This is a genomic window from Sphingomonas sp. SKA58 (assembly GCF_000153545.1).
Taxonomy (GTDB): domain Bacteria; phylum Pseudomonadota; class Alphaproteobacteria; order Sphingomonadales; family Sphingomonadaceae; genus Sphingobium; species Sphingobium soli.
This window is the reverse complement of the sequence record NZ_CH959308.1, coordinates 547,286-603,019: the sequence shown is the minus strand read 5'-3', so window position 1 is coordinate 603,019 and position 55,734 is coordinate 547,286. Positions and strand designations below refer to the sequence as shown.

Genomic DNA, 55,734 nt, shown 5'->3' with positions numbered 1-55,734 from the left:
CGATGTGGCTCGCACGGGGGCCGCTCTCCTCGTCACGCTCACAATAGGGAAGGGTGGGATCGCCCGGCACCATCGCGAAGGCGGGCACGCGGGCAACGCCATGCTGGCGGAACAGGATCGGGTCGATGACGAGCTGGACATTGCGCATGGCGCAGGCCGGTCCCTCGCATCCCGGATCAAGCCGTAATACCCGAGCGCTCAGTCTCGCCATCGGGCCGATGCGGGAGAGGCCGCCGGGCACGCCGCGAAAGGCGATGACACCGCCCGCCTTTTCAAGCTGCGCGGCATAATTGCGCAGGGTGGAAATCGGCATGGAGGAGGAGGCGAAGATTAGCGGCACCCAGGCCTTGTTGGCGGGGGTGGGACGAGGCTCTGGCGTTGCCGGATCATCGGGGATAGCGAGACCGAGCGCCTGGTAGAGCCGGGCCTGCATGGAGTCATGCTCTGCTGCCAGGCGCTCGGTCGCGGCTGCATTGTCCGCTTTTGCCCGGGCTTCGATCCCGGGGAAACGGCCCCGCCGCCCGAGCGCGTCGAAGGCCCGCCTGCGTATCGCTTCGCCCGGAACGGGCATGGACGTTGGACCCGCCTGTGCGTTTGTTGGCGTCGGCGGCTCGGTCGCGCTTGCCGGGCTGGCAACGCCAAGCGAGGCGAAGGCGAGCAGCAGCACGGGGCTGAGCCGTTGCCGCCGGTCAGGGCGTGATGGTGCGCAGATAGTCATCGACCTTGTCCTTCATGTCGATCTGGATGTCGGATTGGGCGCGGGCCTCGATGTCGCCATAGTATTCGGAGAGATCCATCCGGCTGAAATCGAGCGCCTGGAACTCTTCTGCTGAAAAGCCGCGGCAATAGGGATGTTTGGGCGTGCCCCAGCCAAGGTCATTGAAGGCCGCGAGCTGGGGCCGGCCCTGTTCCTGGATGATCCGGCCAAGCTTCGTGTTGAAGCAGCAATGGCCGATCGCCTTCTGGATGCAGACGCCCAGGATGCTCGATGCGCAATAGCTGCCGACCTCATGGCACATGTCCGAGCCCCGCAGCATGCCGGTCTCCATATCCTGTTGGTCACAGCCCTGGAGCAGCAGTTCGATCATATAGTTGACGGCGAGGCTGATCGCGATCGAGGCGGGATCGATGCCGACGATGATCGCGTTGGCGCCCGCGCTCGCCGCCTCGCTCGCGGTCGCACCGGCTTTAAAGGCGGTATAGGCCGCTTTCATGCCGGTGAAGACGCCCTTGGCGATCGCGATCTTGGTCGTGATGGAGGAGAGCGAGCCGCCCATCCCGTCCTTCACGATCTTCCCCTTGTCCCTGCAACAATTTTGGAACGTGTTGCTGGCGCCGGGCGGGCGACAGCGCAGCGCGCGTCCACCGAAAATCTCGATGGCGCCAAGGCAATTGCCCTCGGCGTCGACCGGCCCGTCGGCGGGCGCGCCCGGATCATCGACCAGCTCTTCGGTTTCGATCGGGGTAACGCTCGTATCGATGCAGCTATGGGGAGAGCAGGCGGGCACAGCGCCGCCGGCAGGGGTGAGGCAGGCATGGGCCGCGCCCAAAGGGCAGCCATAGGCGCCGCTGCTATCCCCCACGCAATCGACCTTGCCGATCGGACAGAGCGAGCCGCCATCGGCGGTCGCCAGGCACTGCGCCATTTCGCCCGCGTCGGCGGCATCGCCATTGCCGTTGAGGTCTGCGGCGCAAAGCTGGGCGGCATGAGCCGGGGACGCCAAAGCTATAAGGGAGAGGGGCGCTATAGCGCAGGCGATGGCAAGGCGGCGGATCATCGGCTGGCCGCCGTGCAGGCCAGATCGGAACCGGCGAGCCGCACGGTCTGCATCATGACGACCGCCTCGGGAAAATCATCGAGGCAGCCGCAGTTCGAGACAATTACCTCGCCCGGGCCCAGCGAACAGACATTGTCGCTGGTGCAGGCGTGATAGAAGCTGTCCCAGCCTACCGGCACATTCTGCTTCTGCGCAACGGTCCCGGCCGGGGCGACGCCGCTATTGGCGCTGGGCGCGCGGGTCTTGCAGACCGATTCGCAGGCCGCGACCGAGGGGCGATCGGGCAGGGCGAAGGCACGGGTGGTCTGGCTGAGCGAGCCATCAGCGCCACGCGTCTGATCGGCGAGTAGCGTCTCGGTCGAATGATCGATGATATAGGCGGCGCGTGAAAGATCGGGCTGCGTGGTTCCCGATGCGTCGATCAGGCAGGTGTAGCGCCGGGTTCGCAGGAAAAAGTCGCGGCTATATTGGTAGGTGCATCGTCCCGTGCCGAACAGCCTGGTCTGAGGCAGGGGCTTGAGCCCGGTATTGACGCCGTTGCGGACCGTCTCGACGCCATCGACATCCTCCTGGGTGAGGCGGCAGGCGGTGTCGCCCGCATAGCCTGCGCACAGATCCACCAGCCGCTCGGAGACCTCGCAGTTGGTATCGACCTGGATCTCGACGGTCACATAGCCCCAATTGCCGCCGCCCCCGCCGCGCACGCGCGCGCCGACTATGGTGGCGCCGGCCTGCAACTGCGCGGTGAAGTCGATCGGATTGCGGTTGTACCAGGGATCATCGCTGATGCGGCAGTCGCCCGAGGGCAGGGCGTCGCCGGTCCAGGGCCGCTTTCCGGCATATCCCACGACCTGTCCGTTGATCCGGCCTTGGACCCAGTCGTCCGCGCCCATCTCGACGATCCGCGCCGAGCGGATACGTGCGGGAACGAGCGGCGTGAAGGTCATCGCATAGACGGGCGGGCTGCTGCCGCAACTGCCCGCGCCCCGGATCTCGAAGCGGAGGCACCCGGTGCCGCAACTGCTGGTCGACGTGATCGCGCCGCTGGCCGCGACGATATCTTGAAAATCCCATGCCTGGACGGTGATCTCGCGCTCGATCGTGCAGCTGCGTGTCTCCTCCGCCCTGCCATTGCCGGCCGGCGAGTCGGCGAGCGCGGTGAACACCGAACTGGCCTGCGAGGCCGAAGACGCGTCGCCGCTGATCGCGGTCGGATTAGCGCGATAGGTGGTAGCCAAGACCTGCGGCGAATTTGTACAGGCGGTGGTCTGCGCGCCTGTATAGCGGATGACCGGTCCCTCGATGCTCGCCTGCGCGACGCCGATCCGGGGATCTGCGCTCGTTAGCGCGCCGACGACCCCGCCGCCCAGATCCTTCAGCACCGAGGGCAGGTTGCCCGCGACGAGGTTCGCGCCGCAGCTGGCATTGACGCAATAGCAGCCGGAAAGCGCGGGTAGATCGACTTGCGTGAGCTTGAGGTCGCCAGACGAGGCGACGTCCCATTGGAAGGACCGGCAATTGTTCCAGCTCCCCGGATCGCAGGACATAACGCCATTGGCGCAGATGCCCGAGACCGGAACCGGCAGGGTCAGGTTGGAATCGAAATGGCCATCCAGATCCTTGTCCTGCGCGATCGCAAGATGGGTGATGTCGCCGGAGGCGCCGGGCTGCACCAGCAGTTCGAGCATGGTGGCGCTCTGCTGGCAGGCGAGATTGGGCGTGAAGCTGCGGCTGTTGTCGACCGTGCTTACCGGCTGGTTGGCAAGGCCCGGCGTCAGAAAATTGCTGGTAATCGCCTCGCTGTCCGATGATTTGGCGCGCGATGCCGCTGCGGCGGCCCGCGCCCGTGCATCCATGTCCTGCGCGCCGGTCGTTTGCGCCTGTGTGGTCGCGGCGAACAGCAAGGAGAGGCCGGCGACGCTGGTGGAGAGCCGCCGCTTCATGCCTCAGTCTCCTTAGCGTCCGCAGATGCGATTCTGCGGAGGCGGAAGAACGGGCATTGTTCGGCGATGTCGGGGGAGGCCGACAGACAGCGAAACGCGGCCCGTACATTCATTATGGTCAGCACGGCCGAAGCGAACGGGGCTTCAGGCAGAGGGGGGTAGCCTCGCTCGCCGGGGGTATATCCGGCCGTGCCGACCTTCTTCTCCCGCGGTTCCAAAGCCGCAGGAGAAAAACCCAGGAAAGGAGCGGCGCCGGATGGCGCCGGCGCCGCTCCGCCCGCGCAGCGTCCGGCGGGGCCAACATGGCCTTGGCGGGCAGACCGGGCAGGGAGCCGTGTCGCTGCGGGGCTTGGGGGAGGCAACTTGCTCATGGGGCCGAGACCCCTGCGCAGCAGATCACCTTTTCAAAGGACATGAACTGGGCATTGTCTTTGCCGGGCGCATGTTTGCCCGAGGACCAGAGCGCGCCGGGACGGCCGATATTGACGCACTTGCCGCCCTTGACCGGCTCCATGATCTGGAGCTTGTAGCGGCTCTTGGTCCAGATTGGCTGGGCCTTGAAGGAGCAGCCGTCGGCAGAACTGATGGTGAGCGCACCCAGGCGCCCCATCATGAACGTGCCTCTGGCAGCAAGGCCCGCCCAGGCCTCGACGCTGTCGCCAAAATGGATGTCGCCCGCGACCGGATAGGTGGCGCCCCAGCTTCCCATGCACCAGAAGAGCGGGTCTATGACCTTGCCAGCGGCCGCCGCGGCGCTATCGGCCATGCAGGCAAGACCGGCGGCGGGATTGCCGAAGAGAATGGCCTCGGGCTGGATGATCGCGCCCAATGTCCCGGACTGCCAGGTCGGCAGCACTTCGGTGATCATGGCGACGTCGAACCCGTCATCTTGCGTACAGGGGAGGTCGGTGAACATGTCGAGCATCTTCCAGACCGGCGAGATGTAATAGTGCATCTGCGCGAACAGCTTCTGGCTGTTGGTGCCGTCGGCGATCGACGACTGGCTGCCCTGGAGCCGACCGCCAGTCGGCAGCAGATCGGCGCCAACGGCCATCATGCAGCCGGGCTCGGTAACCACGTCGATCATCCGGTTGGGCGACCAGAAGCTCACCTTCACCCCGAACCAGAAAGTCGCGCCCTTGCGGCAGGCGCAAAGCGGCTTGGAGGCGGACTGGGCATCGAGCTCCTTGTCGAGCTTGTCGAAAGTGCCGACGCGCACGCCGCCGATGGTGATCGGGAAGATGCAGTTCCACCGTACCTTGGTGATCGGATTGAAGATCGTCCCCGCCTCGCATTTGGAGGCATGGGCCGGCGTCGATCCAATGGAAGCCAAGGACAGCATAGCCAACGACAGGATCAGCCTCGCCCGGCGTCGAGAAAGTCCTTTGATCCAACTTGAAATGTGCGCCTTAAAGGCGTACATGTTGCGATAGGCAGGAATGACGAGGTTTTGGCGATGCAAGCGTTTGAGGACGTAGCAGCTGCGGTCAACGAACGCAGCACGGTCCGCATGAATTTTCGGACCAAGCCTCATATCAAGCAGGCGATCCAGCAGGCCGCCGCCTGGTGCGGAGTGGATGACTCCGCTTTCGTAATGAACGCGGCCTATAAAGCGGCGCTGGAAACCATTCAGACCCATGAGCGGACGATCGTGAGCCGAAGGGATTATGATGCGATCCTCAACGCGCTTGAAAATCCTGTCCCACCCTTGGAGGCTTTGCGGGATGCCTTTGCGCGTCACGACCAGATGATCGAAAGCCGGTAAGAGCGCACTTTCGTGATTGAAAAGGGAATGGTGATCGAGCCGCTCGATCCTGCGCGGCATGATCGCGCTATTTTTGCGTCCGGCATCGAACAGGTCGATAATTATCTGCGCAAGACGGCGGGCAAACTGGCGCGGGCGGATAATGTCCGGGCCTTCATGCTCTTGTCGCCGAACGGGGAACTGATCGGCTTCTACACCCTCAATGCACACAGCGTCGATTATGGGCATCTGCCCGCATCCTTCACGCGTAGCAGGCCGGGCCATGGTCAGATACCGGCAGCTTTTATATCGATGATCGCTATCGACGCCCGACATCAGGGGAAGGGCCTTGGAAGCCTTTTGCTCGCAGATGCGCTCAAAAGAATTGGCCGCGCCTCCAGGGACGTCGGCATCGCGGTCGTGCTGCTCGATATTCTTGACTGTGGTGACCCGGCGAAGGTCGAGAAGCGCAGGCAACTCTACATGCGGTACGGGTTCCAACCCTTGCCCGACATACCGCTGCGGCTTCACCTTCCTGTCGCGCGAATTCACGCCCTGTTGGACATTCCGTAGCCTATCGCTGAGCGCTTCGTTCAAGGGGGTCATCTTGCCGCTCCTTTGGGCGCGAGGCGGCTGTTGAGAGCATATTCGGTAAGCACGAGCTTTTTGCCCTGCTGGGCGACGATCACCGGCGCGACGGTCAGCCCGAGCCGTTCCTTGACCCGTTCCTCCAAAATGAAGAGCGGCCGTCCGCTACGTTCGGAAAGGTCGAGCGCATCGCCGGCAGTCAGCAAGATGAAATCGGTAAAGCGCGCCTGCTTCAAAGCCCAGCCCAGATCGCGCGGGTGGACGATGACGAGGCGCTGCGGCAGCGACACATAGTCGAGCGGGTTGAAGGTGAAGCCCTTGGGGTAAAGCAGCCGTCCATCGGGCAGGCGGATATCCTCCTCCACCGTATAGAAGGGGACGAGGCTGCGGACGCGGTCCACCCTGGTCTGCCCCAATGGTGCCGCCTGGAGCGCCGACCAGGTCGAGCGCGGGCCGAGCCGCAAGGCAAGGCTGGGCGCCCTGGCGGCGCGGGCCTCGATCTCTGCCATGGCGTCGGGCTCGGCGATCGGCCAAGTTCGGCCGATCGTGGAGGTCGCGGCCAACCCCGGCTCATGGCAGGCAAGGGCGAGCATCAGCGCGCCGATCAGCGCATGGCGGGCGCGGTGAGGATAGCGCGGCTCAGTGGTCATAGGGTCGCTTCCACCAGGGTTCGCCTTCCCCGCTCTCGCCGCGGATGGCGCAAATGAGCGCGCTGGCGCCAAGGACGCCGCACGCGAGCAGATAGGCCTTGAGGCTGGCCGGAAGGCCGTCCGCCGCGTCGAACACCAGCATGGTCTGGACGAGAAGCATGAGCTGCGTTCCGACCAGCAGGCGGATCGGTCCGGGCGCGGGTGCGGGGTCAAGGATGCCTCTCATCTTGCCCGCCACCAGGCACGCAGGCGCATGATCCCCTTGTCGATCGCGCCGGTGAGGCCGATGAGGAGGATGCCGCTGGCAAAGCAGCCGGCGGCGACCATGACGGCGGCGCGGAAGACGAGGAAGGGCGGCTGGTGGAGCGCGAGACCAGCCGCGCCGACGAGCAGCCCCAGCATCATCGTCTCGATCGTGATCAGGCGGAAGCGCCAGTAGAGTGCCTGCGCTTCGGCCTTGGCGGCGGCGCGCCGCTCGATGAATGCTTCGAGCGCGGGGTCGGGTTCAAACTCGAACCGGGGCTGATTCTGGTCGATGGAGGGCTTGCTCATCACAGCGCCTCCCCGTTGGCTGCGGACCCGAGGGCTTCGGTTGCGTCGAAGCCCGCCAGATCGCAGATCGCCTCGAGCGGCGATCTTCCGCTACGCAGCCGCGCCTCAAACGCCGCCACCTCCTGCGGCGCGCTGGTGTTGATCCAGTAGGAGAAGGGATCGACCACGAGGCGGGCGATGCCCAGACCCAGCGGCGAGTCGATGAAGACTTCCGAATAATGGGGCTTGTTGTTGCGGACCGACTTCAGGAGATCGAGGACGAAGCCCGAATAATCAAGGATCTTGTTCTCGACCGCCCGATCATAGGTCGATCCCTGGAGCAGGAAGCGCGTGGCGGCATTTTCGAGGATCACCTGTCCGATTCCTCCGAACAGCAGCAGGTCGTTCATCGACTGGAGGACGACGCCGAAGCTGCCCTGATATTTGCGCGCGCGCCGGTAGCCCTGGCCGAACACCTCGGCGAGGCGGGACAAGTCCTGCCCGTCGGTGCGGGTCATGAACTGGGCGGCCTCATCGCACAGGACAAAGCGGGGCCGGTCGCGCGCGGAAAGATAGAGTTCCTGGGTGACCGCGTTCACCACCACCATCACGATCACATTGAAAAGATCGGGCATGGCTTTGAGGCGCTCAAGCTCGAGTACGACAAACTCGTCAGCGGAAATGTCGAAGGTCGAGGGGCCGTTGAAATAATGGCCATAAGCGCCCGAACTGGCGAAATCACGCAGGTTGAAGGCGAGTTCGCGGGCGGCGGGGATCAAATGATCGACCTTGTCGAGATCACTCGTCGCATAAGCGGGATAGGCGCCGAGCCAGTCGCGCACTGCATCGATCCCGGCCTCGGCCCTTCCGCTGTCGATCGTCCACTGGACCGCGGACTTGAGCAGGTTCCATTCCGAGGTGCTGACACCCTTGCGGGTCGCGGCATGGGCCATTTCCGCGACGATTGCGACCGCCATGGAGATGGCCGACTGGCGATCGTCGCCATCGAGCGCGAAGCCCATGTCGAAGGGGTTAAGGACGAGATGCTCCTCGCCAATGTCGATGTAGCGGCCCGAGCAAAGCGTGCAGAGCTTGGCGTAGCTCCCGCCGATATCGATGATGCGGATGAGCGCGCCTTGCGCATAATATTGCTGGCAGAGATTGTTGAGGAGGAAACTCTTTCCCGCGCCGCTCTCGGCCGAGACAATGAAATTATAATTGTTGATGCGGGGATCGAAGAGGTCGAGCGTGATGAGCTGGCCCTTCCGCCCAGCATAGAGCAGGGCAGGACGGCCGCCGCCGCGAAAATCGGTCTGGACCGGCGCCAGCAGCGCCGCCGCCTTGGCGGGCATTGGCAGGTCGCGTTCCAGCATCCGCACCGTCCTGCGGTCGGGATAGAAGCCGAAGGGCAGGGCCATCGGCAGCAGCACGGGATTGAGATAGCTTTCCTCCTGCATCATCCAGGGGAGCGGCTCGCTTTCCCATAGGCGCTTGGCCCGCGCCGCCATTTCGCGCGCCTGCGCGCTGTCGCGGCCGAAGACCCAGATGACCGGGATCACCGAGACGAAGCGGCTGTTCCCCGCCTCGTCGAGGACCCAGCCTATCTCCTCGATCTGCTTGCCCACTTCGACCGCGAAACTGCCCGCAGCCTTTTGCGCGGAGAGGATCTGCGCGCGCTTGTGGATTTCGAAGCTTGAATGATCGAACAGGATGTTGAGGGTATAGAGGAAGGGGCCGCCAATCTGGTCGCTGTCCTCCGATGCACCGCGCATGCCGCCGAGCAGCCGGTTGCAGCGCTCGGCGGTGACGCGCCGGGCTGGCGATTTCGGCGTCAGGCAGCGGGCGACCTGATCGCCGAGGAACAGTTCGGGACCATCGAAGACGAGATCCGGGCCGGCATCGATCAACTGCTTGCGCACGGGGCGCGCGGGCATGTCCTCGCTGCCTTGGGCGAAAACCCCCGGTGCAGCAGAGAACACGCCGTTGAAAATGCGGCGATAGAAGGTGACCAGGGCTTCGGGGGCGAGGCGGGCGATGCCGAGCTTGGAAAGCTGCTCTTCGATCTGGCGCCGCAGGTCGGCCCCAAGCGGCTTTCTCGTCTTGATCGAGAGGAGCAGCCGGAAATTGCGCAGCGGAATGCCATGGAGCGCATCGAGCCCCTGCGTCCCTTCGCGCAGATAGTCGCGGGTCCGGCGCGCCGAGGCCTGGATCAGCGGATCGGGCCGGGATTTCAAATCGAGGAAAGCGTCGAGCGCATCGTCGATCAGCGGGTCGGCAAAGCAGTGGAGCTGGACGACGGTGCCCGGTGCGAAGTGGATATTGAGGAGGCCGAGCAGCGCCTGATGGACATGGGCGAAAAGATAGGCGCTGGGCACGAGTTCCCAGGCCTGGCCCCAGCCATCGTCGATGCAGAGGAAGGCGTCCTCCTCCTCGACCCAGGCGACCATTGGCAGAAAGTCGGAATAGGCATCGCGCGAGACGCTCTGGCGCAGTCGCTCGAAGGTCATGCCGCCGCCATGGCGGGTGCCGGGCGCCCTCATTGGCCAGATTCCTGTGGCTGTTCCCGCGGCGGCGCGGGAAGGTCGCTCGTCTCCATCGGCGCGGGCTTGGATTTGACCTGCTCGAGAACGGGCACGCGGGTCGCCGGATTGACGGGGCTCACCAGATAGTCGTCGACTACCCATTGGGGCTTGTCGAGGATCGAATAGATATAGCGCGGCATATAGAGACGGTCGGGCCGCTCCCGGTTGGCATAGGGGAGAATCAGCGTGCGGATCGTGCGGCCGGAACGCAGCATGGGCGTCACCGGCGCCTCGACCAGCCCCTGAAGCTCGCGATAGACGCTGTCGCGATAGCCAAGGTAAGGCGTGGCAGCCTTGCTCTTGGCGCGTCCTGCCGGTGCGGGCGCTGCGGTGGCGCTGCCCTTCATCATCTTGCGGTCGTTCGTGACCTTGGGATCGGACCGGGAGGCGGCGCCGGCGACCGCATCCTCATAGGCGCGCTCGGGGTGGATGCACTGGCCATGGTCGCTATTCTTGCAGCTGAATTTTTCCGGGTAGGGCGACATGACCGACCCGATCGCGGTGCAGGCGGGAAGGGAGGCGAGCATCAGCAGCGGGGCGCCTGCGCGGCGCAAGGATGAGGCTGACGGGAACGAGAGGAGCGGCATGGGCGTGTCTCCTTGTGTGAGGCGCGGACGCATCAGAATTTGCTTCCCGCTGTCGGCTTGATTTCGAGGGCGACGCCCTCCTGGATCACCACGACCACATCCTTGGCGGCGCCTACCTCGACGATGGGACCGGCCTGGCGGGCGAGATCGAGATAGAAGTCGGTGAGCTTGTCGGAGGATTTGGAGAGACCGCCGGCAATGCCGGACTTGGCCGCATCGCCCGCATCGAGGGACCGGACGGTGCCGAGCGGGGAGACCGAGGTGTCGCCAAAGGTGTTCTCGACGCTCTGGCTCATGCCTGAAATCGTGCCGGTAATGAAACTGCGGGCGAGCGCGGCGCCGGCGCGGGTGACGACCCGGCCCGACAGCCCCTTCTTCCCGTCAGTGTCGACGAAGAAGCCCTTGATCGGCTGATCGACCACCGAGCGCTCGTCAAAGTCGACGCACGAAAGGGAGACGAGCTGGACCTCGACCCGCTCCTTGGCGAGGCTGCCGGTCGCGTTACCGATGACGAAGCAGCCAGAAAGGTTCGCCTTGACGTCATTGGGCAGAACGGCGGGCGCCTGGACGCGAGCGATCAGAGGCTCCGGGTTCGAGGTCGCGTCTCGGCTCGCCAGGGCGTCGATCCCGGTCAGCAGCCGCGCCTTCATGAAACCAGGCGGCAAATAGATCGTCCGGGTCTTTATAGGATGGCCCGCCCCTTTTCCCCGGCAGCGGGTATGATGCCGGTGCTTGAGAAGGGAAAGGAACGGACCGATGTCTATTGTGATCCTTGGCGTTGATCTGGGCAAGAACGCTTGCAGCATCGTCGGTGTGGATGCGACCGGGGCGGTTGTCCTGCGCCGGTCGATGCGCCGACAAACATTGATCGATTACGTCTCGAAGCTACCAGCATGCATTGTAGCGATGGAGGCGTGTTGCGGCGCTCATCATATGGGCCGTCTCTTCGCCGGTCATGGGCACGAGATCCGGCTGATGTCACCGGAATACGTTCGCCCTTACGTGAAAGCGCAGAAAAATGACGACCGGGATGCCGAAGGCATCGCTGAGGCAGCATCACGCCCGACGATGCGCTTCGTAGAACTCAAAAGCCAGGATCAGTTAGATATCCAGACCCTTCACCGCGTCCGGTCCCGTTTGGTGGCTGAGCGCAGGAGCCTGATCAACCAGTTGCGCGCCATCATGCTGGAGCGCGGCACGATTTTTCCGGTTGGTCGCCGCAAGCTGGAACTCGGTGTTGATGCTTTGCTCCTTCAGGGGGAGGCAGGGTTGTCCCCTCGAATTCGCCGGCTCATCGGCGATCTTCGTACAGAATGGCGACACCTCGACGAGAAAATCGAGAGCCTGAACGCCGAGTTTGTTGAACTTGCCCGCAATGATGCCGCCGCCCGGCGTCTGACATCCATCCCCGGAATCGGGGTGCTCAACGCCACCGCGCTGATCGCAGCGGTCGGCAATGCCGGTAGCTTCGCCAAGGCCCGAGATCTGGGGGCATGGCTTGGTCTTGTCCCACGCCAGCATACCACCGGAGGCAAACCACGACTGCTGGGCATCTCGAAACGCGGCAACACCTACTTGCGAACCCTGCTGATCCATGGTGCCAGGGCCAGCCTGCCCTCGATCTCTCGAAGTGACACACCGCTCGGGCGATGGCTCAAAGCGATGCTGGAACGAGGTGTTCACCGCAATGCTGCCGTGGTCGCCCTGGCCAATAAGCTGGCGCGGATCGCCTGGGCCGCTTTGCGCAAGGGCGCAACCTTCGAACGCAGCTACCCCGTCGCCGTTTGAACCGATCGGCCTGATGCTCATCTGGGCATAGGCCAACGTTGTTTGCAGGAAGGATTGGAAAGATGGCCTGACAGTCGACCAGCATCTGGAAAGCCCGGTCAAAAAAATGGCACTTGCTGCCGACGTCTTTATTGCGGCTCCAGATGCGCGGATCTCCATCTTGGCCACGGGCTTGCTCGTGAGACCGTATACGTTGACGCAGACTGATCAGATCACCTCAAAATCATGCTTGCAAACGGGGCGGGCCATACGTTTTTTTAACGCCGTTCGGCCCCTTGTCCCCCGCGTCGGCGGTGAGTGCGGTGGTTGCGGTCCCGATCGAGCCGACCTGGCGTTCGACCGGCGGAGCGGGCGGCGCGGGGGGGGCTGAAGGGATGGGCGGGGGCGGCAGGCTGCCATCGGCGCTCTCCAGTTCATGCGCGCTGGGACTGGGTGGGAAAGCCGGGATGTCGCCGGGCATGGCGCTTGGGAGGTCGCCTTCTGCCGCGTCCGTGGTGGAGCGCGAGCCCGGGGCGATCTTGCCCTCCTCGATCGCGGTGACCCGGTCGCCCAGCAGCGCCTGGCCGTCGAGGATTTTCTTGAGATCGCCCCGCACTTTGGTCTCGAGGCTGTCGCCGCGCAGGCCCGCGCCCATATCGAGGCGCGACGCCGCCGGTGCTGTCGGCGCTTCGTCCTTTGACCCGCTCGAGGCGGTGTAGAGGCCGTAGCCGAACATCGCGATCACCACGCCGACACCGGCCTGACGGGCGCGCAACTGCTGGCGGGCGCTTAACGCCGCCCAGCGGGCTTTCAGGTCGAGGAGCGCGGGGCCGCGGCTCCCATTCTGCGCGCCGCCGTCCTTTGCGTTGTCACCAAGGCCTTCCTTCTTGGGCGGGCGGGAATAGCCCTGCATTCCGGCATGTCTCCGCTGGGGGGCGGCAGGCGAAGCGGGATCACCGCTACCCGCACCTGTGTTACCGGGGGTTTTGTCGTCGGCGCCACTCACAGCGCTTCTCCCCGGCGCAGCAGGATCAAGCGAGCGCTCTCGCCGGCGCGCAGCGACAGACGATCAAGGGTGACGCTGAAGATGCGCGCGCCCATCGCGGTGCCGAGGAACAGCCGCTCGTCAATGTCGCTATCGGCGCTCGCCTCGATCCAATATTCCGACGCTGAAAGGCCCGTGCCCTCGATCGCGACGCGGCGGCGTTCGGTGATGCGCAGCGCAGGCGCGGCGCTGAGCGTAAGCGGCCTTGGCGAAACGGCGATATCGGTGAAGCTCGGCGGCACGCGATCCTGAAGCATCGAGAGGGTGATGGAGACGGCGCGCTCCTCCTCGACCAGCGGCCCCAGCAATTCGCCATTGGCGCGGGCGCGCTGGCTGGCGCCGGGCGCAAGCGTCACGGTCTGGGCGGGCATGTCCGAGGGCTCGGCATAGAGCGGATAGATCGCGCCGTTGCAGGTCACGAAGAATTCCGAAGGGGCCGTCACATAGCTGCGGGTCACCTGACCCGCATCGTCGCTTTCCTTGACGAGGAATTTGACCCAGGCGTCGGCCCCGGCCTTCTCGACCGCGATCGCTTTTTCGGCGGAGAATTTGACGTCCTCGATCTCGCCGCCCTGGCAGACGAGATGATTGATGTCCCGGTTGGAGAGGCGGATGCTGCTGGTCTGGTCGGGCAGAGCCATGATGGCCTGCGCGAATGTCGGGACCGGAAGACAGGCGGTGATGAGTGCCGCGGGCGCGCAGAGGCGCTTACCGAAGTTCGGCATCGAAACTCTCCTCGGTGAGGGACAGGAGCCAAAAGCGCCCGGCATCGATCGTGTAGCGGATGCGCAGATTGCCCCGGAACTTGCGGATGACGCCGCCGATCACGCGCACCTTCTCGACCGGCACCAGGATCTGGCGATCGGTCCAGGTGACGGGCTGGTCGGGCCGGATATAGGTTGCGATCGAGAGCGTCGGATTATTGGCGAGCTCGTCGAGGATCGCATTCAGGCTGTCGCGGATGCCATTATAGGCGGTCGGGTGGACGATGCTGAGCAGTTCCTGGAACTGCCGGTCGGCCGAGAGCGTGGAATAGGTGCCCGAAAGCGCCACGATATTGCGCGTCATGGTGCGGAGGTACGCGGGCGAGGGCTTGCCGCCGGTCACATAGAGATCGCCGCCTGCGCCAAAGGGCACGACGATCGTCCGCTGGTTCTGGCTCGTCGTGTAAAGGGTGATTCCCAGGACCACGGTGATGCCGAACAGACCGAGAACCGAGAATTTGAGGAGCCGGTTCTCCTCGAATAGGTTGGACGAACCCTGGAGGTAGCGGTGGATGCCGAAACTGGCCGGCTTATCCAGCAAGGGATCGCTGGTCTCTCGGGTGGATGATCTGCCGAACATGGGATACCTCACTCGCAAAAGCGGGTCTGGGTCGGACCGGGGTAGCGGGGGAGCTTGAGCAGCCCCCAGCGCCAGGCGAGATGCGGCATGAAGCCGCGCGGTTTGGTCCGCTTCCAGGGAATGAAGAGGAGAAGGACGCCGAGGAGCGACCAGCCCACATATCCGCCGACGATGACGGCGACGAAGATGGTGGACACCACGAGGATGAACTCCTGCGCATCGAACCAGAGGATCTGGACCGGCTTGTGCAGAAATTGGGGAAGTCTCTCGTCCACGTCCTTCTCCCTTGCTTCATCACGCCTGGACCAGGCGTGATTGTTACGAGGAGCGACCATTCGCTCCCCGTGTCCGGCGCAGGCCCAAAAGGAAAGCCGGCGCCAGTCCCTATTTCAGGCGGGTCTCAGACCATCATGCCGAAGGTCTGGAGGATGGAATCCGCCCGGATGAGGCAGACGGCGGCGACGATCGTGGGGATGCCGATCATGATATTGGAAAAGAGGCGGCTGACCCCGAACAGGAAGGCGGCAACGCCCCCCACGAAGCCGAGCGGCCCCTTCACGCCTTGGTTCACCACGATGTCGTAGATATCGTAGCCAAGGTCGCCGGCGGCCGGCGCCTGGAAGGCGTGGGCGGCCGATGCCAGGGTCATCGCGATGAGCAGGGTTCCCACGGCATCGGCCGACGCAAAAGAGATGCGGCGCATCCGGTTCCGGGATTGGGCAGGCAGTGAGGCAAGTTTGAGCATGACTCTTCTCCAGGCAATAAGGAGCCTCCCCATGAAAATGCCTGCCGGCACCGACGCGGGTGTTCGTTGACGGCCAGCGAAGGATGGGTGGCTCCTTGGAAACGGGCCCTGTCGCCGGCATCTGTTGCTCAAGGCTTCGGCGTTTATTCGCCCGTCGCCCTGAGCCCGCCAAATTTGGGGGAAATCAGCCGGGCGGCTTTTTGGGCGCCTGCTTCTCATCGAGCCAGGCCTCGATCTCGGCCTGCTGGAAACCGGAAATGACGCGGCCATCGAGAATGAGGGTCGGCGTCCCCGATATGCCCATGGCTTTGACGGCCTGCGCATTGGCGGCAACACGCGCGGCGCCTTCCTTGCAGGTTGCGAGGGGCCTTGGCGCTTCTCCGGCATAAGTGACGCGGAAGGCGCCAGCCTGGTCCTTCGAGCAGAGGATATGCTCGGCCTTCGATGCAGCCTGCGGGTGGATGCCGCTCACGAAATAGATTTGCCGACGCACCGGCTTTCCTTCGGCGGCCTTCGCCGCCCAGAAGCGATCGAGCGCGCGGCAATAGGGGCAGTCGGGATCGGTGAATTCGATGACGGTCGGCGCGCCCGGCGGTCCGATGGTGAGGGCTTGGGAAGGCTCGAGCATCCCAAGCTTTTTCCGCGCGCTCGCGTCCTGGGCGAGGGCGGTCAGGTTGACGCCGTTCTTGTCGTAAATGGTGGCGAACAGCAGATGGTCGCTCTGCGGCGCATAATAGAGGATGCGACCGCCGGCGCTCGCCTGGTACAGCGGCCCCTTGATGGGAGCCGGCCCGAAATCCTCGAACTGGAGATTGGCAAAGCTCTGATGAAGGCTCTGTTCGGCGGCGCGGGCTGCCGCGGCAAGGTCCGCCGGTTCGCCCGGTTGCGGCCGTGCCACCGCAACACCGGGAAGGAGGAAGGCGGCGCAGGTGAGGACTGCTGAAAGATTGCGAAAAGGCCTCTTCATCGGGCTATCTCCTTCAGGGGCAAAGCGGGGGAGTTCAGCAGGTCGGCATCGATCCTGACCCTGGAGCCCAGCTGCAACGAAGGACGCGGTTCGACCGGAGAGGTGGCGTCTGGGCGAATGAAGAAATCTCCGTTCGCCTGCGCTATGTCGAGATGCTTCAACGGTAGCGTTGCCGGAGTTCCGGGCTTTGGGTGCGCCGCTGCGCTTGGGTTCGTGATCAGGCCGGACAGGAACAGTCCAGCCACGATCGCCGGTCGATTGGCCGACATCATCATCGTCTCCAATGCATGACGAAGCATTGCGCCTCGTGCGGGTCCCCATGGGCTGGCGATGGACGCTCAAACTCGAAATCGGATCTGTGCCTCGTCACCCATGTCGGGATGAGCCGGTGGTGCGCCAACCTTGCTGGCATCCGCAATGGGTAGGGCACTGAGATGCCGAAAGCGGCACTGAAGTACCGGAATCGGCATCTCAGTGCCGCTTTCGGCATTTCAGTGCCGGTTTTTTGATCAGGAAACGCCTTCAAATTCGCCGACGCCCGTCAGTAGCATGGGGGTGGTCGCGCGAATCACAAAAGGGGTTGAGCCATGGTCGGCAACCGATCGAGGACCTACAGATTGCACCTGTCGAGCGAGGGCACCGACCTGTTCCTCGCGTGCCACTATCGATTGGCGCGGATCGCCAGGAGCTTCATTCCCTATGGCGCGACGCTATCGGTCGCGCTTCTGCTGATGGGATCTGTGGACACGGACGAACTCGTCGCGGAACTTACCATGCCCTCGCTCAAGAAGTTGGTGGGGAATGAAGAACATTATGTCGGGGCATCGGTGCAACTGAAGCCCTTTGCCGGCGCCATTCTCGAACGCGTCGCCGCCTCGGACCATATCGATGCGCGCCCGACGGTCGCGAAACTCCATGTCGCCGCCATTGCGATCATGGCGGCGAGCGAGGATCGGGCTCTGGCGCGGGCCTTTCGGCGGCTTCCCGGCACTTTTCAGCAAGACTGACCGGGCGTCGAACAGCGCGTCAGGGAGATTCTTCGGGGGCGTGCCCTCCACCATGAGTTAGGGTGGCGACGCGGCATCGCTTCCTCAATTCGGGTATTTTGACCGTCTGTTTGCGGACCCAAGCGGCTCGCCAACTGTCAAAATGGTACCGATAAAATTTGACCGACGGCATATTTCACCCAAATCTTGGGTCATCGGAATGTGCATGGATGCTTTGAGACGCGATCAGGGAGGACCTGATGACCTCATCTCAAAGCGGCGCCTTTGAAGAAGGGGCGTCGATACTGGCCGAGGTCAAGTCGATCTCAGGTCGCCGCATTGAAGAACGGCGCAGGCGCCATCGCATTACGCAAGAGCAACTTGCCGCCGATGTCGGGATCGGTGTGCGGTGGCTCAGGGAAATCGAATCGGGTAACCCGAAGTCCCGTTTCGATGATCATATCGCCTGCGCCCATGCCCTCGGACTGTCGGCGGCGCATCTCCTCATCCCCATGATGTTTCTGGAGCATCACATGCACTTTCCCCGCCATTTCTTTCTCGATGACATGCGCGATCTCGAACAGCTCTGCATCGAATTCATTTCCGGCCTGAACCTGCGGACTTTCCTCAAGCCGTCCGACGGCGGGCGCGGCCCGGCCGGCACCGGCTCATCGGCATAGGCAGCCCGCATGGCGCCCGAAACCGTAATCGCCGATCGCGTCTATCGCGAACTCAAGCTGCTGATTCTGCGCGGTGACCAGCCGCCGGCAGCGCCGCTCGTGGTGCTGGCTCTCGCGGAGCGCTTCGGGACCAGCATCGCGCCGGTTCGCGACGCGCTCCATCGTCTCGTCGGCGAGCGACTGGTCGCGATGCAGGGCGGAGGCGGCTTCGCCATGCCGCCCCTGACGCGGCAGCGAGCCTATAATCTCTACAGTTGGCACGGAGATATTCTCGAAGCGGCGCTCAAGGTCATGGTGAAATTCGAACGAATCGAGCCGCCACCAGCCTTTCTTGACGATGAGATAGCCGAATCCGAACGCATCGCCGCTGCCAGCGCCGATCTGTTCACCCAGATTTGCGCCTGTTCGCCCAATGACGAACATCTCGATGCGGTCAGCATCGTTGGCGAACGTCTTCACACATTGAGGCGGTGCGAAAGCGTGGTGAACAGGCAGGCCCAGGAATTGCGGGAATTATGGACCATCGTCTGCGAAGGAAATAGACGTGCGACCCGAACGGCAATCTCCCACTATCATAAGCGTCGCCTGGCGCGTGTAGACCAAATCGTGAGCGCCGCGCTTCTGGCATCAATTGCGGACTGAAATTCTCCGTCCATTTGCAAGCTTATAAGCTGTCAAAATGGCACCTTATAAGATCGGATATAAGGCTCTGCTTCAATAGCATCAGTCCTGCCGCAAGACTGCGGTGAACTGATGGAGATGAAGATGAACAACATCAACGAGCATGAAGACAGCGTCGTCGATCTCGGCGTCGCATCGGTCGAAACGAAGGGCGCAGCGCTCGACGATTCCGACAATATCGGCGGCCAGGTCCGCCAGCTCGGTATCGCCGACGACTGACCAAGGGGCGCGCGCCGGAGGGTGCGCGTCTTTTTCGTGATGGCCGCAAGCGTCGGAGACCCGAAATGGGATACAGGTTGAGAAATGGCCTGTCCTTCTGCGTGACAGGGCAGCGCGCGATCTTCCTCGATCTCGCGGCCGACCGCTATTTTGGCCTGCAGCCGCAATGGGATCTGGCGTTCCGGCGGCTTGTCATGGGCGAGGCGCCGGGGTCCGACCTCGGCCATCTGGTCGCTTCTGCCATTCTCGTCGAAGACAAAGAAATCGATTGGCCGCCGCAGCCGGTTTCCATTCCCTGCGCGTCGCGCGAAGTGCCGCTTGATCCCGCGACGGGATCGATGCGGCAGCGGCTCACTTTCATCCGCGCGCAGATCAGCGCGATCATTCGCCTGCGCATCCGGGAGTTCGGCGTCATCATCGCGCAGCTCGATCGGCGCGCGCGTTGCGTCGAGATCGACCATGCCGGTCGCGCGGACCCTGAATGGACAGGCTGGGCTTCAGCGTTTGCCGCCAGTTCATGGTTGCTGCCGCAACGGGGGCAGTGCCTGCCCCGCTCGATCGCCTTTCTCGAGGTCCTGCTCGCCGCGGGCCTCAGCGCAAAGCTGGTCATTGGCGTGAGCGCATCGCCCTTTTCCGCCCATTGCTGGGTGCAGGCCGATGACATGGTCCTCAACGATCGGCTGGAGAATATCCGGCCCTTCGAGCCGATCCTGGCGATCTGATGCTGGGGCGTTACCTGATCCTGATCGACTGGAATGAAGAGGCTCTGCCGCGCAGGCAGGTGTTCGTTCAGGAGCGCACGGGTCTTCAATATTGCACGCGCATTGGGCAAGGCAACATCTGGACAAGCGCGCCTGACCTCGTCTTACCGCTGCCTGACGGTTCGGGCGCGGTGATAGGAACGCTGTTCCCGCACCATGGCCCGGCTTTCCCGATCACCATGGAGGACAAGCAGTGGCAGGAGGAGATGCGCACCGGCGCCGTCCTGCCGACACTGCGCGACCGATATTGGGGCGGCTATATCCTCTCTGCGGAAGGCGAGGGAATGATGGAACTCGCGCGAGATCCCGGCGGCGCGATGCCCTGCTATTTTCTCCAGATGCCGACGGGCTGGGCCGCGTCGTCGGATGTGGATCTTCTGGTCGAAGCCGGCCTGTTGAAGCGCACCATCGCCTGGGATCAGATCCCACGATATTTGATCGCGAAGGACCTGCCGAATAGCGCGACGGCGATCGAAGGCCTCCACGAATTGCTGCCCGGCACCTCCGTCCTGTTGAAGGCGGGGGAACAGGAAGTGACGCGCTTCTGGTCACCCTGGGATCATGTCAGGGAAGCCGAACAATGGGACAGCAAGGCGGCGGCTGAACGCCTGCGCAGGACTATTGATCATTGCGTCGCTTCCTGGGCCTCGACCTCCAGCGCGATCCTTTCGACCCTTTCGGGCGGGCTTGACTCCTCGATCGTCACGGCTGGCCTGTCGAAGGCCGGGACGCCTTTCCAGTGTGTCACACTCGTCACCGAAAATCGCAACGGCGACGAGCGGGATTATGCGCGCGCCATGGCCTCGTCGGTCGGTGCGCCCTTGCTGGAAGGCTTCTACGATCATGGCGATATCGATTTCTCCCGATCGGTTGCCAGACATTTCCCCAAGCCCATCGGGCAGATTCATGAGGTGGCCTATCATGCCCTCGTCATGCGCCTGGCGCGCGATTGCGGGGCGGATGCCGTCCATACCGGAAATGGCGGCGACAATATCTTCTACAACAGCAGTTCGGTCCGCCCATTTTTCGATTGCATCCATGCGCGGGGCATCGGTGGCGAGGCTTTCGCCACGCTGCGCAATATCGCGAAGGTGACCGAGACGTCGTTGCCGACAGCGGCCTGGGAAGCGCTGCGCGCGATCCCGCTGATGCGTCGGCCCTACAATTGGGTCCGCAATGGCGAGGCCATCGCCGACGATGTGATGGCGGATTTGCAAGCCAAGCCTTTGCGGCACCCCTGGCTCGATGAGCAACTGCGCTCGCGTCCCGGTAAATCCGGGCAAATCGCCTTCCTCCTGCGGGTCCAGAACCATCTTGAAGGCTATCTGCGCGAACATGGGATGCCGATGGTCAACCCCCTCATGTCGCAACCGGTGGTCGAAGCGGCACTGGCCATTCCGACCTGGAAAATGCTTGAGGGCGGGCGGGATCGTGCCATCGCGCGAAGGGCCTATCGTGATCGCCTCCCGCCGCTGGTTCGGGACCGGCGGCGTAAGGGAAGTCCAAGTGGCTTTGCGATGGAGGTGATCGAGCGCAACCACCATGAAGTGCGTGAGCGGCTGCTGGACGGCGAACTCATGCGTCGGAAACTTCTGAACGGCGCTGCGATCGAGGCAGCGCTGGCGCAGGGACCGGCCATGGGATTGAGTTATGTCCGGCTGCTCACCCTCCTCGATATGGAGGCCTGGATCGCGCGCTGGAACGGGGCTGGGGCTTGAACGGCAGATGACGTGAACGCCAGTCCTCTAGCGTCAAACGCGTGAGGGGGCAGATCAATCTAGGCACATCGCCGGAGAAGATCACGCCTTGCGGATCATCCTGGGATCATAGAGCCATTTGCGCACTTTCCGGGCCTTGATCCCCTTGGCATCGGGGTGCGCGGGATTGATGAGGAGATTATTCTCCTCTGGCACAATGACGGAAGGGACGAGCAGCAGCGCTGTCCTTTGGCTCTGCGCCCATTGCGATCCGAATGAGATGCTGACCCGTCCCGCCGGTTCGGCATCCCAGCCGACCGGGAGATTGCCGGGTGTCGCGACCTCCGCTGATGCCAGCACCTCGTCCGGCACCTCGATTTCGACGAGGTAGCGATTGAGCGGCAACCCACCCGAGTTCAGATGAACGACCGTCTCCAGGCAGGCGAGTGCCCGGCTGCTCGCCGCATAGACGATGGCGACGCCGACCTCATTCCATCGGCCCCCGGTGATCTTGGCTCCGGCGCCTGACAGATCGTCCGCTTCATAAGTCCTGGCGTCGGTTGCGATTCTCCAGAAGCGTGTCGTCACGCAAAGGCGCCGCTCTGGATCTGCGCGAGGGCGCGGGACACGACGGCCTGTCCCTCCATCGTGTCGAGAAGCTCGATCGGATTGACGCCTCCCAGCGCCGGGAGAGGCTGACGCAGCCAGGACGAGAGCCATTCGGGCGCATCGAACCCATCCGTCTCGCCCGATTCCTCGACCATGTCTTCGAGCTGGCCGACCAGTTTTGCAAGGCCCAGAACCCGTTCACTGTCTTCCGTCGAGAGCGGCTGGTTGTTCGCCGCCTTTTTGTTTACCGTGGCCGTCTTGAGATTGAGCGCGTCGAACATGACCTTCTGGTCCACATGCAAGGCGGCGATGAAGCGCTTCAGGTCGCTGGCCGCCACGCCCTTCTTGATGACGCCGATTCGATCGACCGGCGAGGCACGGTACAGCGCCTTATAGGCAAAGGGGGGCGTGCCTTTCCCCTGCGGCTTGCGCGCGCCAGTTTCGAGTTCGGACATGGCAATGCTCCTTTGAGCACTTGTATAGCTCCTTTGAGCATCGTCCGCAAGGAAGGCGGTGGAGGCAGCCATGCCATCGGCCGCCCATTAGCTGCCGACGGGCCGTTTTTCTCCGGCGGCGGCTTGATCCTGAGCCGCCCGCCGCATCTCGGCCCAGCGATCGACTTCTGGTGCATCGTCATCCGATGGGGCCGGACGCTTGCCCTTCAGCCAGAAATCGAACCATCGCAGGTTCCGCTTGTAGATGCCCGCTCGATGAGCGGGGTGACGCTTGATGTGGACTTCATCGGGGAAGACATAAAGATCGATCGGGTGCTTGGCGGCCCGCAGAGCCCTGACTGTTTCCAAAGCCACGAGATATTCGCCGTCGGCGGCCTGCAGGAGGATCGGAAAGGCGACGCGCGAGGCGTTATGGGCCAGCGAAATGTCTCCCCACATTTGCGGCTTGTCCTCAGGGGAGGCCGGCCAGCCGAGGCTTTCATAGTGGCGCTGGAGGGAAGGCCCCAGCACCCAGGTTTGAGAGGGCTCCCAGCAGCAGCCGCTTACCACTGCGGCCTTGAACAGACTGCTATGCAGCGCCGCATATTGGACGGTCGTCGATCCATCGCTGAGCCCGGTGATGCCGATCCGCTCCGGGTCGGCGACGCCGGCGTCAATGAGCTGCCTGACCTTCGTTTCGACGGCGGACAATATGCTTCGCCGCTCCATGAAGCCGTCATTCTGCCGCCGCTGTCGCTCGATCGATGGGAGGCCCAGCCCGTAAAGCGGGGAGCGCGGTCGCTGGACGTTCAGGACCAGATATCCGGCGCGGGCGAAGAGCTGGACGGGATATTCATCGCCCGTACCGCCCCGAAGGAAGCCGCGGCTCTCATATTGCACGACGATGAGCGGGTAGCGGCGTCCCGGCTGATAGTCGGGCGGATAGACGAGATCTCCGAAGCATTCGATGCCCTGATCGTTCCGCCAGAGCTGCCGTTCGACCTTACCAAGCTTCAGCGTCCCGAAGGTCGGGTTCGGGTCAAACAGAGGGACGGATTTCCCGGTGCGCAGGTCGATACGGCTGAGATAGCGTGGGTGGGTCGGGCCTTCCCGCCCACATAGGACATCATCGTGGATCGGCTTGCAGTCGATGAGCAGGTCTGATGTCGCATAGAGCCTGTGGGGTTCGGCCGAACCGACCTTCCATTCATAAATCGCCATCTCATTCTTCGCCCAGCCCTCGCGCCGGACGTAGCGCACGGCGCCTTTGGAAGAGAACCAGGGCGCACCTTCCACCTCCGTACAGGCGCTGCTTTCGCAGCGGCTTTCCTTCCCGGCAGGACCAGCGGCGATATGATCGAACCCTTTGTCATCCCGCACCGTTGTGGCGCGAGCGCCTTTTGTGGTTTGCGATTCCTCGATCGGTGCCGTCAGCAAGGCTTTCTCTTCATCACTGGCCGCGCGGATGTCACCGTCACTGATGCGCACGGCCTTGTAGACATAAGCGGGGCGGCCGCCTGGAAAGGGCCAGGCTGACGCAAACGGGAAGTAGCGATCATCATAGTGGAGTCCCGACCGGGATTCCCGGAGCAAGGCCGTTGCCTGCGCGGAACCGTCGCGGACCTTGTAGATGATCATGCTCCCATCGCGACTGAAGCGGAAATCGACGATGTCCTGCGGATCGGCGCCGATGGTCCGGGCTTTCAGTTGCTCATCCCACAGGCGGAGTTGCAGCCGCCCGTCGATGAATTTGAGATAGGCGAGGCGCTTTCCGTCGCCCGACCATCTCGGCGTGATCAGTTGTGTGATCCCCGATGGGAAGCCATTCGTGCCGTAGAAATCCTCGAAGCGAAAGAAGGCGACGCCCGGCCCGGAATCGATCAACTTCGAGTTTCCGTCGCGATCTACAAGGGTGATGCCGGTACAATAGCTGTCCCCTGCCACGCTTGCACGTCGGACGCCGACCGCGACCCTTCGACCGTCCGGTGACAGGGTGAAGAAGGAACCGGATTCCATCGCGGCATTGGGTCCAAGATCCAACGTCTCGATGAGGTCGCGATCCGAGATGGGACGAGTGCTGCCGGCTTGCGCGTTGGGCTGCAAGAGGCTGGCGCAATCTTGCGATGCAGGTGCGGCCGGGACTGCGACCGCACCTCCCCCGGATATGCTCAGAACAAGGGAAATGAGCATTACCAAGCCTTTGAGACGGTGAAGCTCAGGAGGCGCCCGATGCTGGAATAGTTGGTGGCGTCATAGGTCGGGTTGGTTGCCGTCGCGCGGATGGCCGAGGGCTTCTCGTTGAGGATATTTTGCCCGGAAAGCAGGAAGGACCATCCGCCCAACAAGCCGCTCCCCTCGGGTTCCCAGCTGATCGTGGCGTCGATCGAGTGGAAGCCTGAAACCTTGTAGGTCGTCGTGGTTCGCGTGTCGTCCGTACCGCCGATATAATTATAAGCGAGGTTTGTCCCGATCGGCCCACGCTTCCAGCCGGCGCTCGCGCGACCGCGCCAGTGCGGCGGGTTGAAGATCCGGCCGGCCTTCACGATCGTCGGCTGACTCGCGCTCAATTTCTGGTCGCTCTTGAGATAGCTGCCGCTCGCTTCGAGATGGAACTGATTCTCTCCTGCCGAAAATTCATAGGAGGCGGAGGCATCGACGCCTCGGATATGCTGCCTGGCGGCGTTCTGAAGCTGGTTGAAGATGATAGCCGCCAGATTGGCAGGGTCGTAAGCGCCGCCTGTCTGGTTCTGGACGCCCAAAGGGAGATTGGCCGTCGCCGCCAGAACCTGTTCCAGGGTTGGGTTGAGGAGGATGAGGTCGGCATATTCGGCTTTGAAGGCCTGGGAGCTGTCGGCGATCGGGCGAACCACGCGGTTCTTGTAACGGACATCGAAATAGCTGGCTTCAAGCCGCAGGCCGGGGATGCTTTGAGGCTTTGCCTCCGCCGTCAGGGTCAGGGTCGTCGCCTTTTCGGGTTCGAGATCCTTGCTGCCGCCGCTGATCTGGAGGACGTTGCGGCTCGTTGGTGGCGAGGGGAGATAATAGGCCGGGAAGAGGAGCACGCCCTGCCGCACTGTGTTTTGCTGGCTGAGAGTCGGCGCCTTGAACGATTTTCCCCAAGCACCCTTGAGCGTCAGGTCGCTGATTGGCTGGTAGCTGATGCCGATCTTGGGCGTCGCGAGCCCGCCAATCTCGTCATAGCGTTCATAGCGAACGGCGCCCGAGAACTGAAGCGATCGGATCAGGGGAACCGCGTTGCGATCGGCGACCAATGGCAGGAAGAGCTCACCATAGGCGAAGGTCGCCGTCTGGCCATCATGATAGTTGAGGAGGGACGTGGTTGCCGTTGCGGTGACGCGCCTGATCGATGCGTCGAGGCCGTTGGAGCGAAGGCCTGCGCCGACCGCGAGCCGCGCATCGCCACCGGGCAGCGCGAATAGCGGGCCTTCGCCGCTTAATTCGGCTGACCACAGATCATTTTTGTACTGGACATGGTTCACCGCCGAGGCGGTGCCTCCCGAATAGATTTCCGCGATGATCGTGCTGTCGCTGATGGCGCGGGTGGCGCGGGCCGTGACTTCCCACCCCGCAGGAAGCCTGAATTTGACCGACGGGCTGATGGAATAGCCTTCGATCTCTGGACGACTGATGATGCCGCTCTGCGTCACATCGGCGGTAGCGCTGTAGGGCAGGGCGGCGACCGATTTGTGGCGGTTATAATGGGCGTCGATCTCGAATTCGACGACCTCGCCAAGCGCCTGATGGCCCGCCAGCACCGCACTGACCTGCCGCTGGGACGGAAGCAGGGTCATGCTGGACTGGCGCGATCGCATATAGGAGCGCTGCGATGCCGTGATGTCCGTCGCGTTGTTGAAGTCGCCCGCGATCATGAATCCGCCACTGTCCCAGCGGCGGCCGGTCACGGCGCTATATTGCTGCTGGACGTCGCCGCCGTCTGTCGCGGCGCCGAACCGGGCGGTGGTGAGCAAGCCGTCATAGTCCCGGCGGAGCAGGATGTTGGCGACGCCGCCCACCGCGTCGGACCCATAGAGAGCCGATGAGCCGTCCGCGACGATTTCCACCCGCTCGATGGCTGCCAGGGGGATCGCGCTAATGTCGATCCCCTGGCTTACGGCATCATATGCGACCCGATGGCCGTTCAAAAGTGTCAGCGTGGCGTCGGCGCCGAGGCCGCGCAGGTTGAGGGTGGAGGAGGACGTGGTGTTTTCCGAGCCGGTCTGCACGCTGGAGATGACACCCGGATTCTGCCCGCCGCTGAAATTCTGCGGAATGCTGCGGACAAAGGAGCCAAGGTCCGTATAGCCGAGGTCCCCGATCTTCTCTCGGGAAGCGGCGATGACCGGAGACATGGGCTTTGCGCCGCGAATACGTGAGCCAGTAACGAAGAGCAGGTTGTCCGCCGCGCCTTCTACCTCCTCGCGCGACGGCGTTGGTCGCCCCCGGAGGTAAATGGTTCGCCCCCTGATGTCCGCATTGAGGCCTGATTGTGCAAGCAGGGCGGTGACGGCTTCCTGGACCGTGAATTCGCCGGTCAGCGCGGGCGAGCGGCGTCCCTGGAGCGACTTGGGATCAGCCACGAGCTGATAGTCGTTGGCCCTGGCGATGACGCGCAAACCCGCGCCGAGTTCCTGGGCCGGCAGATCATAGCTTTTCTTCGCTTCCTGCGCTGCAGCCTGTGGCGCAACCATGCTGACGCAGATCGCGGCGCTGCCCAGAAGCGCAAACTTTCCCATACCCATTTTCTGCCCCCTTGATCGATCCGCCTCTTTGCGAGGCTCGAAACCAGAAGACGGGGCGAGAGAGGTTTGAAGCTGGGCGCTTGAATTATTTTCTGGGGCTGAGGATCAATCTGCCCTTTTCGGTGCGATCGATGTCGAGGTCCAGAAACCCGCTGATCGCTTCCGCCACGCGCTCAATGTCGCGAATGTGGATGTCCGCGAATATCTCCCGGTCGCCCAGGCTCGCTGGCATCAACTCGATTCTGGTATCGCTGTAGCTGTTTGCTTCCGCGATTACTTCTCTGATCGGCACATTGTCGAAACTCTTCACGCCGTTCACCCATTGCTCGTCGGACCTGCGCGCAGGAATGACAATGCTTTGCGACTCATGTCCATGGCTGAAGGCCAGAATATGGCCGGGCCGGAGTAGGATTTTTCTGGCAGGCTGTGTCTGCTGAGAGGCCAACTCCACCTCTACGCCGCCTTCGATCAGATGCACCGCGACATTGTTTCGGAATAGCACGTCGAAGACCGTGCCGGTCGCGCGTACCTCCATGCCACCGGCCCTGACGAAAAACGGACGGGCTGCATCATGGGCAACGATGAACCTGGCGCGACCCCGCTTCAGGACGATGTCGCGGCGGTCCGCCGTCATCGCCACAGAGATCGCGGTGTCGGTATCAAGGACGAGTTGGCTTCCATCGGCGAGCTTGACGGATCGCACTTCCCCCACTTTCGTAACAAAGGCGGCTGGGGTCTCGGCGCCTGCCATCTGCGGAGATTGAGTGCGCATGATCTGGAACAGGATGCTCGCGCCTATAAGAAGGCCCAGGATAGACGCAGCCGCCAGGATCGGGACTGATTTGATCCACCAGGGCTTTTGCGCCCGAAGCCGGGGAGGGGGCAAATCGAGCACCCCGCCGGCATGGCCGGCGGCCTGCACATCGTTCATCAGGTCAAGATAGAGCTGCCGCCGAGCCGGCTTTTCCGAGATCCAATCGGCGAGCGACTGCGCGTGACGTTCCGGCTCATCGAGCATCCGCAGCACCCATTTTTGAGCGGCCCGGCGGTCCTGCGCCGTAATTGCGCCGTGGTCCTCAGTCATTGTCCGCCTCCCGCTGACGGTCGATGAGCCGAATGGCCTTGAGCATATGCTTCTGTACGACCCAAAGTGGCTCTCCGAGATCCGATGCGATCTGCCGGTAGCTACAGCCTTCCACCCGATTGAGAAGGAAAATTTCGAGCGTGCGGGGAGGCAGTTGCTGGAGGATCGCCGTCCAGCGAGCCAATTCCTGACGTGATTGAACGTCACGATGAGGATCGAGGCTGGAAATCGCATTTACGCCATCCTCCAGCAGAGTCAGCTGCCGTGAGAGGCGCGTGGAGCCACGTTCTGCATGGTCGCGCAGCAGGTTGGTCGCAATCCTTGTCAGATAGGCGCGAGGGCTTCCGAGCGAGGGATGCGGGGCGGCACGCACAAAGCGGGTGAGCGTCTCCTGGCTGAATTCGTCGGCATCGGCACGGTTGCCGAGCTTGCGCGTGAAAAAGCGCATGAGGCGAGGCTTCTCCCGTCGATAGAAGTCGGTGAAGCTGAACCGCTCGCCGGTATCATTGCTCACAATCTGAAGGTCGATCCGGCGACCTTCACTTTCGCCCTGGCCCATTCGTCGCACCTATGTCCACTCGGGGCGACGGCCAAAGCCGGATGTTAGTAACCTGGCATACACACAGGCGCATGCGCCTTTACCGTTGCCGGCTGGACATGCGCGCATGCCACCCGGCCCAGTGAAACTGCGACCGAGCTGTATATGCAGAGGTTACTAAGCCCCACTTCCGGGCTTTTTCCGGAAGCGAGGCCAATGTGCCGGAATAACGGGGGAGCGCAACCCTAAAGACTGGATTTGTGACGTTTTTGGGAAACGACGCGGGGCGAAAGGGCGGCGAACGGAGGGATGAGGGCGGCTGCCCGCTGCGCGGGCATCGCGCTCTTGCCAGCGCGGCGTGCCGCCTCGCTGGCCGGGCTCGGCTGCGCCGATCCCGGCCCTTCGGGTTGCGATCGCTTCCGCGCAGGACGTAGTTGCGAAGGGAGGTGAGGGGGCAGGAGGGATGACGGCAGGCTACGGTCCCAGGGACATGCCTCATCGGCCATTAGGATGGCGGTTGCTCTATGAACTGGATCATCGGTCCGCGCAGAAGGGGAGGGGAGAATTGGGAAGGGGACGAAATCCATTCCTGTGGAGTGCCTCTCATGCCCATCTCCCTCCATGCCCGCCGGCTCGTCACTGGTGTCATTGTAAGATTACGAAATCTGGCTGGCGACCAGCGCTGTGCCGCGCGGATCGAACGTTATCTTGAAAGGAGCGGTCCGCGCGAAATGGCCGAGCCAATCGGTGCGGGAGGCGGCGAGGCAGGCGCGCGGATAAGGCAAGCATTGGCGCAGATGCCACCGTTAACGCGGGCCGTACTCAAGGCAGTGGTCGGACGCAGGATGAGCGTCGCGCAGGTGTCACGTCGGTTCGGTATCAGCGAGGCGCGGGTCTGCTGGCATTTTCGCCGAGCGATCTCGATCGTGGCGGAGTGTCGAGAAATACGCTGAGCCCGTTCGCACATGCACCAACCCGGATCAGCATTTCAGGCGCGACCACGGCCTTCGCCTCCCACATCAATGGCACAGACTGGGACTTTGCGCTCGGTCCGCTTTGGAGCAGCGATGATAGGAGAGCGGACACTTCTGACTACGGGAATGGATCGCCGCATCTGCCTGACGAACAATGCGGCGGAAAGAGCGCTTTGAGGCATTGACCTTGGAAAAATCATGGCTCTTCGCTGGGTCAGACTGCGGCGGTTAGCGCACCGCCTTCGTGCTGAGCCTTATGGCCACGGCAAAGCGCAACGATATTGATCCGCAGGCTCGGCTAGCCGACGTCCTCCCGCGCATCGCCGACATCCCGCAGAACCGTCTTCACGAACTGCTTCCCTGGAACTGGCGCGCCACAGACGATCAACGCAAAGCCGCCTGATCCGCGGTTCTGACCGGAGCAATACAGAGCATTTCGAGCCAATCGGATATATATGCCCGGCAAACCGGGCCGGCGGAGTTATCACCTCTTGGACCTGATGCGTTGATGCGTCCTGAGCTCCGCCAGCTGCACGCGGCCCGCTTGCAGTTCGCGCCGCATCTGCTGGAAAACAGGTGCCACTCCATCGGGATCGCGGATGGTGATGACCAAGCTGAATGGAACGCCAGCTTTGGGAAAGCGCGTCTCCGCGCGCCGCGTTGCGGCAACTTCAACGCGCCACTGAGAACTCACGCCTTTTCCTGCATCGCCGAAGCGCGCGCGGTAGCGCTTCGTCGGCCACCATTTAAGGCCCTGGTTGATCAGTTCCCGCTCCGGCACGGTTTGGCCAGCCGTCTTTGGTAGAAACGATTGATGGAAACGATCCCGGAAGCTGGGTGAGCCGTCCTTTCGCGAGACGAGCTGGCGCTGCTGCAGCTTGGCATCCAGGTTCACGCGAACGAACTCGGCGCCATAGGCCCTGTCGATGGGTGGCTCGTAAACCAGCGTAGCGGTCGCCTCGCCCCGACAGGCTCCGGTCACCGGATCAACCAAGGCCTGCGGCCAGTTGAAATCGAAACGCAAGACCTTGGGACGAGCAGCATCGTCCGGAATGACGCTCTGAAACACAAGGGTGATCGAGTTGTCGTCGGTGACGAGCATTTCGCTCGTCTCGCACGGGACGCCGAAGCCCACGAATTGCCGCGCCAGCGTCGACATGTTCGGACCGACGAGGGCTGGGGGCGTCGTGCAATTATGAATCATCAACGCCCTGAGCGTGTGAGCGGGCAAATAGCCTTCGATCATGGTCTCAAGAGAGGCCAAGGTCTTCGATACGAGCGGCGCGGAAAAGCTGGTTCCACAATCGGACACCACCGTCCCGTCTGGCGCGATCGAGGATAGTTGGTGATTGGCGCCCGGTCCGGTGCCGTCGTTCCCGCCATAATGGGCAACGTCAGGCTTGCAGCCCACGCGCAGGCCAGGCCCGCGCCGCGTGTACGTCGTCGGCAAACCTTCCCGATGCGTCTCGCAGCCGGGCGGATTGATCGCGCCCACGGAAATACACTGGGTGCTCTCTGTGGGCTTGAAGATGGTATCGGGATCTGTCCGCGCCGCAAAATAGCGGACTGCTTCGCTTGGTCGTTTCGGCCAGGGCGCGCGCAGCGCGCCGCCGGGCAGGTTGCCCGCTGAATTGACGATTACGACGTCGTGTTTACCCGCAATCTGGTCCAGTCGCGCCGCGTAGTAGCTGTAATGGTCTGTTTCCACCGGCGAGACGGCATTGATGCTTAGGTTGACAACGCGAATTCCATGATCGCGTACCGCCTCGCCAATGGCCGTATCCATCTCTGCGAGAAAATCGTCGAAGCCGTTGCTATAGCTTGCGTGGAAGTCACCTTTGGGAAAGAGCGCCAAGTCCACCAGATCGCAACCATCCGCCTCAAGACCGGGCAGCGCCGGGTTCAGCGCTGCGGCTCCTACGATGAGAGCGCCGACGAACGTACCGTGCTCCTCGTCAACCTCAGCCTGGTCGAGGTAATCGTGGCGGGCCAGAACCCATGGGGCCAGGGCCGTGCTGATGCCCGAGTCCACCACCCCGACCCTTGGATACCGAATGCCCGGCGAGCGTACGGGCAAACTTGCGCTCGCGCCTGAAGGGACTGCGGAGCTGTGCGACAGCTCCACGCGCATGGGCAGAGAGATCCTGCGAACAGATGGATGCTGCACGAGGCGTCTGAGCGCTTCCTCATGGCGTGACAAGCTGGTGTCGAGCGTCGCGACGGCGGCATCGGGAGGGCGGGTCATTGAGAGAAGCGCAGGGCTACTCTGCGAAGTTAGTTTCAATGCAATCGGTGTTTCGCCGCCGGCCTCAGGCAAACGCCAGGCGACAACCCCATCGCCCAGGTCTTCGAGCAAGGCCTCGAGCGATCGAGACAGGCTCTGTTGCTGAGGCTCAACGCTTGCCAGTTGGGCAACGCGTCGCTCAGCGGAGCGCGGGTTTTCAAACAGTTCGAGCAGATAGTAGCCGCCGGTGCGATCGTCGGCGAGCCAAGACACGGCCGATTCCGCATCGAAGCGGCGTTTACTCAGCGGATCCGGAAAGGTTATCTCCTCCACAGCGCCAACCTCGGATCGGGCTGTGCTGGGGCGCGCCTCGCGCTTCCCGTCTTTTTCCACCCAGTTGGTATGAGGTTCGGCGTCCCGCACCACGTTGACCAGTCGGGCGAGCTGACCGGCTTCTGCAAAGTAGTAGATCTCACCGAGTCCGGAGGCACCGACGCTGGGAAATGCCTCCGGCTTGAAAAGGGCGCGCACGGGGCGGTGCGATTTCGCCAGCGCACGCTCCCTCAATTTTACCCGGACATAGCCTGCGCCCCCCGCTCCGGCGGCATTGAGCTGGGCCGATACGCGCGCGATGCTCGATGCCAGCTTGGCCTTGTGCTTCGCAAATTCGTCGTCCCGATTCGCGAAAAAATCTGTTGGTGGCCCGCCGGTACCCGGCTCCGGCGCGACGACATAATCGTTATCATTCAGGACGATCTGTACCGGATTATTAGCCATATCTGCTGCCGGTTATACCGGCTCCTCCTTCATCCATCGGCTGATCGTTCCTTGATCGCGTCCAAGCAGCTGGGCAACTGAGGCCTGCGTAAAGGAAGCCTGCGGGTTTCCAAGCAACGCCCTTGCTATCACGCGCGGATCCTCGCGCAGGGTTGCCAGTCTGGAGCGATCATCCAGGTTCGCGCTCGTTACGTGATAGCGCTGGAGCGCGGCGAGGACGTCATTGGCATCCAAGTGAGGGTCGCAATCGGCGGGCTTTTCAAGCACGAAATAGCGCTTGATGGCATGGGTCATCGTCCTGACATCTGCGCCGCTGGCACCATCAGAGGCCCAGGTCAGGAGGTGCAACGCGCTTTCCTGAATCGACATCGGTGCGAGGAATTCACAAATCAGCCGTTCTCTCGCGGTCGCCGGCGGCAGAGGCATTTCGATCTTCACCTCGAAACGCCGCCAGATGGCAGGGTCGAGCAGACTTGGATGGTTCGTGACCCCGATTGTCAGACCAAGCGGGCCACGCACGTCAAGGCATTGCAACAGCGTATTCACAACCCGCTTGATTTCGCCAACTTCCTGGGGGTCGTCGCGAAGTTTGGCCAACGCGTCGAACTCATCAAGAAGCAGAACGCATTTGTAGCGGTTTGCAAACTCAAAGAGCGTTCCGATATTTCTGGCCGTCGTTCCCAGCAGCGAACTCATTAATCCGTCAAGCCGCGCCAGCACTACCGGCAGGCCCAGTTGCGCAGCGATGTGCATGGCGGTAACCGTCTTTCCGGTGCCCGGAGCTCCGAAGATCAGGGCGGTATGCGTGGGGGATATTCCCAATTCGCGAAGTCGATCATAATCAGTCCACTCTCTAAGGACCGACCCTATTGCCAGTTCAAGCTCCCCAGTAAGCACTGGCGGAAGACTGGCTTGCACGGGCTCGAGAATGATCTGCGCCAGCGGCGCACCACTTTCCTTGTCAAATGGAGGGTTGGTCGATGGCGTCAGCTGTTCGCCCACCATGGCGCGCGACAGCTCGACACGGCTCGGCTGCAGGCTCGTCGATCGCTCACCCGCCGCAAGGAGGCCGGCAATCGCCGATGCACCTTCATCATCGCCAGCCTTAGTAAGGCGGTCGCGCAGCCGCTCGACCTGTTTACGGAACTTGTCATCTCCGCTTGCCAAACCAACACGGCACATTGACTGGATAACGCCCAAATGTTCCACGAAATCGCATATCCTTTAATATTTACGCATTTTATATTCGCTCACATGCATTATGCAAGGGCATAGACGCATATTTCTTAAGAATCGAAACTGATATCCTTTGTAGGGGCCCGAGGGCATGCGCTAGGTGTGCAGAGAGGTATGTGTCGAGCGCCCAGAGGCTGAACAGGCGCTTCTTTTTTCGGGCGCCTGTAGCACCCGGAGAATGAGGGAACTGAAGATGGCGAGCGACAGCCTTCGACGAAAGGTTTTCACGCCGCGCCTACAGGTGACGGCACCTCTTCACTTACCGCGGCTCCAAACCAAGCGTTCGCCCAACGGTCAGTCTTAAAGTCCAAAATAAGAAAGCTGACCGGCCGCGCCTAGAAGGGCTAAATTAGCTGTTGAAGGGCAACATTGGGTCGGAGTTTCACAAATCCGCATTCACGGAACTCGAGTTTCACAACCATGTTGCGTTTATTGCGAATATTCGCTATTGAATAATGCCATCTGCGGAGAAAACCGATGACCTTGCCAGCCAATGCCTTGCCTTTTGGCAACAGGTTGCCCTCTGCCGACGATCGGCAGATCGCTAACCAGCTTCGCCGGATCCTCGCCTCGCAGAAGGACGGTGCGGCCAAGCTGCGGGTGCCCGATCCGAAGACTAGGAAACCAGTCGAGATCACGCTGACTCCGGCGATGTCGGACCTGTTCCTGGAATTGCTACGTCACATCGGTAGTGGTGATGCCGTCACGCTGGTGCCAATCCAGCAGATGCTGACGACGCAGCAAGCAGCAGACCTGCTCAACATGTCGCGCCCGTACCTTATCAAGCTCATCGAGAAGGGCGATATCCCGCACAGCATGGTGGGGCGGCACCGGCGTCTTAAGGCTGAGGACGTATTCGCCTACAAAACTGCGCGCGACAAAATCCGATCGAAGGCGATGGACGAACTGATCGCAGACGGCGCAGACCTCTATTGATCTGACTCAACCATGTTCGCCAATCGATACATCGCTCTGGTTGATGCCTGCACACTGGTCAGCGCTCCGCGGCGTGACCTGCTCCTCACCTTGGCAGACGCGGAATTCTTTCGTGTGCGATGGTCGCAGCGCATCCTCGATGAAACGCGTTCTGCGCTGGACAAGATCTTTACCGAGCGCAAAATCGAGAGCGCGTCCGCGCGAGCGGGCCGATCAGTCGATGCCATGCATCGCGCGTTCCCCGAATCTCTGGTAGAGGCACATGCATCCGTCGGGGCCATGACATTCGGTCTGCCGGATCCCAAGGACGAGCATGTTCTGACAGCTGCGGTCCAGACCCAGGCACAAGCTGTCGTGACGGAAAACATCAGCGATTTTCCGGCAAGAATTCTCGCACCCCTAAACTTGGAAGCGCGAACTGCCGACGAGTTCATTGCCGATACCATCGCGCTCGACGAAGGCAAGGCGGTTGCAGCGATCCGAACTCTGCGCGTTCGGCTGAAGCGTCCCGAAATGTCGGCAGAAGATTACCTACGGTCGCTAGAGGCCCATGGGCTGTTCGTCACCGCTTCGATCCTGAGTGGCCACGCCGATTCCATCTGAAGGGTTTTCCCAGTGCGCCGCTAGGTTTGCTGACAGTCCGCTCCCAAGCATCGAAAATTGACGGTTGGATGGCGGAAATGGGTCGGTTTTGCCGGGGCCGAACGCCGGATCGTGGGACAGTGCTGCCGTTCCAAATTGATAGATCGGATGGCAGCTCCTGTCTGGAGCCGACATACATCGTTTGCCTGACTGGCATCACAGATCGGCAGAAAGTGGGCCGATTGTTGACCGTCCTCTTTTGGGGAGAAATCGGCTAAAGCTGCCGTCAAGCAGCTGACTCTTAATCAGCGGGTCCTAGGTTCGAGCCCTAAAGTGCGTCCACCACATTTCCCTTTTTCGTAAATCAGATACTGAGCTTGCGAGATCGGGCTATTGAGAGCATTTTTTTTGCTAAGCAGCTCTCTAGGTAGCAGAGCGCTAATTCGGCGCTGCAGTGCAGTGAACGGTTCATGGCCTGCGCTCTGTCGAACTGAGCTTGAGCGAGTAATCGGCTCACCTTCCCGCCAGCGGCGCACGCTGGGATGGCAGCTCGGAAACTCAGGCAGCGCGGTGTCGTGCTGACAGCTAGGCCGCCCGAGCGCCCGATGGACAAGAATGACGCCCTTGGCTGGATGCCCTGCCAGCTCGGATACGCCCCATAGACGGTAAGAACGGTCAGACGGTTATTCGTGGAGGCTAAGAGCAGATTGGGGCCAGGGGCGCGATAGGCCTGGTGCTCGAACCGTCAGTCGCGCAGCACCCGCTCGATAGCGGTGTCGACACTGGTCCGATCACCGCACCGCTGAGCGCCTACCGCCGATCCGGTTTGCGTTCTGTTCCTTCGAGCGATAATATCGTCATCTGACGCTAAAGCATCTCGAGTGGACGGCGGTCGCGTGGCCTGGGAAATTCCGCATCGAGTGTCGCAATGTCGGCGTCGGAGAGCACGATATCTGCGGCCGCGCGGTTCTCCCGCACATGTGCAATCGAACTCGCTTTCGGGATGGCGATGACGCCATCGTGCCGCAACGTCCAGGAGAGTGCCACTTGGGCAGGGGTTGCACCGACCTCGGCTGCGATCTTCTCGAGTGCGGGATGGCTTGAAAGTCGTCCCTGCTCGACGGGACTATACGCCATAACCGGTATGTTATGCTCGGCGAGCCACGGCAGCAGGTCCAATTCGGGGCCTCGCCGGACCAGATTGTAGAGGATCTGATCGGTCACGCAGCCATCCCCGACGGCAGCGATAAGCTCGTCCATATCGTCGGTATCGAGATTGCTGACACCCCAATGCCTGATTTTCCCCGCTGATTTGAGCGCCTCCAATGCCTCCACAGTCTCAGCGAGCGGCACCGATCCCCGCCAATGGAGCAGGTAGAGGTCCAGCCGGTCGGTGCCGAGCCGCTTCAGGCTCGCCTCGCATGCATCGGCAAGGCGGGAGCGCGATGCGTTCTGCGGATATGCCTTGCTGACGAGGAACAACTGGTCGCGAACGCTGCCCAGCGCCTCGGATATCAGCGTTTCCGCCGCACCATCGCCGTACATTTCGGCGGTATCGATGAGCGTCACGCCCAGTTCGACACCGGCGCGTAGCGTGGCGATCTCATCGGATCGGCGCTCGGCACGTTCGCCCATCTTCCAGGTGCCTTGACCCAGTGAAGGAACCACTTCCCCGCCGGGCAATGTCACGTGTTTCATGTGCTTTCGTCCTATGAGATGAGTTCGACTGTTCGGTCGGGGGGCAGATTGGCAGATGACCACCATGAAACGATCATATCGCGGCCGGCCATCGATCGAGCGCCATTTTGGCGATGGAGAGCAGTTCGTTGATCGTAGCGCCGTCGCGCGCCTGAACGGACATGCCTTCCATGACCGTATTGATGAATTTGCCTAGCACGGCCGGATCGGTGTTGGCCGCAAGCTCGCCCTGCGCGGCGCCGCGTTGCAGACGCTCGATCAGGAGGGCCTCCGCCGCGATCCGCTTGTCGCGCAGCAGGCATTCGATGGCGGCGGACGCCGGCGAAACGGCTGCCGCTGCCGAATACATGAAGCAGCCGGCCGGCGTTCCAGGTTCCGAGAATGATGACGCCGCTCGTTCCAGCAGGCCTTTGACGGCTTCGTAGGTGGACAACGCCGGATCGTTGATGGGTGCATAGAGGTGGACGCTGAACGTCGCGGCGTAACGTTCGATCACCGCCGCAAACAGCCCCGCCTTGTTGTCAAACGCTGCATAGAGACTGGCGGCGGCGACGCCAGTCTCCGCCACCAGATCGGCCATCGATGTCGCCTCGTAGCCGCGCTGCCAGAACAGCCGCACCGCCTTGTCGAGCGCAGCGTCAGTGTCGAACACACGAGGGCGACCTGCGCGGCGACGGGCTTTCGTCTCTGTCATCTCTGATGCACGATATGGAACGATCGATAAATAATATCTTGAAACGGGTGGTCCGCTCCCTTACAGAACGATCATTAAATAATCAAGGAGTCTCCAATGAGCCGCATCGTCCGTATCCACGAATATGGCGACGCCAGCGTCCTCAGGATTGAAGATGTGGCAGTCCCCGCTCCCGCGGCCGACGAAGTGCAGATCGCGGTGAAGGCGATAGGCATAAACCGCGCCGAGGTGATGTTCCGCAACCATGCCTACCTTCAGGAAGCCGAGTTCCCGAGCCGCCTTGGCTATGAGGCTGCCGGCACTGTCGTTACGGTCGGCGCCGACGTTACCGGGTTTGCGGAAGGCGAAGCCGTCAGCGTCATCCCCCCGCTCGATATCGCGCGTTGGGGCACCTATGGCGAGGTCGCCAACGTGCCCGCCCGCCTCGTCGTCAAGCATCCGGCGGCGCTGTCGTTCGAGGAAGCGGCGGCCGTGTGGATGCAGTATGTCACCGCCTGGGGTGCACTGGTGGAGCAGGCGAAACTCGGCGAGGGCGATTTCGTCATCGTCACAGCTGCCTCCAGCAGCGTCGGCCTTGCGGCCTTCCAGATTGCGCGGATGGTCGGCGCGACGGTAATCGCGACGACGCGTACCGGCGCCAAGCGCCAGGCCCTGATCGATGCCGGTGCGCATCATGTCGTCGCGACCGGGGAAGAGGACCTGGTAGCGAGGGTGATGGAGATAACCGATGGTCAGGGTGCGCGCGTGGTGCTCGATCCGGTCGGAGGCCCGTCGTTCGAGCCGCTGACCGAGAGCATGGCACGCGGCGGCATCCTGCTCGAATATGGCGCGCTCAGCGGCGAACCGACGCCGTTCCCGTTGTTCTCCGTGCTGGGCAAGAGCCTCACGCTCAAGGGGTATCTCTACAGCGAGATCGTCTCGGACGATGCCGCCCTCGATCGCGCCAAGGCGTTCATCGTGGCGGGTCTGGAATCGGGCGCGCTCAAGCCGCGGATCGCGCGCACTTTCCCGCTCGACGCCATCCAGGACGCTCACCGCTTCCTCGAATCGAACGACCAGATCGGCAAGGTCGTCGTTACGGTCTGACCGGCATACCGGGGGAGTGAGCGATCGCTCCCCCACGAATTTGCGCTGACGCAACGGCCTCGCACCAGCAATCAGTTTAACTCAACGAGGGTATCCCAACATGAAATCTCGCGCCGCTGTAGCCTTCGAGGCGGGCAAGCCACTCGAAATCGTCGAGATCGATGTCGCCCCACCCCGGAAAGGCGAAGTCCTCATACGGGTGACGCACACCGGTGTGTGCCACACCGACGCGTACACGCTGGCGGGGAGTGATCCGGAGGGTGTTTTCCCGGTGGTTCTGGGCCACGAGGGCGCGGGCATCGTTGTCGAGGTCGGTGAAGGCGTCACCAGCGTCGGGCCGGGCGATCACGTGATTCCACTCTATACCGCCGAGTGCGGCAAGTGCGACTTCTGCCTGTCGGGCAAGACCAACCTGTGCGTCGCTGTCCGCGAAACGCAGGGCAAGGGCTTGATGCCCGATGGGACCACCCGCTTTTCGTACAATGGTCAGCCCCTCTATCATTACATGGGCTGTTCAACCTTCAGTGAATATACTGTCGTCGCCGAAGTCTCGCTCGCCAAGATCAATCCCGAGGCAAACCCCGAACATGTCTGCCTGCTCGGCTGCGGCGTCACGACCGGCATCGGCGCAGTCCACAATACCGCCAAGGTCCAGCCCGGAGACTCGGTCGCCGTGTTCGGCCTCGGCGGCATCGGCCTCGCGGCGATTCAGGGTGCGCGCCAGGCGAAGGCGGGTCGCATCATCGCCATCGACACCAATCCGTCCAAGTTCGAGCTGGCACGCCAGTTCGGTGCGACCGATTGCATCAACCCCAAGGACCATGACAAGCCCATCCAGCAAGTGCTGATCGAGATGACGGGCTGGGGCATCGATCACACCTTCGAGTGCATCGGCAACGTCCACGTCATGCGCGCCGCGCTTGAATCAGCGCACCGTGGCTGGGGTCAGTCGATCGTGATTGGCGTTGCCGGCGCGGGCGAGGAAATCTCCACCCGCCCATTCCAGCTCGTCACTGGCCGCGTATGGAAGGGGTCCGCTTTCGGTGGCGTCAAGGGACGGACACAGCTCCCCGGCATGGTCGAGGACGCGATGAGAGGCGATATCGATCTGGCCCCATTCGTAACCCACACGATGGGTTTGGAAGACATCAACGAGGCCTTCGAACTGATGCACGAAGGCAAGTCGATCCGCACGGTCATTCACTACTGATCCGCCGATCCGAAGCGGCCGAGGCGCTCGGATCGACAACTCGGCCGTCATCATGGCCCGACCCCGGCCATGATGACGCGCGCTCTGGCAAATGGGCAACGCGTCGCGATGCGGTAAAAAGCGCCGAAGTGCGGTCGTTACATGCCGACAGCGGCACAAACCAGGGCCGCCTGGCCCGGGCGCTTACCAGCGGAGTGTGTGGCCTCGTCGCGCGACCCCACGGGAAAAATGGTTTTGTCGTTACCTTTGTCTAATGCTGGAAAAATATTTCGAAGGTGCCGAATATCGGGCCAGCCTGGCCGTTGGATGTATTGATTCGGAAATGCATTCATCTGTTACCCGACTGTGATGAACCACGGGCCGCACGGGCGTATAGGGCAGGAAGACTGAATTGAAGAGCAAGGATATTCACGCGACCACACCGGCCACCGATCATGGGCATAGGGGGCCGCCCGCTTGCGTGCAGGTTCGCGGCGCGCGCCAGAATAACCTCAAAAATATTGACGTCGATGTACCGCGCGACGCCTTCGTGGTGTTCACCGGCATATCGGGCTCGGGCAAGTCATCGCTCGCGTTCGGCACCCTTTATGCCGAAGCCCAGCGGCGTTATCTGGAATCGGTTGCGCCCTATGCCCGTCGCCTGATCGACCAGGCCGGCGTGCCGGAGGTCGACGCGATCGACGGTTTGCCGCCTGCGGTCGCGTTGCAGCAGCAGCGCGGCTCGGCCAACGCACGATCCTCGGTCGGCAGCGTGACGACTCTCTCCAGCCTGGTTCGGATGCTCTATTCGCGCGTCGGCGAATATCCGCGCCATCAACCCATGCTCTATGCGGAGGATTTCTCCCCCAACACGGTGGCGGGGGCCTGTCCGACCTGTCACGGCATCGGGCGCGTATATGACGCGACCGAAGAGACGATGGTTCCTGACGACAGCCTCACCATTCGCGATCGAGCGATCGCCGCCTGGCCGGCCGCCTGGCATGGCCAGAACCTGCGCGATATCCTCGTTTCGCTCGGCTATGACGTCGATACGCCGTGGCGCGACCTGCCGAAAAAGGATCGCGACTGGATCCTCTTCACTGAAGAGGCGCCGACGGTGCCGGTCTATGCGGGCCTGACGCCCGAACAGACCCGGACGGCGCTCAAGCGCCGCATGGAGCCGAGCTACCAGGGCACCTTCACCGGCGCGCGCCGCTATGTGCTGGAAACCTTCGCCAACACTAAAAGCGCGCTGATGAAGAAGCGCGTCTCGCAATATATCATCGGCCGCGATTGCCCGACCTGCAACGGCAAGCGCCTGAAGCGCGAAGCCCTGTCGGTCAAATTCGCCGGCCTCGACATTGCCGAGTTCGGCGACCTGACGGTGCTCAAGCTGAAGGACTTGCTGATCCCCGTCGCGCATGGCGAATATGGGGCAGTCTCCGCCCCCTCAAAGGGCCATGTTCTGGAAAAAGCGGCCCGCGATGCAGCGGTCGAACAACGGGTTGCCGCGGGCGGCTCTGCGCACAAGAGCGCGCCCGACGTACGCCGCACGCCCAATCTCTCCGACGAGAAGCGGATCGCCGCCCAACGCCTTGCCTGCGAATTGATCGAGCGGCTAGAGCCGCTGATCGATCTTGGCCTTGGCTACATTTCGCTCGACCGCAGCACGCCGACGCTCTCCTCCGGAGAGCTGCAGCGCTTGCGGCTTGCCACGCAATTGTCGTCACAGCTTTTCGGCGTGGTCTATGTGCTTGACGAGCCTTCGGCAGGGTTGCACCCGGCAGATGGCGAAGCCTTGCTCACCATCCTCGAGCGTCTCAAGGCGGCGGGCAACTCCCTGTTCGTCGTCGAACATGATCTCGACGTGATCCGCCGCGCGGAATGGCTCGTCGATGTCGGGCCAGGAGCCGGAGAAAAGGGCGGTGAAGTCCTCTACAGCGGGCCGATAGAGGGGCTTGCCGACGTCGAGACTTCGATCACCCGCCGCTACCTGTTCGCAGAGCCGCTCCGCAGTGAGCGCACACCGCGCGATCCCAAGGCATGGCTACGCCTGGAAGGGATCAGGCGGAACAATCTCCATGGTCTTGACGTCGAGTTTCCCATCGGCTGCTTCACCGCTGTCACCGGCGTTTCGGGATCGGGCAAATCCAGTCTTGTCAGTCAGGCGCTGCCCGAGCTCGTCACGGAACACCTCGGCGGCTCCCCCGCGGCCGAGGAGGAGGATATCGATCCGCTGCTCGATGTTGCGCAGAACGACACTGAAGGACGCATTGTCGCAGGCATGGAGCATGTTCGCAGGCTGGTGCGCGTCGATCAGAAACCGATCGGCCGCACGCCGCGCTCGAACCTATCCACCTACAGCGGCATGTTCGACCATGTGCGACGGATCTTCGCTGATACGCCGCTCGCCCGCCGGCGGCATTACAGCCCGGGAAGGTTCTCGTTCAACGTCGCGCAAGGCCGGTGCCCTGTGTGCGAGGGCGAGGGATACGTCATGGTGGAGCTGCTGTTCCTGCCGAGCGTTTTTGCCCCGTGCTCGACCTGTCATGGCTCTCGCTACAACCCGCAAACGCTCGAAGTCGAATGGAACGGGCGCAATATCGCCCAGGTGCTCGAACTGACTGTCGACGATGCGTGCGATTTCTTCGCTGGCGAGGCATCTGTGATGCGCTCGCTCGACGTGTTGCGGGAGATCGGTCTTGGCTATCTGAGGCTCGGTCAGCCGGCGACCGAGCTGTCTGGCGGGGAGGCGCAGCGCATCAAGCTGGCGACTGAACTGCAACGCGCTCAACGCGGCAACACGATCTACATCCTCGACGAGCCAACTTCGGGGCTTCACCCCTCCGATGGCGATCGGCTGATGCAACACCTGCAGGGCCTCGTAGACGCCGGCAATACCGTCGTAGTCGTCGAACATGACATGCGCGCCATCACACAGGTCGACTGGATCATCGACCTGGGACCGGGGGCCGGGGAAGATGGAGGCCGTATCGTTGCCAGCGGCGTCCCTGGCGTCGTTGCGGAAGCGGAAGGCAGTCTCACCGCCCGCTATCTCAAGGCGGCGCTGTAGGTCGTAAATCTGGCCGAACGCACGTTCGATCATGTGCAACTCAACCACACGTTGGAACGGGTCGAATCTGGAAGCGGGAACCGGCGATGTGTGACCGCGGTTGACGCGGCTTAGGGTTTGTGTGCCCGCCAGGTGCGCCGCGTTCGTGTGATACGCGGCGTGGCGGACGGCCAATCGCTGGCCATCCGCCACATTTGCTTTGTGCGGACCTTTTCAAGTGAGAGGCCCTTACATGGTTCGTCGAAACGCCCCGCCTTAATTCCCTGCTGCGAGCGCTGCGCCCACGCCTTCTGCGATTTCCTCAACGAGTTTGGCACAGAAAGCGGGCAAATCATTGGGATCGCGGCTGGTAACAAGGCCGTTGTCGACCACGACTTCCTCACTGGTCCATGCACCGCCGGCGTTCTCGATATCGACCTTCAGCGTCGAGTAGGACGTCAAGGTGCGACCCTCAAGCACGCCCGCCTCAATCAATGTCCAGGGTGCATGGCATATAGCCGCAACAGGTTTTTTCTGATTAAAGAAAGCCCGGATGAAAGCAATTGCCTCGACGCTGCCGCGCAGCTTGTCGGCACCGACAGTCCCTCCGGGCACAACAAGTCCGTCGAAATCGTCGGCTTTCACCTCGGAAAACGTCTTGTCGATAGTATAGCTGGCGCCCTCGTCAAGATCGCTATTGACTGTGCGAGCCTTGCCCGGTTCAAAACTGATCACGGTCACTTTGCCACCAGCGTCCTCGACAGCTTGCTTGGGCTTCGAGAATTCTGGTTCTTCCGTCCCTCGGGGTGCGATCAGAATGGCAACCGATTTGCCTTCCAAAGTCATAATTTATTTCCTATTCCGTCGAAGACTAAGGTCAGGTGCCCGGCTTGAGCACGACCTTCGTCCAGCCTGCATCGCGCTCGTCGAAATGCTTGTAGGCGTCTGGTGCCTGATCGAGCGGCAGTCGGTGCGAGATGATTTGGGCAGGATTGGCCCGGCCTTGCTCGATAAGCTTCATCAGTCGCCGGTTGTAGTGCTTTACATTGCACTGGCCGGTGCCGATCTTCTGGCCCTTGAACCAGAAGTTGCCGAAGTCGAACGCCATCTTGCCTTCCTTCTGGAGATCGTCGGGCGCGTTCGGGTCTTCCGGAATGAACACGCCGACGACGCCGATTCCGCCGGTGGCCTTCGTGCTTTTGACGAGGCAGTTCATCGTGTAATTGCTGCGCTCCTTGCCGTGGCGATCGCAACACTGATACCCGACCGCCTCGACCCCCCGGTCGGTCCCGAGGCCGCCAGTCGCGTCAAGGATCTGCTGGGCGGGATCGCCCTTGCGCATATCGATCGGAATAGCGCCCATCGCCTCGGCCAGTTTCAGACGGTCATCGTGAGAATCGACGACAAAGATCTGAGAGGCGCCGCGGATTTCGGCCGAGTGCGCGGCCATCAAACCGACCGGACCGGCGCCGTAGATCGCAATGCTTTCGCCAGGCAGGAAACCCGACAGTTCGACGCCATGCCAACCGGTGGGGAAGATGTCGGAGAGCATGACATAGTCATCCTCCTTCTCCTCAGCGTCCTCAGGCAGCTTCAGACAATTGAAGTCCGCATAAGGAACGCGCATCAACTCGGCTTGACCACCTTGCCACGGACCCATCTCGGCAAAGCCGTACGCTGCGCCGGCGGTTCCAGGGTTGGTCGTGAGGCAGAATCCCGTCAAACCGCGTTCGCAATTTTCGCAGAAACCGCAACCGACGTTGAACGGCATGCACACGCGATCGCCCTTCTTGATACGATCTACGGCAGCGCCAACTTCGATGACCTCGCCAAGGTTTTCGTGACCGAAGACCCGGCCCTTTTCGAAGCTGGTACGGCCCTCATACATGTGAAGGTCCGACCCGCAGATATTGGTCGTGGTCAGCCGGATGATAACATCGGTCTGCTTTTCAATCTTGGGATCATCGATGGTACTGACAGAAACATCTTTGGGCCCGTTGTACACGACAGCTTTCACGGATCCTTTCCTTTCGCAGCTCTTCTCAACGCGTCATCAAATCGAGACCTTGCTGATGATCCGGTCCATCGCAGCGGCGGAGGACATCGCACCCTTCCAAGTGATCTCAGTTTCCTGAACCTTGTGCTACCTGAGAGGTTCCTTCCCGTGGGCTACCCTGGGATCGATTCACGGCGGTTTTCTGAATAACTGGGCCAGAATGGCCGAATAACGCTCTAAACGGAGGCGACCCGCGCCGCGCGGGAGGCGCGCCCGCCGCCGTCGACTGAACCGCCTTCGACTAAGCGGGCACCGCCGCGCCCGGCACCGCGCTCCAAGGCTCAGCCGCGCGCGAACGCCTGCGCCGCCGCCTCGGCCACGCCCTGGTCTTGCTTGCCGGTGCCGCCCGACACGCATACCGCGCCGATCACCGTCTCGCCCTCCTTTATCGGCACGCCCCCGGCGAAGATCATCACCTTGCCGTCGTCGGAGGCATGGATGCCGTAGAAGTCGGCGCCCGGCTGGTCGAGGTTCGCCAGCGCCTTGGTCTCGACGTCGAACGCGCGCGCCGTCCACGCCTTGCCGATCGCGATGTCGACGCTGCCGCGCCACGCATCGTCCATCCGCGCGAACGCTAGGAGGCAGCCGCCCGCGTCCACCACCGCGATGTTCATCGGGTTGCCGATCCGCTCGGCCTCCGCGATCCCCAAATCGATGATCGTCCGCGCGTCGTTCAGGTCGAGCGTCTGGGTGGTGCGCATGGAGTATCTCCGTGGCCGGTTCGGGGAAAGCCGCTCAACGCACGCCGCGCCCGGGCCCCCCACGCGGGCGATGAGAGCGACGCGCTAGGGTGCCGACCGCTCGGCTATTTCGCGGCCAGCAGGGTGAACTTGTGAATCTGCGGCGGTTCAGAAAACAGTTCTTCTGCCTTGTCCATCAGTGCGGCGGCAACCTTGCCGTCAAGATGGGCCTGCCGATCCTCCTCCGTGTCGAACGTATCGAAGATCGCGTACGCACCGGGACCTTCCTCGATCGCATACCAGGTCAGAGTGCCCGGCTCAGCTTGAACGAGCGGCAATGCCGAGGTCAGGAAATCGGCGACATCGCGCTCTTTTCCGGGCTTGGCCTTCAGTGGTACATACAGGGCAAGTTTGGGCATAAATCACTCCTCAAGTTGAACGCTCAGCTATTCTTCGGCAAAGTAACGGACGAGCGGGCCGGTACGTTCCCCACGAGGCGGAGCACACGCGGCCCCGCCTCCTCGTCGAAATCAGAACTCCTGTGCAGTCGGCCTGATGACGATCGCGTTGACATCGACGTCATCAGGTTGTTCGACAGCGAACGCGATAGCACGCGCCACCGATGCCGCCGGGATGGCCTGCTTGTAGAAGTCCAGCACCGTCTCGGCGGCCGCGCCAGAGGTCGTGAACTTCAAATCGCTTTCGACAGCTCCAGGCTCGATTGACGTGACCCGGACCTTTTCCCCCACCTCGTGGCGCAAGCCCTCGCTGATCGCGCTGACGGCGAACTTGGTGCCGGAGTAGACCGTGCCTCCCGGTGCAAAGACCTTGATGCCCGCAACCGAGCTTAAGTTGATGATGTGACCGCTGCCCTGCTCGAGAAAACCGGGAAGGGCCGCCGCGATGCCGTAGAGCGTACCCTTCAGATTGACGTCGATCATCTGGTCCCACTCGTCGGTGTTGACCTCGGCCATCGGACGGATCGGCATCAGCCCGGCGTTGTTGATCAGCACGTCAAGGCGGCCGAAGTCGGCAATGATTGCTGCGACGACGGACTGGACCGCCGATTTGTCGGTCACGTCCAGCGCGTAGCTACGTGCCGTGCCGCCAGTTGCGGCGATGTCCGCGACGACCTCGTCGAGCCTGTCCTTGCGCCGCGCGGCGATGGCCACCTTGGCGCCCCGTTCCGCGAGAAGACGCGCGGTTTCCGCGCCGATGCCGGTGCTGCCGCCGGTAATGAGAACGATCTTGCCTTCGATTCCGTTTGTCATGATTGTATTCCTTCAAGTCAATTGTTGATTTTTCGCCGGATCGCGGTCCCGCGCGAGCCCGCCCGGCCTGATGGGTTCACCGCGAGCGCAACAGGACGGGAGCGGCGCCGACCTTGATGCGGAGCAGCTCGTAGGGCTTGCGGCGCAGGTCCCGCCCGCCGTGGAAGCCGGGCTGGCGGTGGAGCTGGTTGGCGGTGAAGTAGAGGTAGCCGTCGGTGCCGATCGATAGCGTGTCGGGCCAGCTGATGCGCGGGTCGCTGACCACCGTCGTCCAGCGGCCCTGGTCGAGCACGCGGATCGCGTTGTTCTCGTAATCGCCGGCGAACACGCGGTCCTTGTCGTCCTCGGCTATCCCGTCCGAGGCGCCTTTGCGCCCCAGGCTGCGGACCGCGCGGCCTAACGCCTCCTCGGACACCGCGGGATCGCGCAGCATCGCCGTGGGCACCGCGTGCAGCGTGCGGCCCGACAGTGGCCCGTAATACAGCAGGCTGCCGTCGGCGCTGAGCGCAATCGCGTCGCTTGCGATCGTGACCGGCGTCGCGGGGCCGTCGGCCGGGCGGTTCATGAGCACCGCGCCGTCGACGACCGGGGTGAAGCCGGGCTCGGGGTTGGTCGTCGCATGGTTCGACAGGCGCCGGATCGCACGCCCGCTGGCGATATCGACGACGATGATGCCGCCGACGCCGTCGTTGCTGCTGTCGGTGATGTAGGCGACGCCCTCGGCGCCCTGACGCAGATCGAAGCGCACATCGTTGAGGTAGGTCGTGGGCAGCACCACGCTGGGCGGCAGGACGATCGTCTTCACCACCCGGTTGGTCGCAAGATCGATCGCCACCAGCTTTGCACCGCCGGCCCGTGGTTGAGAGAATTTGGGCGCCGCCGTGTCGAGCACCCACAGGCGATCGGCGCCGTCTGCCACCACGCTCTGCACCGAGATGAAATGCCCCGCCGGGTCGGCCGGATCGGGCCGGTTGGTCGCGGCGTCGGGATAAGGCACCGCCTTGCCGTCGACCAGCTCGGCAACCGTGAACGGCGCGTTGTCGCCCCATTGCGGGAAGTTGACGAAGATGCGCCCGTTGGGGGCGACGGTCACGCCAGTCGGCATCGCGCCATCGAAGGTCGCGACCTGTTCGATCCGGGGCGCGGATGCACCCTCCCGGGTCGTCGCGCAGGCGGCAAGCGAGAGGGCAGCGCCAGCGGCCAGAAGCAGTTTGACGGAGATTTTCATGGCGTCATTTCCTTGAGAATGCGGCCCACTTCGTGAGGCTCGGACCGGAAATATTGCGGGGGCGCCTTGACCGATGCACCAAGCGCGGCGGCGGCGTGCCAGGGCCAACGCGGATCCCACAGCGCAGCGCGGGCAATCGCTATGGCGTCGGCATGCCCGTCTTCTAGGATGCGCTCCGCCTGGTGCGGATCGGTGATCAAGCCGACAGCGATTACAGGCATAGCGACCGCGTCCTTGACCGTGCGGGCCAGCGGTACCTGATAGCCGGGGCCGACCGGGATCTGCTGGCGCGGGTCGAGCCCGCCGCCGGAGACGTGGATCGCCGCGCAACCGCGCCGCTTCAGTTCCTGCGCAAACCTTGCGGTTTCTTCCGCTGTCCAGCCGCCTTCAACCCAGTCAGTCCCGGAAACGCGAACGGTCACCGGGCGGTCGGCCGGAAACGATTCGCGCACGGCATCGAACACTTCCAGCGGGAACCGCATCCGGTTGTCGAGGCTGCCGCCGTATTCGTCGCCGCGCCGGTTGGAGATCGGCGAAAGAAACTCGTGAAGCAGATAGCCATGCGCGGCGTGGATCTGGACGGCTTCGATGCCGAGCCTGCCGGCGCGCCGGGCGGCATCCGCGAACGCCTCCCGGATGCGGGCAAGCCCTGACTTGTCCAGTTCGACAGGGGGATGGTCGTCCGGAGCGAAGGGAATGGCGCTGGGTGCCACGGTCTGCCAGCCATTCTCCGTATCGGGGGGAAGCTGCGCTCCGCCGTGCCACGGCTTGGCGCTGCTCGCCTTGCGGCCGGCATGGGCCAGCTGGATGACGAGCGGCATGTCCGACCACTGACGGACGCTTTCTAGCACGCTTCGCATCGCCGCTTCGGTACGGTCATCGTACAGGCCGACGTCACCGTAGGTGATGCGACCTTCGGGGCTGACAGCGGTCGCCTCTATCGTCAGCGCGCCCGCGCCCGACAGCGCCAACTGGCCGAGATGCATCCGGTGCCAATCGGTCATCGCGCCGTCCTCGGCAGAATACTGGCACATCGGCGCGATAACGATGCGGTTGGCAAGCCGCAGCCCCGCGACCTCGAGCGGTTCGAACAGGCGCGCCATCACCATGCGCCCGTGTTGGGCATGGAGGCCCAGGGTTCGGCCGGGGCCATGTGTTCGCCTTTTTGGAGCAGTTCGATCGAGATCCCGTCCGGCGAGCGGACGAACGCCATGTATCCGTCGCGCGGGGGGCGATTGATCGTCACGCCGCCCGCTTGCAGCCGCGCGCACGTCTCGTAGATGTCGTCGACCCCGTAGGCGAGATGGCCGAAGTTTCTGCCCCCCGTGTAAGTCTCGGCAGCGCTGCCGTCCTCGGGCGGCCAGTTGTACGTCAGTTCGACCTCGGCATCGCCCTGCTCGCCGTCGCCGCGGAAATCCTCGTCGGCGGCAAGGTAGATCAGCGTGTAACGCCCGGCCTGGTTCTCCATGCGCCGGGTCTCCTTGAGACCCAGCAGCGTGAAGAACCGGATCGCTGCCTCGGGATCGGCGACGCGCAGCATGGTGTGGAGATAGCGCATGATCAGGCGACCTTGTCCTTGAGGGCTTCCATCACGAGCTCTGCGGTGAGGGTAGCGCTGGCGGGGTTCTGGCCGGTCACCAGATTGCCGTCGCGCAGGGCGAAGGGGGCAAAATCGGGGCCGCCCTCGTGCTTGCCGCCGAGTTCCTTGAGACGCGTTTCGAGGAGGAACGGCACCGCCTGATCGAGACCGACCGCGCGTTCCTCGCTGTCCGTGAAGCCCGCGACACGGCGGCCGGCGACGAAGGGCGTGCCATCGGCCTTCTTCGCCGAGACCAGCCCTGCCGGTCCATGGCAGACGGCGGCGACGATCTTGCCTTCGCGGTCGAAGCGTTCGACCAGGCGGGCCAGTTCGTCACTGACGGGGTAATCGAACATGGTGCCGTGGCCGCCCGGCAGGAACAGCGCGTCGTAGCCGGCGGGATCGATGCTTGTGAATACAAGGGTGCTGGCAACCTCGCCCTTCAGGGCCTCGTCCTTCAGATAGCGCTCGACCGAAGCGTCGTTCTCGCCGTCGGCGTTGACGCTACGCTGGTCGACGGGGATGGCGCCACCCTTGATCGAGGCCAGCGTAACCTCGGCGCCCGCATCGCGGAACGCGTAGTACGGGGTGGTAAGTTCCTCGAGCCATACGCCCGTCGGTTCGGTGCCGGGAGTCATGCGGTCGGCGGAGGTGGCCACCATGAGAATGCGGGTCATCGTCAGTTGTCCTTTTCTAGTGATGTCGGAAACACGAGCAAACGCACCCGCCGGCGCCGCGCCCGCCACCAGGACAGCGGTGAGGGCTTGGAGCAATTGGCGGCGATTTTGCTTCGATCGTTCCTTTCGGCGGCTTAGATACGCAGGGAACGGCATCATGAAATCCAGCGGGAATGGCGGACGGCCATAAATCCGGTTATGGAACCGGAATGTCCCTCCTGCAGTTGCGCACCTTCGTCGAAGTCTACCGCCGTCGTTCACTGAGCGAGGCGGCCCGGGCAATCGGCATCACCCAACCGGCTGCGTCGCAGCACATCGCATCGCTCGAGGCGCAATTGGGCCGTCCCTTGTTCGATCGCCATTCGCGGGGTGTTCGACCAACAGCGATTGCCGACGATCTCGCGGCTTCGATCGGAAGCAGCCTCGACACGGCGGAATCGGCACTGGCCAGCGCGCGGGCCCGATCGTCGCGCATCTCGGGCACGGTCCACATCGCCGCGCCGTCGGACCTACTGGGAGAGATGATCGCGCCCCGACTGGCGCCGCTGCTGGATGCGGGGCTAGACCTGCGCCTGCATATCGGCGGGCGCGAGGCGCTCTATGCCTTGCTGCTCGAAGACAAGGTGCACCTAGCCGTCACCGCCTCGCAGCCCGAAGATCCGCGGTTGGCCTTTCATCCGCTGGGCGAAGAGCACCTGCGCGCCGTAGCCTCGCCCGCCGTTGCCATGCGGATTGCCGAATTGCCGCTTGCCGACGGGCTCAACCGGACGGCCCACCTCGCGTACGACCTCGACCGACCGCTGCTGCGTACCTGGCTCCATGCAAACCAGATCGAGCTGACGAGCCAGCCCGCGTTGACCGCGCCCGATCTGAGGGTGCTACGGTCGGGATTGTGCGCGGGTCTCGGCTGGACGGTGATGCCTGGCTATCTCACCCGCAGCGAACGCGCTGCCTGCACGCTGATCGAGATACCTGCCCCGGTCACGGTGCCGCGCAACGCTTACTACCTCGTCTGGGCACGCTCATCGCTGCGACACCCGCGCGTGGCCATGGCTCGGGACGCCCTGATTGCTGCACTCCGAAAATAATGGTGGCCACGCCTGTTGGGCCGTGAGCGCAATGTCGGGTCTGAACCAGTTGAGCGCTGGCGAAACGAATGGCGGCTTTCGGGATCGTCGGCTACAAGGCCGAACGTCCGAATTTAGGGCGCATTGCTGCCAGACGGTTTCACGGCGACCGAGCGGCAGGTTTTGGCAGAAGCTGTCGTTGAAAGCGCGACCGGCGAACGACGCATCTTGGTCGTCACCTGCCGGAAAAGCAGACCGTCAGCACCTGGGAAACTAAAAATGGATGCTGAGCGTCCGGCATGGGTCGTCCCTCCTTTGAAGCGTTATACCTATGGCCGTCAGGGCCACAGGAGAAGTGTCATGGGATTATCAGAATTTGATCCCGCTGCTCGCGAGCGGGTGTCTTGAAACGCTGGACGTAAGGTCGGCGCGAAGCGAGCGCTCAAGCCCCGGCAGATATGGGCGATCTGGTGAAGATCAGGATCAGCGACATAATTTGTGATCGGAAAATTCGAACACGGGCCACCGTTGTACAGCAAAAGACCGGCAGACCGGTTCAGTTTGAACTGATGACCGATGCTCGCGCCAGCCTGGTCAAGTGGCTGGAACTGCGAGGTGGATCTTTGGAGGAATTCGCATTTCCCAGCCGTACCGATCACGCAGCCCATATCAGCACGAGGCAATATGCTCGCCTCGTCGACGAATGGGTAACAGGAGTTGGTTTGCCCAGCGAAGACTATGGGACTCACTCTCTGCGCCGAACCAAGGCATCGATCATTTACAAGGCGACCGGCAATCTCCGTGCAGTCCAGATTTTGCTTGGGCACACTAAGATCGAGAGCACGGTCCGGTATCTTGGAGTTGACGTGGAGGACGCCTTGACGTTGGCCGAAGGCACCGAAATTTGAGGTCTGCTGGCTCCTTGCCAGTGTGAGGAGCCAGAACCTTAGCGTAGCGGCTACTGCACATACCAGTCATTGCTGAGGCCAAATAGGCTGCCCGGAGCCCGGCGCTGCAGCTTCACTCTGAATTGACCTGCTGTTATGATCGCGCCCAAAGGGGCTCTGATGCGGATTGTCATTATCGACGACAGCGGACTGCGCGCGACGGTCCTGGAAGAAGGGCTGCGCGATGCTGGCTATGACGACATTCACATCGTTCCACCACGCGGCGCCTTCGTGGCGCGGCTGGAGCGGATGGCGCCCGACGTCGTGCTGATGGACCTGGGCAGTCCCAGCCGCGATACGCTGGAAGAGATGCTGATGGTCAGCCGTGCGCTGGCCCGGCCGATCGCCATGTTCGTGGATCATTCAGACGACGCGATGATCGGCGCTGCGATCGACGCGGGTGTATCCGCCTATGTTGTCGACGGCCTGCGCAAGGAACGGGTGAAGCCGGTGCTGGAACTGGCAGTGCGCCGTTTCAACGCGTTTGCCAAGATGCAGACGGAACTGGACGAGGCGCGCACGGCTCTGTCGGAACGCAAGATCATCGATCGCGCAAAATCCATTCTGATGAACCAGCGCTCGCTCAGCGAGCAGGATGCTTATGCGCTGCTGCGGTCGAGCGCGATGAACCAGGGCAAGAAGATCGTGGATGTGGCGCAGGCGCTGATTACCGCCAGCGACCTGCTGGGAGGAGGATTATGACGACGAGCCTGCGCATCGCCTTCCTGCCGTTGACCGATGCCGCCGTGCTGGCGGTGGCGCGCGAACGGGGCTTTGCCGAGGAGGAGGGGCTGTCGCTGGACCTGATCCGATCGACAAGCTGGGCGACGCTGCGCGACCGGCTGGTCTATGGGCAGGTGCATGCGGCGCAGATGCTGGCGCCGCTGGCCGTAGCGGTGACACTGGGGCTGAGCCAGCAGCCCGCTGCGCTGGCGGCGCCCTACAAGTTGGGCGTCAATGGCAATATGCTGGTGATGGCGAGCGATTTCGCCGCTGCGCTCGATCCCGATACCGGACGGCGCCTGTCCGATCCGCTGGGCACCGCGCATGATTTCGCCGCAGCGATCGGCCTATGGCGGCGCAAGCCGGTGATCGGCGTGGTGCATCGTTTTTCTAGTCATTCGCTTATGCTGCGTTACTGGCTTGCCAGCGCGGGCATCGATCCTGACCGGGACGTGGTGCTGCGTGTGCTGCCGCCGTCGCTGACGGTGGAAGCGATGCGCGCGGGCGAGATAGATGGCTTCATAGCCGGCGAGCCATGGGGCAGTGCGGCGGTAGAAGAGGGGCTGGCTGAGACGGTCGCGATCGGCGAGCGCATCTGGCAGCGGGGCGTGGAGAAGGTGCTCGCTTTCCGCACGCCCTGGCTGGAGGAGAATCCCGACATTGTCGATCGGCTGCTGCGCGCGCTGATCCGGTCGGCTTCCTGGTGCGACGATCCGGCAAATCATGACGCGCTGGCGCAATTGCTGTCCGATCCGCGCTATGTCGATCAGCCTGCCGACCTCATCGCACGTGCGATGAGCGGACAGATCGTTGTGCGGCAGGGGGAAGCGCCTATCGCCAGCCCTGATTTCCTGCTGTTCTCGCGGGAAGCCACGCCCTTTCCATGGCGTAGCCAGGCGCTCTGGATCTATTCGCAGTTCGTGCGCTGGAACATGGTCGAACATGGCCCGGAGGTTTTGGCGAAGGCCGGTGCCGTGTTCCGTCCCGATATCTTCCGTCGGGCGCTGGCCGACGCGGATGTACCGATGCCGGGCGCGAATATGAAGGTGGAAGGGGCATTAGGCCTGCCTCTGGCTGTGGGATCGCGCAAGGGCGGATTGACGCTGGGGCCTGATCGCTTCTTTGACGGGCGCGTGTTCGATCCGGAACGGATGGAGGATTATCTGACCAATTTTGTGTCTCCGCTTTGAATCGGCGGGAAATTTTGTGCCTTGCAACATGATGCGATTCGCGAGATAACATACAGGTCGCGCGACGAAGCGCGCTTATCTGGATGTGCCGTCCCAAGGGAGGGGCCGCCATCCTCACCATATATCGCAGCAAAGCCGCTGACCGGATCATCCCAAGGGATGCTGTCCGGGCTGCGGCTTTTTTCGTGTCCATTTCCGTTTACTGGGGGACGTATCATGGCAACTGCTTATTGGGATCGCGAAGCACAAGACGCCGCGCTGGCGCCGACGACCAGCTTCTGGAAGGCCGGCCACGCGCCGACCCTTGTTGCTGCCTTTCTCTATTTCGACCTCGCCTTCATGGTGTGGGTGCTGCTCGGCCCGCTGGCGCCGATGATTTCCGAGACACTGGCGCTGACCCCGACGGAAAAGGGGTTGATGGTCGCGACGCCGACGCTGGCGGGGGCACTGCTGCGCGTCGTCAAAGGTTTGCTGGTTGATCGGATCGGGCCGAAATTGTCGGGCGCAATCAGCCAGATCATCGTCATCGCCGGTCTTTTCACCGCCTGGGTGGCAGGGATCAACAGCTTCGGCGGCACGTTGGCGCTGGGTGTGATCCTAGGCTTTGCCGGCGCCAGCTTCGCGATCGCGCTGCCGCTGGCGAGCCGCTGGTACCCGCCTGAGCATCAGGGCAAGGCGATGGGGCTTGCCGGAATGGGCAATTCGGGCACGGTGCTTGCCTCGCTCTTTGCCCCGGTGCTGGCCAAGATTTTCGGCTGGAATGCGGTGCTGGGTCTGGCCTGCATCCCGTTGGCGATCGTCTTTGTCCTGTACATGATCATGGCCAAGGACGCACCCAATGCACCCGCGCCCAAGAAGATCGTCGAGTATTTTCAACCGCTCAAACAGGCTGACGCCTGGTGGCTGATGGCTTTCTATGCCGTCACGTTCGGCGGGTTCGTCGGTCTGGCCGCCAGCCTGCCCATCTATTTCACAGACCAGTTCGGTCTGACGCCGATCGTAGCGGGATATTGCACGGCTGGCTGTGTCTTTGCCGGATCGCTGGTGCGGCCAATGGGCGGCGCTCTTGCTGACAAGATCGGCGGGTCGAAGGCGCTGATGATCGTCTATGTCGTGGCCGCTATCGCTCTGGCGGGCGTCAGTCAAGC

Annotated in this window: 54 protein-coding genes and 3 pseudogenes (2 of these 57 only partly in view); 21 read left to right on the top strand and 36 right to left on the bottom strand. The window is 62.8% G+C overall.

From position 1 onward, the window contains the following. From SKA58_RS18010 to SKA58_RS17995, 4 genes are all read right to left on the bottom strand, one after another. Window positions 1-718, bottom strand: partial view of a type-F conjugative transfer system pilin assembly protein TrbC gene (locus tag SKA58_RS18010; protein ID WP_037543880.1) — the 5' portion only. Its footprint begins 101 nt before the window's first position; 718 of the gene's 819 nt are visible here — the first part of the coding sequence; it begins with the start codon at window positions 716-718; the stop codon falls past the left edge of the window. Beyond that, window positions 690-1,778 carry a conjugal transfer protein TraN gene (traN, locus tag SKA58_RS18005; protein WP_050763070.1) on the bottom strand — a complete coding sequence of 363 codons (1,089 nt, stop codon included), beginning with the start codon at window positions 1,776-1,778 and terminating at the stop codon, window positions 690-692. The genes SKA58_RS18010 and traN overlap by 29 nt, the downstream gene beginning before the upstream one ends. Further along, entirely contained in the window at window positions 1,775-3,721 is a 1,947-nt protein-coding gene (locus tag SKA58_RS18000) for a hypothetical protein (protein WP_009823928.1), read from the bottom strand. Before SKA58_RS18000 ends, traN begins: the two co-directional genes overlap by 4 nt. Window positions 3,722-4,088: 367 nt before the next feature. After that, the gene (locus SKA58_RS17995) at window positions 4,089-5,063 is read right to left on the bottom strand and encodes a TraU family protein (RefSeq protein WP_009823927.1); all 975 of its coding nucleotides are present in this window, start codon (window positions 5,061-5,063) and stop codon (window positions 4,089-4,091) included. Window positions 5,064-5,123: 60 nt separating this feature from the next. Here SKA58_RS17995 and SKA58_RS17990 point away from each other — a divergent pair, with 60 nt between their 5' ends. Together SKA58_RS17990 and SKA58_RS17985 are read left to right on the top strand one after the other, a co-directional pair. Then, on the top strand, window positions 5,124-5,486 hold the full coding sequence (locus tag SKA58_RS17990; protein WP_232209496.1) for a type II toxin-antitoxin system TacA family antitoxin: 363 nt from the start codon (window positions 5,124-5,126) through the stop codon (window positions 5,484-5,486). A 12-nt stretch (window positions 5,487-5,498) separates the two neighbouring features. Then, a complete protein-coding gene (locus SKA58_RS17985; RefSeq protein WP_232209495.1) occupies window positions 5,499-6,038 on the top strand; it encodes a GNAT family N-acetyltransferase in 540 nt (179 codons plus the stop codon). Window positions 6,039-6,067: 29 nt separating this feature from the next. Here SKA58_RS17985 and SKA58_RS17980 read toward each other — a convergent pair whose 3' ends face one another. From SKA58_RS17980 to SKA58_RS17955, 6 genes and pseudogenes are all read right to left on the bottom strand, one after another. Beyond that, the gene (locus tag SKA58_RS17980; RefSeq protein ID WP_009823924.1) at window positions 6,068-6,703 is read right to left on the bottom strand and encodes a conjugal transfer protein TraW; all 636 of its coding nucleotides are present in this window, start codon (window positions 6,701-6,703) and stop codon (window positions 6,068-6,070) included. Further along, window positions 6,693-6,929, bottom strand: coding sequence for a hypothetical protein (locus SKA58_RS17975; RefSeq protein ID WP_009823923.1), 237 nt, complete (start codon window positions 6,927-6,929; stop codon window positions 6,693-6,695). Before SKA58_RS17975 ends, SKA58_RS17980 begins: the two co-directional genes overlap by 11 nt. After that, on the bottom strand, window positions 6,926-7,255 hold the full coding sequence (locus SKA58_RS17970; RefSeq protein ID WP_009823922.1) for a hypothetical protein: 330 nt from the start codon (window positions 7,253-7,255) through the stop codon (window positions 6,926-6,928). Before SKA58_RS17970 ends, SKA58_RS17975 begins: the two co-directional genes overlap by 4 nt. Beyond that, window positions 7,255-9,774, bottom strand: coding sequence for a TraC family protein (locus tag SKA58_RS17965; protein ID WP_009823921.1), 2,520 nt, complete (start codon window positions 9,772-9,774; stop codon window positions 7,255-7,257). The genes SKA58_RS17970 and SKA58_RS17965 overlap by 1 nt, the downstream gene beginning before the upstream one ends. Continuing rightward, on the bottom strand, window positions 9,771-10,403 hold the full coding sequence (locus SKA58_RS17960) for a TraV family lipoprotein (RefSeq protein WP_009823920.1): 633 nt from the start codon (window positions 10,401-10,403) through the stop codon (window positions 9,771-9,773). The genes SKA58_RS17965 and SKA58_RS17960 overlap by 4 nt, the downstream gene beginning before the upstream one ends. A 32-nt stretch (window positions 10,404-10,435) precedes the next feature. After that, window positions 10,436-11,086: pseudogene (locus SKA58_RS17955) on the bottom strand (TraB/VirB10 family protein); the annotation flags it as partial. Between the two features lie 73 nt (window positions 11,087-11,159). On the opposite strand from SKA58_RS17955, the gene SKA58_RS17950 reads away from it, so the two are divergent. Then, window positions 11,160-12,191: an IS110 family transposase gene (locus tag SKA58_RS17950; protein WP_009823918.1), complete on the top strand. Its 1,032-nt coding sequence runs from the start codon at window positions 11,160-11,162 to the stop codon at window positions 12,189-12,191. Window positions 12,192-12,414: 223 nt separating this feature from the next. On the opposite strand, the gene SKA58_RS17945 is transcribed toward SKA58_RS17950, so the two are convergent. The 7 genes from SKA58_RS17945 to SKA58_RS17915 all read right to left on the bottom strand — a co-directional run bounded on the left by SKA58_RS17945 (window position 12,415) and on the right by SKA58_RS17915 (window position 16,570). Then, entirely contained in the window at window positions 12,415-13,083 is a 669-nt protein-coding gene (locus SKA58_RS17945) for a hypothetical protein (RefSeq protein WP_009823917.1), read from the bottom strand. A gap of 89 nt (window positions 13,084-13,172) precedes the next feature. Continuing rightward, window positions 13,173-13,940, bottom strand: coding sequence for a type-F conjugative transfer system secretin TraK (locus SKA58_RS17940; RefSeq protein ID WP_009823916.1), 768 nt, complete (start codon window positions 13,938-13,940; stop codon window positions 13,173-13,175). Continuing rightward, window positions 13,924-14,559 carry a TraE/TraK family type IV conjugative transfer system protein gene (locus tag SKA58_RS17935; protein ID WP_009823915.1) on the bottom strand — a complete coding sequence of 212 codons (636 nt, stop codon included), beginning with the start codon at window positions 14,557-14,559 and terminating at the stop codon, window positions 13,924-13,926. The genes SKA58_RS17940 and SKA58_RS17935 overlap by 17 nt, the downstream gene beginning before the upstream one ends. An 8-nt stretch (window positions 14,560-14,567) precedes the next feature. Continuing rightward, complete coding sequence (locus SKA58_RS17930) at window positions 14,568-14,834, bottom strand: type IV conjugative transfer system protein TraL (protein WP_037544084.1); 267 nt, start codon at window positions 14,832-14,834, stop codon at window positions 14,568-14,570. A gap of 125 nt (window positions 14,835-14,959) precedes the next feature. After that, window positions 14,960-15,262 (bottom strand): hypothetical protein, encoded by a 303-nt coding sequence (locus SKA58_RS17925; RefSeq protein ID WP_050763069.1) that lies wholly within the window; start codon window positions 15,260-15,262, stop codon window positions 14,960-14,962. A 226-nt stretch (window positions 15,263-15,488) separates the two neighbouring features. Next, the gene (locus tag SKA58_RS17920; RefSeq protein ID WP_009823912.1) at window positions 15,489-16,271 is read right to left on the bottom strand and encodes a DsbC family protein; all 783 of its coding nucleotides are present in this window, start codon (window positions 16,269-16,271) and stop codon (window positions 15,489-15,491) included. Next, on the bottom strand, window positions 16,268-16,570 hold the full coding sequence (locus SKA58_RS17915; protein ID WP_009823911.1) for a hypothetical protein: 303 nt from the start codon (window positions 16,568-16,570) through the stop codon (window positions 16,268-16,270). Before SKA58_RS17915 ends, SKA58_RS17920 begins: the two co-directional genes overlap by 4 nt. Before the next feature lie 288 nt (window positions 16,571-16,858). Here SKA58_RS17915 and SKA58_RS17910 point away from each other — a divergent pair, with 288 nt between their 5' ends. From SKA58_RS17910 to SKA58_RS17890, 6 genes are all read left to right on the top strand, one after another. Next, complete coding sequence (locus SKA58_RS17910) at window positions 16,859-17,278, top strand: hypothetical protein (protein WP_009823910.1); 420 nt, start codon at window positions 16,859-16,861, stop codon at window positions 17,276-17,278. A 239-nt stretch (window positions 17,279-17,517) separates the two neighbouring features. Then, complete coding sequence (locus SKA58_RS19230) at window positions 17,518-17,937, top strand: helix-turn-helix domain-containing protein (protein ID WP_009823909.1); 420 nt, start codon at window positions 17,518-17,520, stop codon at window positions 17,935-17,937. 9 nt (window positions 17,938-17,946) lie between these two features. Further along, on the top strand, window positions 17,947-18,579 hold the full coding sequence (locus tag SKA58_RS17900; RefSeq protein WP_009823908.1) for a GntR family transcriptional regulator: 633 nt from the start codon (window positions 17,947-17,949) through the stop codon (window positions 18,577-18,579). A gap of 123 nt (window positions 18,580-18,702) precedes the next feature. Continuing rightward, entirely contained in the window at window positions 18,703-18,837 is a 135-nt protein-coding gene (locus tag SKA58_RS19960; protein WP_137709742.1) for a benenodin family lasso peptide, read from the top strand. A gap of 101 nt (window positions 18,838-18,938) precedes the next feature. Then, window positions 18,939-19,559 (top strand): lasso peptide biosynthesis B2 protein, encoded by a 621-nt coding sequence (locus SKA58_RS17895; RefSeq protein ID WP_232209494.1) that lies wholly within the window; start codon window positions 18,939-18,941, stop codon window positions 19,557-19,559. Next, window positions 19,559-21,316, top strand: coding sequence for an asparagine synthase-related protein (locus tag SKA58_RS17890; RefSeq protein WP_009823905.1), 1,758 nt, complete (start codon window positions 19,559-19,561; stop codon window positions 21,314-21,316). Before SKA58_RS17895 ends, SKA58_RS17890 begins: the two co-directional genes overlap by 1 nt. An 81-nt stretch (window positions 21,317-21,397) precedes the next feature. Here SKA58_RS17890 and parT read toward each other — a convergent pair whose 3' ends face one another. From parT to SKA58_RS17860, 6 genes are all read right to left on the bottom strand, one after another. Next, window positions 21,398-21,883, bottom strand: coding sequence for a type II toxin-antitoxin system Prs ADP-ribosylating toxin ParT (gene parT / locus SKA58_RS17885; RefSeq protein WP_009823904.1), 486 nt, complete (start codon window positions 21,881-21,883; stop codon window positions 21,398-21,400). After that, the gene (gene parS, locus SKA58_RS17880; protein ID WP_009823903.1) at window positions 21,880-22,359 is read right to left on the bottom strand and encodes a type II toxin-antitoxin system Prs ADP-ribosylating antitoxin ParS; all 480 of its coding nucleotides are present in this window, start codon (window positions 22,357-22,359) and stop codon (window positions 21,880-21,882) included. Before parS ends, parT begins: the two co-directional genes overlap by 4 nt. Window positions 22,360-22,446: 87 nt before the next feature. Continuing rightward, complete coding sequence (locus tag SKA58_RS17875) at window positions 22,447-24,528, bottom strand: Atxe2 family lasso peptide isopeptidase (protein ID WP_009823902.1); 2,082 nt, start codon at window positions 24,526-24,528, stop codon at window positions 22,447-22,449. Next, window positions 24,528-27,098, bottom strand: coding sequence for a TonB-dependent receptor (locus SKA58_RS17870; protein ID WP_037543876.1), 2,571 nt, complete (start codon window positions 27,096-27,098; stop codon window positions 24,528-24,530). The genes SKA58_RS17875 and SKA58_RS17870 overlap by 1 nt, the downstream gene beginning before the upstream one ends. A gap of 85 nt (window positions 27,099-27,183) precedes the next feature. After that, window positions 27,184-28,182 (bottom strand): FecR family protein, encoded by a 999-nt coding sequence (locus SKA58_RS19225; protein WP_009823900.1) that lies wholly within the window; start codon window positions 28,180-28,182, stop codon window positions 27,184-27,186. Then, window positions 28,175-28,741: an RNA polymerase sigma factor gene (locus SKA58_RS17860; protein WP_009823899.1), complete on the bottom strand. Its 567-nt coding sequence runs from the start codon at window positions 28,739-28,741 to the stop codon at window positions 28,175-28,177. Before SKA58_RS17860 ends, SKA58_RS19225 begins: the two co-directional genes overlap by 8 nt. A gap of 584 nt (window positions 28,742-29,325) precedes the next feature. On the opposite strand from SKA58_RS17860, the gene SKA58_RS19645 reads away from it, so the two are divergent. Together SKA58_RS19645 and SKA58_RS19640 are read left to right on the top strand one after the other, a co-directional pair. Further along, window positions 29,326-29,673 (top strand): sigma factor-like helix-turn-helix DNA-binding protein, encoded by a 348-nt coding sequence (locus SKA58_RS19645; RefSeq protein WP_083784938.1) that lies wholly within the window; start codon window positions 29,326-29,328, stop codon window positions 29,671-29,673. Window positions 29,674-29,823: 150 nt separating this feature from the next. Beyond that, window positions 29,824-30,097: pseudogene (locus SKA58_RS19640) on the top strand (transposase domain-containing protein); the annotation flags it as partial. A gap of 81 nt (window positions 30,098-30,178) precedes the next feature. Here the strand turns inward: SKA58_RS19640 and SKA58_RS17850 are convergent. Both SKA58_RS17850 and SKA58_RS17845 read right to left on the bottom strand, forming a co-directional pair. Continuing rightward, window positions 30,179-32,695, bottom strand: coding sequence for a S8 family peptidase (locus tag SKA58_RS17850; RefSeq protein ID WP_009823896.1), 2,517 nt, complete (start codon window positions 32,693-32,695; stop codon window positions 30,179-30,181). A 12-nt stretch (window positions 32,696-32,707) separates the two neighbouring features. Then, the gene (locus SKA58_RS17845; RefSeq protein WP_037543874.1) at window positions 32,708-33,904 is read right to left on the bottom strand and encodes an AAA family ATPase; all 1,197 of its coding nucleotides are present in this window, start codon (window positions 33,902-33,904) and stop codon (window positions 32,708-32,710) included. Window positions 33,905-34,408: 504 nt separating this feature from the next. Between SKA58_RS17845 and SKA58_RS17840 the strand changes: the two genes are divergently transcribed. Beyond that, the gene (locus tag SKA58_RS17840) at window positions 34,409-34,867 is read left to right on the top strand and encodes a helix-turn-helix domain-containing protein (protein WP_009823894.1); all 459 of its coding nucleotides are present in this window, start codon (window positions 34,409-34,411) and stop codon (window positions 34,865-34,867) included. A 12-nt stretch (window positions 34,868-34,879) separates the two neighbouring features. Then, window positions 34,880-35,470 carry a PIN domain-containing protein gene (locus tag SKA58_RS17835; RefSeq protein WP_009823893.1) on the top strand — a complete coding sequence of 197 codons (591 nt, stop codon included), beginning with the start codon at window positions 34,880-34,882 and terminating at the stop codon, window positions 35,468-35,470. Window positions 35,471-36,316: 846 nt separating this feature from the next. Here the strand turns inward: SKA58_RS17835 and SKA58_RS17825 are convergent. After that, window positions 36,317-37,147, bottom strand: coding sequence for an aldo/keto reductase (locus SKA58_RS17825; RefSeq protein WP_037543873.1), 831 nt, complete (start codon window positions 37,145-37,147; stop codon window positions 36,317-36,319). A 73-nt stretch (window positions 37,148-37,220) separates the two neighbouring features. Next, entirely contained in the window at window positions 37,221-37,841 is a 621-nt protein-coding gene (locus SKA58_RS17820; protein WP_009823891.1) for a TetR/AcrR family transcriptional regulator, read from the bottom strand. Between the two features lie 96 nt (window positions 37,842-37,937). Between SKA58_RS17820 and SKA58_RS17815 the strand changes: the two genes are divergently transcribed. The 3 genes from SKA58_RS17815 (at window position 37,938) to SKA58_RS20520 (ending at window position 43,189) form a co-directional block, all read left to right on the top strand. Then, entirely contained in the window at window positions 37,938-38,927 is a 990-nt protein-coding gene (locus tag SKA58_RS17815) for a zinc-dependent alcohol dehydrogenase family protein (RefSeq protein WP_009823890.1), read from the top strand. A 100-nt stretch (window positions 38,928-39,027) separates the two neighbouring features. Then, window positions 39,028-40,137 carry an S-(hydroxymethyl)glutathione dehydrogenase/class III alcohol dehydrogenase gene (locus SKA58_RS17810; protein ID WP_009823889.1) on the top strand — a complete coding sequence of 370 codons (1,110 nt, stop codon included), beginning with the start codon at window positions 39,028-39,030 and terminating at the stop codon, window positions 40,135-40,137. A 460-nt stretch (window positions 40,138-40,597) separates the two neighbouring features. Then, window positions 40,598-43,189 carry an excinuclease ABC subunit UvrA gene (locus tag SKA58_RS20520; protein WP_009823887.1) on the top strand — a complete coding sequence of 864 codons (2,592 nt, stop codon included), beginning with the start codon at window positions 40,598-40,600 and terminating at the stop codon, window positions 43,187-43,189. Between the two features lie 255 nt (window positions 43,190-43,444). Here SKA58_RS20520 and SKA58_RS17800 read toward each other — a convergent pair whose 3' ends face one another. From SKA58_RS17800 to SKA58_RS17760, 9 genes are all read right to left on the bottom strand, one after another. Continuing rightward, on the bottom strand, window positions 43,445-44,014 hold the full coding sequence (locus SKA58_RS17800) for a type 1 glutamine amidotransferase domain-containing protein (protein WP_009823885.1): 570 nt from the start codon (window positions 44,012-44,014) through the stop codon (window positions 43,445-43,447). A gap of 31 nt (window positions 44,015-44,045) precedes the next feature. Further along, on the bottom strand, window positions 44,046-45,185 hold the full coding sequence (locus SKA58_RS17795) for a glutathione-independent formaldehyde dehydrogenase (protein WP_009823884.1): 1,140 nt from the start codon (window positions 45,183-45,185) through the stop codon (window positions 44,046-44,048). Window positions 45,186-45,505: 320 nt separating this feature from the next. Beyond that, window positions 45,506-45,925, bottom strand: a complete 420-nt coding sequence (locus tag SKA58_RS17790; protein WP_009823883.1) for a GlcG/HbpS family heme-binding protein — start codon at window positions 45,923-45,925, stop codon at window positions 45,506-45,508. A gap of 104 nt (window positions 45,926-46,029) precedes the next feature. Then, complete coding sequence (locus SKA58_RS17785) at window positions 46,030-46,323, bottom strand: putative quinol monooxygenase (RefSeq protein WP_009823882.1); 294 nt, start codon at window positions 46,321-46,323, stop codon at window positions 46,030-46,032. A 111-nt stretch (window positions 46,324-46,434) separates the two neighbouring features. Beyond that, a complete protein-coding gene (locus SKA58_RS17780) occupies window positions 46,435-47,175 on the bottom strand; it encodes an SDR family oxidoreductase (protein ID WP_009823881.1) in 741 nt (246 codons plus the stop codon). Between the two features lie 76 nt (window positions 47,176-47,251). Then, complete coding sequence (locus SKA58_RS17775) at window positions 47,252-48,403, bottom strand: L-dopachrome tautomerase-related protein (RefSeq protein ID WP_009823880.1); 1,152 nt, start codon at window positions 48,401-48,403, stop codon at window positions 47,252-47,254. Further along, a complete protein-coding gene (locus tag SKA58_RS17770; protein ID WP_152528027.1) occupies window positions 48,400-49,506 on the bottom strand; it encodes an NADH:flavin oxidoreductase/NADH oxidase in 1,107 nt (368 codons plus the stop codon). The genes SKA58_RS17775 and SKA58_RS17770 overlap by 4 nt, the downstream gene beginning before the upstream one ends. After that, window positions 49,506-49,964 (bottom strand): VOC family protein, encoded by a 459-nt coding sequence (locus SKA58_RS17765; protein WP_037543870.1) that lies wholly within the window; start codon window positions 49,962-49,964, stop codon window positions 49,506-49,508. Before SKA58_RS17765 ends, SKA58_RS17770 begins: the two co-directional genes overlap by 1 nt. After that, on the bottom strand, window positions 49,964-50,659 hold the full coding sequence (locus SKA58_RS17760; RefSeq protein WP_009823877.1) for a type 1 glutamine amidotransferase domain-containing protein: 696 nt from the start codon (window positions 50,657-50,659) through the stop codon (window positions 49,964-49,966). Before SKA58_RS17760 ends, SKA58_RS17765 begins: the two co-directional genes overlap by 1 nt. 209 nt (window positions 50,660-50,868) lie before the next feature. Here SKA58_RS17760 and SKA58_RS17755 point away from each other — a divergent pair, with 209 nt between their 5' ends. The 5 genes and pseudogenes from SKA58_RS17755 to SKA58_RS17735 all read left to right on the top strand — a co-directional run. Next, window positions 50,869-51,747: a LysR family transcriptional regulator gene (locus tag SKA58_RS17755; protein WP_031297874.1), complete on the top strand. Its 879-nt coding sequence runs from the start codon at window positions 50,869-50,871 to the stop codon at window positions 51,745-51,747. Between the two features lie 339 nt (window positions 51,748-52,086). Further along, window positions 52,087-52,634: pseudogene (locus tag SKA58_RS17750) on the top strand (tyrosine-type recombinase/integrase). A gap of 159 nt (window positions 52,635-52,793) precedes the next feature. Further along, a complete protein-coding gene (locus tag SKA58_RS17745) occupies window positions 52,794-53,375 on the top strand; it encodes an ANTAR domain-containing response regulator (RefSeq protein ID WP_037544075.1) in 582 nt (193 codons plus the stop codon). Then, window positions 53,372-54,586: a CmpA/NrtA family ABC transporter substrate-binding protein gene (locus SKA58_RS17740; protein ID WP_009823873.1), complete on the top strand. Its 1,215-nt coding sequence runs from the start codon at window positions 53,372-53,374 to the stop codon at window positions 54,584-54,586. Before SKA58_RS17745 ends, SKA58_RS17740 begins: the two co-directional genes overlap by 4 nt. A gap of 216 nt (window positions 54,587-54,802) precedes the next feature. After that, window positions 54,803-55,734, top strand: the 5' portion of a protein-coding gene (locus SKA58_RS17735; protein WP_009823872.1) for a nitrate/nitrite transporter. It continues 313 nt past the right edge of the window; 932 of the gene's 1,245 nt are visible here — the first part of the coding sequence; the start codon lies at window positions 54,803-54,805; its stop codon lies beyond the right edge, outside the window.

Excerpts from the sequence above, each read along its gene's own strand:
- traN (WP_050763070.1), bottom strand. The coding sequence starts at position 1,778 with ATGATCCGCCGCCTTGCCATCGCCTGCGCTATAGCGCCCCTCTCCCTT.
- SKA58_RS18000 (WP_009823928.1), bottom strand. The coding sequence starts at position 3,721 with ATGAAGCGGCGGCTCTCCACCAGCGTCGCCGGCCTCTCCTTGCTGTTC.
- SKA58_RS17995 (WP_009823927.1), bottom strand. The coding sequence starts at position 5,063 with ATGCTGTCCTTGGCTTCCATTGGATCGACGCCGGCCCATGCCTCCAAA.
- SKA58_RS17980 (WP_009823924.1), bottom strand. The coding sequence starts at position 6,703 with ATGACCACTGAGCCGCGCTATCCTCACCGCGCCCGCCATGCGCTGATC.
- SKA58_RS17975 (WP_009823923.1), bottom strand. The coding sequence starts at position 6,929 with ATGAGAGGCATCCTTGACCCCGCACCCGCGCCCGGACCGATCCGCCTG.
- SKA58_RS17970 (WP_009823922.1), bottom strand. The coding sequence starts at position 7,255 with ATGAGCAAGCCCTCCATCGACCAGAATCAGCCCCGGTTCGAGTTTGAA.
- SKA58_RS17965 (WP_009823921.1), bottom strand. The coding sequence starts at position 9,774 with ATGAGGGCGCCCGGCACCCGCCATGGCGGCGGCATGACCTTCGAGCGA.
- SKA58_RS17960 (WP_009823920.1), bottom strand. The coding sequence starts at position 10,403 with ATGCCGCTCCTCTCGTTCCCGTCAGCCTCATCCTTGCGCCGCGCAGGC.
- SKA58_RS17950 (WP_009823918.1), top strand. The coding sequence starts at position 11,160 with ATGTCTATTGTGATCCTTGGCGTTGATCTGGGCAAGAACGCTTGCAGC.
- SKA58_RS17945 (WP_009823917.1), bottom strand. The coding sequence starts at position 13,083 with ATGCAGGGCTATTCCCGCCCGCCCAAGAAGGAAGGCCTTGGTGACAAC.
- SKA58_RS17940 (WP_009823916.1), bottom strand. The coding sequence starts at position 13,940 with ATGCCGAACTTCGGTAAGCGCCTCTGCGCGCCCGCGGCACTCATCACC.
- SKA58_RS17935 (WP_009823915.1), bottom strand. The coding sequence starts at position 14,559 with ATGTTCGGCAGATCATCCACCCGAGAGACCAGCGATCCCTTGCTGGAT.
- SKA58_RS17925 (WP_050763069.1), bottom strand. The coding sequence starts at position 15,262 with ATGCGCCGCATCTCTTTTGCGTCGGCCGATGCCGTGGGAACCCTGCTC.
- SKA58_RS17920 (WP_009823912.1), bottom strand. The coding sequence starts at position 16,271 with ATGAAGAGGCCTTTTCGCAATCTTTCAGCAGTCCTCACCTGCGCCGCC.
- SKA58_RS17915 (WP_009823911.1), bottom strand. The coding sequence starts at position 16,570 with ATGCTTCGTCATGCATTGGAGACGATGATGATGTCGGCCAATCGACCG.
- SKA58_RS17910 (WP_009823910.1), top strand. The coding sequence starts at position 16,859 with ATGGTCGGCAACCGATCGAGGACCTACAGATTGCACCTGTCGAGCGAG.
- SKA58_RS19230 (WP_009823909.1), top strand. The coding sequence starts at position 17,518 with ATGACCTCATCTCAAAGCGGCGCCTTTGAAGAAGGGGCGTCGATACTG.
- SKA58_RS17900 (WP_009823908.1), top strand. The coding sequence starts at position 17,947 with ATGGCGCCCGAAACCGTAATCGCCGATCGCGTCTATCGCGAACTCAAG.
- SKA58_RS19960 (WP_137709742.1), top strand. The coding sequence starts at position 18,703 with ATGAACAACATCAACGAGCATGAAGACAGCGTCGTCGATCTCGGCGTC.
- SKA58_RS17890 (WP_009823905.1), top strand. The coding sequence starts at position 19,559 with ATGCTGGGGCGTTACCTGATCCTGATCGACTGGAATGAAGAGGCTCTG.
- parS (WP_009823903.1), bottom strand. The coding sequence starts at position 22,359 with ATGTCCGAACTCGAAACTGGCGCGCGCAAGCCGCAGGGGAAAGGCACG.
- SKA58_RS17875 (WP_009823902.1), bottom strand. The coding sequence starts at position 24,528 with ATGCTCATTTCCCTTGTTCTGAGCATATCCGGGGGAGGTGCGGTCGCA.
- SKA58_RS17870 (WP_037543876.1), bottom strand. The coding sequence starts at position 27,098 with ATGGGTATGGGAAAGTTTGCGCTTCTGGGCAGCGCCGCGATCTGCGTC.
- SKA58_RS19225 (WP_009823900.1), bottom strand. The coding sequence starts at position 28,182 with ATGACTGAGGACCACGGCGCAATTACGGCGCAGGACCGCCGGGCCGCT.
- SKA58_RS17860 (WP_009823899.1), bottom strand. The coding sequence starts at position 28,741 with ATGGGCCAGGGCGAAAGTGAAGGTCGCCGGATCGACCTTCAGATTGTG.
- SKA58_RS19645 (WP_083784938.1), top strand. The coding sequence starts at position 29,326 with ATGCCCATCTCCCTCCATGCCCGCCGGCTCGTCACTGGTGTCATTGTA.
- SKA58_RS17850 (WP_009823896.1), bottom strand. The coding sequence starts at position 32,695 with ATGGCTAATAATCCGGTACAGATCGTCCTGAATGATAACGATTATGTC.
- SKA58_RS17840 (WP_009823894.1), top strand. The coding sequence starts at position 34,409 with ATGACCTTGCCAGCCAATGCCTTGCCTTTTGGCAACAGGTTGCCCTCT.
- SKA58_RS17835 (WP_009823893.1), top strand. The coding sequence starts at position 34,880 with ATGTTCGCCAATCGATACATCGCTCTGGTTGATGCCTGCACACTGGTC.
- SKA58_RS17825 (WP_037543873.1), bottom strand. The coding sequence starts at position 37,147 with ATGAAACACGTGACATTGCCCGGCGGGGAAGTGGTTCCTTCACTGGGT.
- SKA58_RS17820 (WP_009823891.1), bottom strand. The coding sequence starts at position 37,841 with ATGACAGAGACGAAAGCCCGTCGCCGCGCAGGTCGCCCTCGTGTGTTC.
- SKA58_RS17815 (WP_009823890.1), top strand. The coding sequence starts at position 37,938 with ATGAGCCGCATCGTCCGTATCCACGAATATGGCGACGCCAGCGTCCTC.
- SKA58_RS17810 (WP_009823889.1), top strand. The coding sequence starts at position 39,028 with ATGAAATCTCGCGCCGCTGTAGCCTTCGAGGCGGGCAAGCCACTCGAA.
- SKA58_RS17800 (WP_009823885.1), bottom strand. The coding sequence starts at position 44,014 with ATGACTTTGGAAGGCAAATCGGTTGCCATTCTGATCGCACCCCGAGGG.
- SKA58_RS17790 (WP_009823883.1), bottom strand. The coding sequence starts at position 45,925 with ATGCGCACCACCCAGACGCTCGACCTGAACGACGCGCGGACGATCATC.
- SKA58_RS17785 (WP_009823882.1), bottom strand. The coding sequence starts at position 46,323 with ATGCCCAAACTTGCCCTGTATGTACCACTGAAGGCCAAGCCCGGAAAA.
- SKA58_RS17780 (WP_009823881.1), bottom strand. The coding sequence starts at position 47,175 with ATGACAAACGGAATCGAAGGCAAGATCGTTCTCATTACCGGCGGCAGC.
- SKA58_RS17775 (WP_009823880.1), bottom strand. The coding sequence starts at position 48,403 with ATGAAAATCTCCGTCAAACTGCTTCTGGCCGCTGGCGCTGCCCTCTCG.
- SKA58_RS17770 (WP_152528027.1), bottom strand. The coding sequence starts at position 49,506 with ATGGCGCGCCTGTTCGAACCGCTCGAGGTCGCGGGGCTGCGGCTTGCC.
- SKA58_RS17760 (WP_009823877.1), bottom strand. The coding sequence starts at position 50,659 with ATGACCCGCATTCTCATGGTGGCCACCTCCGCCGACCGCATGACTCCC.
- SKA58_RS17755 (WP_031297874.1), top strand. The coding sequence starts at position 50,869 with ATGTCCCTCCTGCAGTTGCGCACCTTCGTCGAAGTCTACCGCCGTCGT.
- SKA58_RS17745 (WP_037544075.1), top strand. The coding sequence starts at position 52,794 with ATGCGGATTGTCATTATCGACGACAGCGGACTGCGCGCGACGGTCCTG.
- SKA58_RS17740 (WP_009823873.1), top strand. The coding sequence starts at position 53,372 with ATGACGACGAGCCTGCGCATCGCCTTCCTGCCGTTGACCGATGCCGCC.